The following is a 57,671-nucleotide window of genomic DNA, read 5'->3' on the forward strand; positions in this document are numbered from 1 at the left end:
GACAATGCGGGGATAAATGACGAAAGGTACCGCTCCAGTTAACGCGTTATCTTGCCATATATTGGGCGGAATTGTCGTAATTCCGCCGCCCGCGTGGAGGTGCAGCGTGTCGTGAACTCGCCAATCTACTTGGACCCGTGGACCAACGCCGCTCCAGTCGAAGCGATAGCCGGGTTGCGGGTTGTCGACGAACTCCTGCTGGCCGCCGTTCATCAGGAAGCCGGCAGTACGGTGGGCGCGTTCCGTGATCGGCGAGTACACCTCGTAGCGGATACCATAGTCGAGCACGAAGCGGTCGGAGATCTTCCAGTTGTCCTGAATGTAGAGCGCGCCCGCGTTGCGAGAGATTGCGGCGGGACCGATATGGCTGCCGCCGGAGGCATAAGGCGCGGCCACGGCAGTCGTGTAGACAAAGGCGCTCCCCGTCAAGAACGCGCTTAGCGTGTCCGGCAACGGATCACCCACATGGACGTCGTGAGTGCCGCTTTGAGAGGGGATATTCGCTGTGGCGTAAGCCGTGCCTCCGCCAAAATCGTATTCGCCATTAGGGCTGATGCCGAAGTAAGTTGTGTCTCGATTGAGCCTCACCTCGCCGCCCGCCTTGATGGTGTGCCGCGCCGTCGTCCACGTGAAGCTCTGGCGCGCCATGATGAGATTTCCGTAGGAGGACATCACCGACCCTCCTGCCGTATTGAATCCCTCGAAGAGACCGTCGTTAAACTTGACCGCCGGATCGACATGGTTGGTCGTCGGAAATTGTGGCGTGGTGCGAGTGACGCTGATCGAGCTTTCGAAGGCAAAGCGAGGCGAAACCGTACGGGTGTACGTGACGATGCCGTTGCGCTGATGGTCGACATAGATGATGCCGAAGGTGGGGTCGATCGCGGTCTGGTCGGGATTCGTAGTTGGCCCGAAGAGATTATTGAAGGTGAATCGACCCATCAGCTGCGACTTGTCGGAGAGTCGCTGATCCAGCCGGATCGAAAACTGATTGGCGTCAGTGACGACTTTAGACGAAGCCGCGTAGGTATTCGCGCCATAAGGCCCGGTGGGGTTATTGGGCAGCGGATACCGGCTCAGGATGGGCGCTATCAAAGGGTTTGGTGTCGCGAACAGCACATCTCCCGGATAGGCGGTTGTATCCAGGCCGGCGCGTTCCTGCGGGGTTGGAACGGGCAGCACCTGGGTCGTTCCAAGCACTTGGCGAAATCCCTGGTATTGACCGAAGTAGAACGTCTTCCCGCGGCCGTCGTAGATATGCGGAATGACAACCGGGCCGCCGTTGGTCAATCCAAATTCATTACGCCGGAACGGCGGGATTCTTCCCGGATCGGCGATGGTCGGATGGTCGAAGTAGTTGCGTGCGTCGAGCGAGGAATTTCTGATGAATTCAAAGATCGATCCATGGAAGCCGCTGGTCCCCGATCGGGTAATGACGTTCGTAAATCCGGCCGCCCCACGACCGATCTCTGCCGGCATCCAGCCGGAGCTCGACCGGATCTCTTCGACTGCATCGACGTTGAAGTTGCTGAAGGCCGCGCCCCCCATCTCCGGATCGCTGGTGTCTGCGCCGTCCATCGCGAAGGTGGCTTCGACGCCGCGTTGCCCATTGATGGCGAACTGCTGGGTGAAGTTGGTGGCGCCGTTCGCATCCGTCATGGTGCCAGCCGCGAGCAGCAGCAATTGGCTGAAGTCGCGCTTATTCAGCGGTATCGCGCTTACCGTCTCACTCGAAAGCTGTTCCCCGCCCGTGCCCGCTTTGGCGGCTTCAAAGGTAACCGCCACCGTGCCTTGATTCGATAGGCTGACGATTGCCGGGGGCAATTCCGTGGCCAAGGCCAGGGAGCTGGGGTAGCTATGGCTCACCTGGTCGATGACCACGGCAAGTTGATAGTCGCCGGGCGGCAGCGCAGGGAATTCAAAGGCCCCGTCTGCGTTCGTGTTGGCCACCAACTCGCCATGACCACCGGTTAGATGGATGGCTGCAGCCTTGATTGGGGTTCCACCCGTGGTGCGGAGCACGCCCTTCCAGGAGCGGGTTGAGAGTTGTTGGCCGTATAGGACAGAAGAGACAACGAGGAGGTAGACAAGAAGTTGGGCCGGCTTTCGCATCAGGCGCAATTATATTGATCTGGAACGTTCGGTGAAGCGTGAAATCCAATCCGGCAACAGAGGGAATCCGCCTCTTATACCTTTCGGGGAAAGCGCCATGCTGAGTCTCGCTCACCCGACCCGGAGACGCGCAGGCACGATCCAGCTCTCTCCGATATGGGTGATGGACTTAGGGATTTCGAGATGAAGCTTGAGTTTCGTGCTGTCTTCGCAGCCAACCTTGGCGAGGCCGGGTGCAACCTACCAGAGCAGTTTCTTGGAGGGTCCCATGAATGGCGACAAGGTGAAGGGTGTGCTGCAGAAGATCGGCGGGCATATTGAAGAGTCCGCCGGGGCGCTGGTCGGCGATGAGAACTTGAAGCTTGCCGGACAGGAAGATCAGATCAAAGGGGAAGCGCGCGAAGCGTGGGGGAATGTGAAGGAGGCTGGCGAAGCGTTAGTGGATCGAGCCCGGATCGCGAAGGCGGATGCTGAGCTGAAGTCGGCGCGCGCGGAGGCCTTCGATCGCGAACATGATACTCAAATACGTCACGAATAGAGATTGTTGGAGTGGCGTCCGGCAAGCTTTGAGTACCTGGGGTCCTCAATCCCGCTCAAGCTGAAGGCGACTTGGTCCCGGTACAGGGCTTCTCAATTAGCGGTGCCGACAATCCCGCTGACCAAGGAAGATTTACGTCTCGCTCTTCAAGTCCCTGGCGGTCACGACTTCGCGGCTGATGGTGTCAGAGACGACCCAGCTAGCGCCGGCGATGGCGATACTGATGGCGTTCCCGGCCCAGTTGAAGTGATTGCCCGGCTCAGCGAGGAGCCTTGGAATCCAGAACAATACTTCGAAGATCAATATCTGGGCGGTGAGCAGGCGCGACGCGAGCAGGGCCTTGATGCGGGTGAGGATGGCTATGGCGGCCGCGAAAAATCCCAGCGTCGTGATGTAGGCCCAGAACATCCGGTTTGGAGGTAGCCAATTTGGGATTCCACCCAGCAATCCCGGCATGTCAATGATATGGACGATGCCGAAGGAGATTGGGCAGATCCCGAAGAGGAGCACAAAGAAGGAGCGGCGGCGGCCGATCGGTGAACCAGGAGGCGAGAAGGTCGCGCAGAGGATGAGGCCGGCGGCGACTAGAGAGAATTCCTCAAAGACATTGCCGATCGGGTCATAGTTGCCGAGATTGACCAAGGCCCTAGGCACCCAGATGAGCGTGAAAATCGAGTAGAGGACCGTCAGGGTCAGAGCGGCGGCGCGGGCGGTGTGGGGCAAGAGGAGCGCAATACCCGCGGCGAGCTCGATGACTGCAGTGATATACGCGAGCGGCGCACGAAGGGGGACGTTGGGGCCGACATTCTGCCATGTTGTGGCGAAATCACCAGAAACCAGACCCAGCAGGCCGAGAAAGATAGCTGCTGCGGCGTAGACATAAAGTCCGAGATTCGATGTGATTCCGCGTCTTTCCATCGCCTGTCTGGAGTACAGCATCTTCGGAGATTCAAGTGCGTTCGCTTGGCCGCAGTGAACTTAGCCTGTGCGCACACCATTATTGTCGCCAACCTTGAATCTGGCAAACCGGCGGACGCAGATGTTTTCGCAGAGCTTGTCAGCCTTGGTGGTGATCCTGTCATTGATGGCGGTGGTTTAGCCCTCGTTATTTGGCAAAGGAGAGATTCGAACTTGGCTGACGGATTGGGAGTCGAGTAGCATGCAGCAGCGCCTCGATGAGGTTAGGAGATTGCGCCGTCCCGCGTCTGGCGCACGGAGCGCTCAAATGTAGGTAACCCTCCAGGTCTGGTACCGCGGGTGGATCGATCCGAGAGGCATAGTCCTCAGGCTGTTTGGTGGGTGGTAGGATATTCCTACTGGAGTTGCACTTATGAAGAGTTCTCCACCGCTCCTGGAATATCTGAATACCACAAAGATTGGAGAAAAGGGCCAGCTCACGGTGCCGAAGCAGTTCCGCGAGGAGCTGGGCTTGGAAGCGGGTGCTCCCTTTGCCGTGCTGCGGTTGGGCGACGGGCTGATTCTGCTTCCTGAGCAGAGGCGCTTCGATGCCCTTTGCGAGCGAATCAGTTCGGCGCTGGCCGCGGCTGGCGCCACCCCGCAAGTGTTGATGGCGACGCTGCCGGAGACACGACAACGACTTTTTGAGCGTCGCTATGGGAGCGCCACGATGCCGCTCGGCCCGACGACGCCGTTTGACGCGGGCGAGTCCAAGTCGCGTCGGAAGAAGTGACTCGCAGGCTTAGGCTTTTTCTCGACTCCAATGTGCTGACTGGAGGCATAGTCGCTCCGTGGGGGCTGGACAAGGCGGTGTTGTCTCTCTGCGCGGCGAGAGTTTGCAAACTGGTGCTGGCTGAGGCGGTGCGCGAGGAGGTCGAAGAGAACCTGCTTGTTCACGCACGCAAACTCCCTCCGAAGCAGGCGGATGAATTGATCGAAGACTATCGGCGATTGATAGAACTCACAAAACCGGAGTTGGTTGCCTTTCCGGAGTTGAACGCGATACTTGCCGGTCGGAAGCTGATCCGCCATGAGTCCGATATCCCGGTACTGCTCTCCGCAATGGATGCCAAGCCAGACTGGCTGCTGACCCATAATACGAAGCACTTCACTCTGAGCGTGGCGCAACGGACTGGGCTGCGGATTGCGACTCCGGTGGAGTTCTTTGAGACTTTGGCGGGGTTGCTTCAGTAGCGCGTCGTCGGAAATCGCACCTAATCTACACAGACTAGACGGAAATCTGAGGGCGAGCCGCCGCACCGTTCGTGCGGAGCGAGGGTGGCGCTTAAAAGGAACCTTCATCGACGAGTTGGAGAATAAGTTCTCTGGTCTGGCCGAAAAGTCTCAAGAGGTTATGGATGAAGGTGCCATTCTGCCGCCTGCCCTGTACGAGGGGACCCGTGGCTTTATCGAAAGCGTAGCAAAGCAAATCAACGCCTCATATGAACACAACATCTTTGACGAGGCGCCTTGAGGAGGTGTTGCTTATACTAGCGTACGAAAAGCTTGGAGTATCAGGGACCATAAAAGATTCAATGAGCAACAGTTACTTCATGCTCGAAGGGATCGTCAATGATGCCAAGACAAATGCAATTTTAAACCTGTCTAGAAATGCCAAGACCACGATCGAGGATACTCGTAAACTCGGCAATTACTCGGCGCACAAGATTACTTACACCTGCAAACGCGAATATGTTCGTGAACAGATCGGGGAATTCAGGGCGCTTTTTGATGAGCTTTTGCACAAGGCCGGCATTCGCGTTTAGCTGCAGCAAAAACTCAAGCCCGGGAGAAATTCTCCCGGGCCTTTGGCATTGCTGAAACGCAGATCCTTCGGCTACGCCTCAGGATGACACTTTTGTTGTTGGTGACTATTACTCTTCAGCACTTAACTTAGCCTGAGCCACAGTCCAGTTATTATCCCCAACCTTGAATCTGGCGAACCTCCGAACGAAGATGTTTTCGCCGAGCTTGCCGACTTTGGTGGCGATCATGTCCTTGATGGCGACGGTCTGGTCCTTGATGAAGGGTTGGTCGAGTAAGCAGACCTCTTCGTAGAACTTGCTCATCTTGCCTTCGACGATCTTTTCGACGACGGCGGGGGGCTTACCGGTGGCGGCCGCCTGGGCGCGGAAGACGTCCTTCTCGCGCTCGAGGTCTTCGGCGGTCACATCTTCGCGGCGGACGTAGCGCGGGTCGGTCGCGGCGATATGCATGGCGATGTCCTTGAGCAGCTCCTGAAAGTCTTCGGTGCGGGCGACGAAGTCGGATTCACAGTTGACTTCGACGAGCACGCCGATCTTGCCGCCGGCGTGGATGTAGGTGCCGACCGCGCCTTCGCTGGTGGTGCGCGAGGCCTTCTTGGCGGCCGAGGCCATACCCTTCTTGCGGAGAACGATGACGGCCTCTTCGATGTCGCCCTTGGCTTCGGTGAGGGCGCTGCGGCAATCCATCATCGGCGCGCCAGTCTTTTCGCGGAGTTCTTTTACCTGTGCAGCAGAAATATTTTCAGTCACGGTCGACATGTCCTTCTCCCAATTCTATTCAACTTCATTGGCGACAGCCGGTGCGGAGGCGGCTGTCATCCGATCTTAATGTTGTCCCTGAACACGCTTGAAGCGTGGCCGAGAGCCACGCTTCAGGAGCTTCCTTATTGCGAAGTTGCCGTTAGAGCGCGTGTTCGACGGCTTCAGGCTCATCGAGGGTGGTCACCGCGACCGGAGCCTTGCGGATGCCGCCGCCGAGGACGGCTTCGAGATCGACTTCGCCATCGGTGTCGTCGCCTTCGGGCTCATCGGCGCCGGATTCAAGGCCGACGGAGAGTACTGGCTTTTCTTCAACGGCACTGGCGGAGACACCGGCGATGTCCATGTACTGCTTGTCACCGGCGATCTGTACCCCTTCGATGACCGAATCGGAGATCTTCGAGGTGAACAGACGGATAGCGCGCAGCGCATCGTCGTTACCGGGGATCACGTAGTCGACGACCGTCGGATCGCAGTTGGTGTCGACCACGGCGACGACCGGGATGCCGAGCTTTCGGGCTTCGGCGACGGCAATCGCTTCGTTGTTCGAGTCGACGATGAACAGGGCATCGGGCAGACGCTTCATGTTCTTGATGCCGGCCAGGTTTGCCTGTAGATGCTTACGCTCGCGCTCGAGCTTGATGACTTCCTTCTTGGTAAGCAGTTCGTAGCGGCCGTCGGTGGCCATCTCATCGAGTTCCTGAAGGCGCTTCACAGACTTCTGCACGGTGATCCAGTTAGTCAGAAGGCCACCCAGCCAGCGGTTGTTGATATAGAACATGCCGCAGCGGTTGGCTTCCTCGGCGATGGCGTCCTGCGCCTGCCGCTTGGTTCCGACAAAGAGAATGACCTTGCCAGTCGCGGTCAGATCGGTGACCCACTTGCTGGCTTCCTTGAACATCTTCAAGGTCTTCTGCAGATCGATGATGTAAATGCCGTTGCGCTCGCCGAAGATGTATTCCTTCATGCGCGGGTTCCAGCGCTTCGTCTGGTGCCCGAAGTGGACTCCCGCTTCGAGCAGCTCCTTCATGGTGATGTTAGCCAAACAGCCTCCTTGTTAGATTGCATCCTGACCCTTGGGTCGAGGATTTATCCCCTCGCGGGGAGATTGAACTACTGAAATGTCGTAAACCCATGTCTCTACATCGAGACATGGGGCACTCATCCTAGAATTCCAAATTCTTGCTTACTTCTCTTTACCGCTTGCTGAACTGGAAGCGTGCGCGTGCACCCTTCTGTCCGTACTTCTTCCGTTCCTTGATGCGAGCATCGCGGGAGAGCAGGCCGTCAGCCTTGAGCGTCTTGCGCAACTCCACGTTGAACTCTAGCAGTGCTCGGGCGATGCCCATCTTGACCGCATCGGCCTGACCGGAGACGCCGCCGCCGCGTACGGTGGTGATTACGTCAAAGGTCGCGGTGTGCTCGGTGAGGACCAAGGGCTGCTTTGCCGAGGCGCGCTGTTGTTCGGTGACGAAATACTCTTCGTATCCCTTGCCGTTGACCTTGAACTGGCCACTTCCGGGGCGAAGGAATACGCGGGCGATCGCCGACTTGCGCCGTCCCGTGCCGTAATACTGAACCAGATCTGCCATAACCGTCCTAGTCTTGAATCTTTACGTCTGAAACTTACGCTGTGAACTCCAGCGGTTGCGGCTGCTGCGCCTGGTGAGGGTGCTTGTCGCCGCGGTATACCTGAAGCTTAGAGGCCATCTTGCGGCCCATCTTGGTCTTGGGAAGCATGCCCTTGATCGCATCTTCAACGATCTTTTCGGGCCGCCGCGCGAGCAGGCGGACATACGACTCTTCGCGCAGACCGCCGGGGAAGCCGGTGTAACGGCGGTACATTTTGGTCTGGCTCTTGAGTCCGGTCAGCCGGATCTTCTCGGCATTGATAACCACGATATGATCCCCAACATCGATATACGGGGTGTATTGCGGGCTCCGTTTGCCGGCCAGGTAGCTGGCGGCGACCGTCGCCAGGCGGCCGAGGGTCTTGCCACTAGCGTCTACCACATACCACTTGCGGTCGATCGCATTCGCGCTTGGAACAAAAGTCGACATCTCTTCCTCTTTACCTAAACTAGAATCTAGTCGAACGAAAATCCTGAAATAGCTACTACGCGCGGATTCCCCGGGGATTACCTTCCCACGGACAAAACCATAGGTTCGCCTGAGCAGCGCAGAATGAAACCGAATGGCTTTCCGGGTGAGCCTCTCTGTGGATCACGATCAAACACACAGGGATGCAAGCGCGGAACTGCGCAAGAACTAAAGAATACCGTACGCGGAGAACAGAGTCAACGCGCGGCGCCCTGCTTTGTTAAATTTGCCTCGCTGTCAGCTTCCGGCCGTAAGATTGTAGATGAGGCCGAACGGGTCTCGCACGTTACAACGGGGGAACTCCGGCTCAACTTTCAGAATCTCGCCTCCGCTCTTCACCAGCCGGACTTTGGCTTGCCCGACATCATCTACCTTCACCTCCAGAACCGGTCCAAGAGGAGGGCCTTGTTCAATGAACAAGTTGATGTTCTGCCCGTGGAGACTCAACATGTTTGGAGCCTCACCGCTTACCTTGAAACCCAGTTGATTGACGTAGAAAGATGCCGCTACCTTTGGATCTAGTGCTTGGATGAGAATGTCGGCGCCGAAGCTGTTTGCCATCCGGGGTTCCTCCCAGCTACCTCACTGCGCGAGCCTTCCCGCGGCTCCACGATAGCGGATCCACGATGGCGGATCCACGATGGCTGATCCAAGATAGCGGATCAATCATAGATGGTCTCTCTGAACCAGACACGCAGCAAGCTGATCCATTTTTATGAGCGGCTCTGTTTCTTCGTCAGGCTAATCTCCAGTTCAGTTTGGGTATTGAAGAGACGTGCCGGACCGGTTCAAAATGCGGAGGAGAGACCCCCAAAGAGATCACATAAAAAAGGCAGCCAAATCAGGCTGCCTCTTTCTATCTTCCAGACGACGAGCTCGTCGATCCTTAGTGAGCGCCGACGGTTTCCTTGCTGGCTCCAAGTTCCGCGAGTCGCGCAGCGAGCAGCTTCTCCAGGTTTTCCAGTGCGGAACTGAAACCCTCGATGCCCTCTTTCAACTTGTCATGCGCCATACGATCAGCGGCATGCATCTTTTCGAAGGTGGCTTCGTCGATGCTGAGCTTTTCGACGTCTTGTTGCTTGGCCTTCGCCGGATCGAGCTTGCGCGGCAATTCGCCCTGCTTCGCTTCGAGTTCCTCGAGCAGCTTCGGAGAGATGGTCAGAAGGTCGCACCCGGCGAGCTCTTCAATCTCGCCGACGTTGCGGAAGCTGGCGCCCATGACGACGGTCTTATAGTCGAACTTCTTGAAGTAAGTGTAGATCTTGGTGACTGACTGAACGCCAGGATCATCGGCGCCCACATAATCCTTGCCTGTGTCTTTCTTGTACCAGTCGAGGATGCGACCGACGAAGGGCGAGATTAAGGTGACTCCGGCTTCGGCGCAGGCGATGGCCTGGTGGAGACCGAAAAGCAGAGTCAGATTGCAGTGAATGCCTTCCTTCTCAAGGATCTCGGCGGCCTTTATACCTGGCCAGGTTGAGGCGATCTTGATCAGAATGCGCTTCTTATCAACACCTTGCTCCTTATACTGCTGAATGATCTCCCGAGCTTGGGTCAAGGTCTTCTCGGTGTCATAAGATAGCCGGGCATCAACTTCAGTCGAAACGCGTCCGGGAATGATCTCCAGAATGCGCTTGCCGAAAGCGACGGCAAGATGCTTGAACGCGAGATTGGCGACGTCTTTGTCGCTTGCATTATCGCCCAGCTGCTTCTTGGCGTCGAGCAGCACGCCGTCCACAATCGGCTCATACTGCGGCATTTGAGCGGCAGTGGTGATGAGCGAGGGGTTGGTGGTCGCGTCTTGCGGCTTCACCTTCTTAATCGCCTCGATGTCACCAGTATCGGCGACGACAATCGTCATTTCGCGGAGTTGCTCGAGCAGGCTCTTCGACATAAAACTACCTCCAGCTTATTCACTTGAACTTTATCAGGTATTCCACCCCACATCCAGACGGGTAGCAAATGCCCATCCTCGGCAAGGAGCGACAATAGTCTGATGTTGAAACGGGAGTAACCGCTTCAACACGGAGACCATATTCTGGCTTCGTCAAGCTGGGCGGCGCATGTCTTGGGCGTATTTGCCCATGCTAAACGGAACCGAGGCTGCGATGCATCGAGCTTTTGCTGGGAGAGCATGCGAGCTGCGCAGCCTTCAAGGTAGAAAGGCGGCCACAGGATTTGATAGTGTGCCCACCCCTTCCACTGAGACCTCAACGAGATCGCCTGGCTGCATAGGAGCAACGCCCGCCGGCGTTCCGGTAGGAATAAGATCTCCGGGCAGCAGCGTCATGGCCGCCGTGATGTAGCGAAGCAGGTGGGCGATGGGGAAGATGAGGTCGATCGTGCTTCCATGCTGCTTCACATTACCGTTGAGCCGGGTCTCGACCTCCAGGCCGAGGTCGGGATCGATTTCATTGGTGACGATCGGGCCCACTGGGCAAAAGGTGTCGAATCCCTTGGCGCGGGACCATTGCCCGTCAGATTTCTGAAGGTCGCGGGCGGTTACGTCGTTGACGATGGTGTATCCACGGATATATTGCCTGACGTCCTCGTCGGGCTGAATGCGGCTGGCACGTTTGCCAATGACGACGGCGAGCTCCCCCTCGAAATCGACACGGCTCGATTGCGGTGGAATGCAGATAGTTTCGCCGCTGGCGAGGATCGCGGAGGGAGCTTTCAGAAACAGCAGCGGCTCTTTGGGGACCTCGTTGCCCAGTTCGGCTGCGTGATCACGATAGTTGCGGCCGATGCAGACGATCTTCGACGGGACGACTGGGGCGAACAATGTAGCCCGGCCGAAGGGTACCGGTTCAAAGGCGGCAGCCTCCGCTTCGCTCGGAAACCTGGTCCAGGCGTCCTCCTCAGGAGGCGGCAACAGAATCTCGATCCAGTCATGGCCGCCCCGTTGACGCACTTCTCCGTACTGTGGACCAAAGTCGGTTTGAAAGCGGCAATATCGCATTGGCAGGTTTCTCCGGTAGTACGAACTATGGTTTGGTGCGCAGAGTTTCGGTGACTTCCACCGAGCGGGCGCTTTCATTGCCATCCCGGTCGATAGCACTGACCGAATAGGTGTATTCTTGCCCTGGTTTTGCGGTCAGGTCGCGGTACGAGGGGGTCTCTAGGGGAGCGTCCGCGGGTGAGACGCGGGTTGGTTCGCTGCTTCCTTGACGGCGGTAGACTGCGTATCCAGCCAGATCGCTTTCAGTATTCGGAGCCCAAGATAAGTCGATAGCGCCCTCATCTGGTGCGGCAACGGCGGCAAGGCCGATTGGGGGCCGAGGGGGAAAAGTGTCCTTGGTTGTCACGCTAATCTCTGAGCTCGTAGCCCCTTCCACCTGAACCGACTTACCGTTGACCGTGACTACCTCGGCACGGGAGAGTCGATAGCTGTAGCGCTGATTCGGCGCTGCATCAGGATCGAGGACCTTGCCGGTCTCCAGGCCATCCGGCTGCTGCACAGTGAGCATTTGGTCTTTGACAAGCTGCGGCGACGATTCTGCAAAAGGAGAGTGTCCCGGTTTGGCGGAGGTTGAAGGCTTGGAGATCGAAAGTAGAGTGCGTTGAATCTCGATCTTGTGCTCGTCTCCGTTTAAGGAGGATGGCTGCCACTGCAGCAGCACGCCGGACGCTGTCATCTCTCCGCGCACGCCGGAAAGCGGCGGCGGGGCTGCTCCGGCGAGAGTGTAGACCGGGTTCGAAGCTCCTGCAGAGCGGCCGTGCCTATTACGAACCTCAATCGTATAGCTAAGCAATTGCTTGGAACCACCCGCCAAAGAGGCTGGCAGAGTATCTACATAGCTGGCGGGCTTTTCAGGGGGAAAGCTGACATCGGCCACAGTCTCGCAGGAACCATTGCCCACCTGGCGGCAAATGTGCACCGGTTGCGGGCCCTTGAGCGCCAGCTTATCTGTAGTCCGGTGAGGCATGGTCCACCGCAACGTGACCTGGTCCGCGACCCGATTGGCCGTGAGATCGTCCACCGGGACCGGGAGCCGCAAGGTAGGCGGCAGGGGGACCCCGGTTTGCCCGCAACCAGTTATCCAGAAAATCATCGCCAACAGAGAGAGCTGGCTGAAACAGAAGCGGACGGCGCACAATTTCGAAGCAGGGGAGGGAAAGCGCCGTAGCATCGAATTAAGCGTAGCAGACCAAGAGCCCCTCAAGCAGGCGACGAAATGATGCTCTCTAATGCTGGGCCCAGTAGCGGGTCGGCGAATTCAAAGCCGTTCTGTAGCAACTTAGCTGGAACCACCCGGTCGCTGGCGAGTAGCGCCTGATCCGCCATCTCTCCAAAGGCCAGACGCAAAGCAAACGACGGCGCCGGAAGTATCGCGGGACGATGAAGAGCACTTCCCAAGGCACGAGTGAACTCGGCATTGGTCACTGGGTTCGGAGCGACGACGTTGACCGCGCCGCGGATCGCCGGTTCATCGATACAGTAGCGCAAGATCGACACCGCATCCCGCAGCGTGATCCAAGGCATAAACTGACGACCATTGCCCAGCGGCCCGCCGAGCCCGAGGCGAAAGAGAGGAAGCATCTTCGCCAAGGCCCCTCCCTGGGGCGAAAGTACTACCCCGAAGCGAGCATGGACCACCCGAATACCGGCTGCTTCCGCGGCTAGAGTAGCTGCCTCCCAGGCGACGCAGGTGTTTGCGAGAAAGCCCTCTCCAGGCGGAGAATTCTCATCTAAAATTTCCTCCGCGCGATTGCCGTAAATCCCGATTGCCGAGGCGCAAACAAGAACTTCCGGCAGCGGCGCTAGTTTTAGAAGGGTGTTTACTAACGCCGTTGTGCTTTGCACGCGGCTGTTGAAGATTTCGCGCTTGTATGCGGGCGTCCACCGAGGACCTGCGACCGTGGCCCCGCTGAGATGAACCGCAGCGGTGACGCCACGAAGGAGTTGCAGGTCTGCAAGGGGCGGCTCAGCCGATGGATTCCAAAGAACGGCTTGGCCCGCCTTTGCTTCCCTGACATGTTCCTTCTGTCGCACCAGGCGTACAAGATGAATCGGTTCCGGCATCCAACCACGTACTAGAGCTGAGCCGATTAGGCCCGAGGCGCCGCTCACCAGAATTGTTTTGTTCAACGACGCAAAGTTCATGGGCTTTATGCACCAGTCAGCGGATTTTGGTCGAACGAAATGATAGAAGATGCTACATTTGGTTTGACCTGAACAGAATAGATTTTAGCTGGAGCAACAAAATAGAGATGGCAGCCATCTCACTAACTCAGAGGTGAGGAGCGACATGGAAACGATCAATGAGTCGGAAATAGAGGCGAGCGAGCAGACGGTTAGCCCTGTGGCCAAGGTATTAGGCCCAAAAACACAGATCGATCCAGAGAGCGCTGAGGCTTTTATCGCTGAAAAGCACATTGGAGAACGGATCAAGAGGCTGCGGTTGAAAAAATCAATGGGGTTGGTTGAGTTGGGACGGCATACTGGCCTTTCGGCCAGCTTTCTCTCGCAACTAGAGACCGGGAGGGTGGTGCCCACCCTACGGAATCTTGCCCGAATTGCCATGGTGTTCAGCAAAGACCTCTCCTACTTTTTCGAGACCGAGCCGAATACTCTCTTTCGGGTGCACAAGAAGAAGGAGCGCGTTCGCTTGCCGCAGACCGGGGTCGACGACCCTACTTATTACTTCGAGAGTCTGGGATACATGGTACCCGACCGCCAACTCGACCCCTACTATGCAGAGTTCATTCCACTGAAGAAAAATATGGAGGTCCGTCCTCATGTGCATCCGGGATATGAATTCCTGTACATGCTTGAGGGTGAATTAGAGATCCGCCACGCCGATAAAGTCCACATTGTCGAAGCCGGGGATGGCGTCTACTTCGATGCGAGTACTCCGCATGCCTATCGATGCGCCGGCAAAATCCCAGCCGTGGCGATCATCGTTACGATGCATCAGCAGGCAAGTTCCCAGCCAGCTATGAATCTGCGGCCAATGGGCGCAATGTTAGGGGCCCGTACTCCGCAAAGCGGGACTTCAGCCAGGCCGACCATCAACGCACAGCGGGCGGTAACTCAATCCAATGGTCTTAGCGTTCCACCGCAGGCCACCAGCTAGGAATCTGCGTAGGAAGTGGCTGACAGAGCTGCCGCACGCTATTCAGAGGCGGAGATCGGCGACTCTGAGGCCACTTCGACCGGCTCGACGGGCGCCTTTGTTTTTGGCGTCCGTTTTTTCTTGACCGGGGTGACCGGGGGCGGTGGCGGTGGTTCCAGAGAGATGTCGAAATACAGCAACCGGCCGCAGCTCTCGCAGGTGAGAAGCTGTCCGCTCCGTACTTGATTCCAGATTTGCGGGCGCAGGTACATCTGACAAGCAAGGCAGCGCTGGCCCTGAACTCTGGCTAATCCGGTCTTCCGCGAAGAGGACGACACGCGATCATAGGTGACCAGGATGGAAGAGTCGATCTTCTTTCTGTGCTGCTCGCGTTCGACTCGGAGGACATTCAGCTTGGCCTGCTGTTCGGCAGTGGCCGCGTTCGCGAGGTTCTTTTCCTGCTCGATGAGGCTATTCTGTTCCGCTAATGCAGTGGTCGCATCGCGCTTGGTCGCCTGAAGCGACTCGATTCGCTCCATAATTTGAATCTGCTGGTCTTCGATCTTTTTGATCTCGGCCTCAGCGAAATCGATTTCATGCTGGAGGGCACGAAATTCATCATTGGTCTTGACGCTGCTGCTCTGTCCTCGGTATTTGAGCACCTTCTGCTGAACGTCTTTGAGATCACTATCCAGCCGGCGGCGACGGGCTTCTTCTGCCGCGATCGCTTTCTCAGCTTGCTCGAGTGAGACTCGATGGCTCTTGAGTCGTTCTTCTAGGGAAGCGAGATGCTTCGGCAGTTCTGCGATGGAATGAAGCAGTTGAGCAATCTGCTCATCGACTGTTTGCAGGCGGATTAAGTGTTCGAGTCCAGCATCCATGCGGTGTACTTAGTTTAACATGCGGGTGTCGCCTTCGATCGAAGAGTTGCTCCGCCAAGCAGCATTATCTCAAGCAGCATAAGCTTAGGAGCCAACCCCCAAAAGCGGCTCTGCACAGTTTGGTCGATGAGCAACCTTCTATGAGCACGGTGGTCGAAGCACCTTCGCAAGCGGCACTCCAGGCGATCGACGCTGCATGGAAGCCAAGAAACAATCCCTGGCTGATTGCCATCACTGTGACCTTGGCGACCTTCATGGAGGTGCTCGACACCTCTATCGCCAACGTCGCACTGCCTCATATTGCCGGGGGTCTAGGGGCTTCACAGGATGAAGCTACGTGGGTGTTGACCTCCTACCTGGTTTCGAACGCGATCATCCTGCCGGCAAGCGCTTATCTCACCTCGTTCGTGGGCCGCAAGCGCTTTTACATGTGGTGTGTGGTGCTCTTCGGGATCAGTTCGGCTTTGTGCGGCCTGGCTCCGTCGCTGCCACTCTTGATATTGTTTCGTGTCCTCCAAGGGGTGGGGGGTGGAGGACTTGCGCCGAGCGAACAGGCGATTCTGGCCGATACCTTTCCCCCGAAGCAGCGCGGACAGGCTTTTGCCGTATATGGCTTGGCGGTCGTCTTCGCCCCGGCAATCGGGCCCACCTTGGGCGGGTACATCACCGACAACTTCGACTGGAGATGGATTTTCTTCATCAATGTGCCGGTGGCGCTGTTGTCCCTGTTCTTGACCCAGAGGATGGTCGAGGACCCTCCGCATATCCAACGCGAAGTGGCGGCGATGCGGAAGCGAGGGCTCAATCTCGACTATCTTGGCTTCGGCCTGCTGGCTATCGGCTTCGGCTCGCTTGAATTCGTGTTGGACAAAGGACAGGAAGACGATTGGTTCGGCTCCCGCCTCATCACGGTGTTCATCTCGATCTGCGTGGTCTCGTTGATCGCATTGATCGCTTGGGAGATTCGACAGATCCGGAGGAGTCATCGTCCAATCCTCGATCTCACCCTGTTTCGAAACCGGACCTTTGCCATCTCATTCCTGCTGATGTTTGTGCTGGGATTCGCACTCTTCGGGACCACCGTCTTGATCCCGCAGTTCGTACAGACGTTGCTGGGATATACGGCGGAGCAGGCAGGGCTGGTGATCTCACCCGGCGGCTTCACGGTAATGCTGATGATGCCTCTGGTAGGCTTCCTTGTTGGCCGGGTCGACCCTCGCTACCTGATCGCGTACGGGTTCGCGAGCACAGCGGCGGCGCTGGCCTTCATGCACACGTTGAATCTTGGCGTGAGCTACCAGTACATCGCCATGCTGCGGGTGCTGCAGGCCTCGGGGTTGGCTTTCCTCTTTGTACCCATCAACACCATCTCGTACACCGACATTCCCAGACAGAAGAACAACGATGTCTCCGGGCTGACCAACCTGGCGCGCAACATTGGCGGCAGCGTAGGAACGTCGTTCCTGGTGACCTGGCTGGCGCGGAGGGGACAATTTCATCAGCAGCGCCTCGGCTCGCATATGGACGTCAACTCGCTTACCATGCAGCAACGGACTGCGGCCATGGCGAACTACTTGCTTCATGCGCCCGGTGGACCAGCTACTTTCGCGCAGGCAAAGGGATTGGCGCAAGGCAATATGTACCGGCAGCTGCTGCGGCAGAGTTCAATGTTGTCTTACCTCGACGTCATCACCGTCCTGGCCTTAGGCAGCGTTTGTATGGTGCCGCTGGTTTTTCTGATGAAGAAGCGCAAGCCCAGCAAGGGCCAGATAGCGGTGCATTGATCTGCGTTCATGACGAAGTAGTAAATTTCGTGGAGCAGCGTCGCCCGACGCGGCACGTGATTTCAAATGCTGCTAGCCTTTGAGAGAAATCCCCAGAAACAGGAGAGTCGCATGGCGAACGAACCAGAAGATGATTTTGAAGATGAACCTGAAGAGGACGAAGAAGACCTCGACGATAACGAGCTTTCGAGTGAAGAAGCGGAAGAGCGATATTTGGCGATTCTGCAGTCGGCAACCGAAATAACCGCAGCCGCGGTTTCGAATGCCGGGCCGCAAGCGCTCGAGAATCCCGACCAGGTCGCGACTCTCTTCACAAAGGTCTTTGATGCGATCGTGAATTTGTAACGGTTTCGGATCCTTGCCCAGGAAGAGCGGCGGTGCCTGACCGAATCGCCTACCACGGCGGCCGGGCATCTCTCGGGCGTACCCGATCCCGATTCAATGAAGCAGTCTTCGGAGGAAGCCGTGGCATATGCCTCCGGCTTCTTCCATCTGCGGATAGCGGAAAAATTGTGATGAAGAGCATCATTCCAGGTGTGGAGTTGATGCTGTTCTTCGAAGATCCGTGGAAATGTCATCCAGGCGTTCAAGGCAAAGCGGAGTTAGGGAAGTGGAGTGCTGCGCTCCTCGGATTTAGCCTGCGCAGCCATTTTTGCCTTCGCTGCGGTCAAGACTCGGCGATAACGATCAGAGGGAGGCTCGACCAGCGAGTCCTCCAGAGCTTTGCGGTAGCCCCCCGAGTAGATGGCGTAGAGCACCACCAGCGAGCAGCCGACTCCCAGGGCGAAGCCGAAGAAGAATCCATAGAACGTGCTGGCAAAAAATTCCAAGTCCGACCTGCCTCGTCTTGTTTCGACCTGATCTTGTCAATGGTTGGCCCCGCCAGACCATACAGATGCGGGGTGGTAGTAAGGGAAGTATGCTTTCATTCTAGCCCTTGGTTCAGTCGGCCTTGTACCTCCCGAGGAACTGCGGAGTGTGCTCCTGCGTATGTTGATAGAGCAGGCTGGGCCACCGAGTGAATGCCTGGCGGAGAGACCTTAGTGATGGAACAACTTGCTACACCAGGATGGAGCGACCAACAGCGGGCAACTTTCTATTACCAGATGGCAGCCGTTCAGAAGGACGAGGTGCTTGGCGTTTTGCTGGCGGTCTTCCTTGGTAGCTTCGGATTGCACCACTTTTATCTGAAACAGAATGGCCTCGGCATCCTCTACCTGATCTTTTTCTGGACAGGTATTCCTGGGCTCATTGGATTACTCGAGGCATTCTTCATGCCTTCCCGTGTTCGTCGGTACAACGCCGACCAGGCGGCCCTGATTGTTGCCTCTCTGGGAGCCGCGAGCCCGACTTTCCATGCCGCGTCGCCCGCCGGCGCGGCTGCCGTCTGCGCTGCCTGCGGCACACCAGCCGTTCCCGGAGCAAAGTTCTGCGCCAAGTGCGGTTCGGCGGTCTTTCCCGCGTAGCCGGAGTTTCTGGCGATCCTCTTCACCTTCGCGATCGAGCCCGCGTACTCCGGGATAGTTCCCAAGCATGCATAGGGCTCAGCCGCTCGAATGAGAGGCTCAGTGGAAAGCTCTACGATTCCCTCACGAAAAGCCAGGCCATCCGAAAGGTAGGACCCATCCTCAGGTGTGATCGCAGCCTGCGCTTACATATTGGTGTGGCCGTGGCGCATTTCCTCATTGAACGCGGGCCGGGTGGCGAGCAAGGCGGCGTCAAGTTTGGCCTTAAACTCCTCGGCATGATCGAGCAGCCTGGCTGTCGGCGCCGCGTAGTCTGCGGTGAGCTTCACGTAGCCTTCGCGCTCGAGAGCGGTCACCATGCTTTTCAGCTCATCGGCGGTGGTGTTGAGGTATTGCGCGTCGCGGGGGTCGGCGACCCAAACTGGATCGCTGCCGCCAAGGACACCGGAAAGCCAGTAAATCTTCGACTTCAGGAACTCGGTTCGGATAGCGCTGTCTGTATCGGTGAAGAAAAACTTCTTCTGCCAGCGGCTGTAGTAACGCGTGGTGACCGGAACCGGCTGCCGATTACCGCTTTTGACGAGTTCCAACTGACCGTAGTCAAGGGTTTTGCGCACCGCGTTGTAGATGAAAGTCTCGGCATAGGGTTGTTCTGGAGCGGGTACGATCTCGGCGAAGGTGACCGTCATGCTGGCCGAAATCTTGGCGTGCAAGGGGGCAACAACGCCGGGCCCCGATTGTCCATCTTCGAGACGCACGACTCCATGGACGACGTAATTGTCCGAGCCAGAGGTCGAACGGTGGAAGGGCCATGCGAACTCGCCCAGGCTGATCGGCAGCCCGGCCACGGTGACATAGGCGTCAGGCCGCGGATTGCGGAGGCGGCTCGCAGACTCCTGAAGATGCAGCGTCATGGCCGGCAATAATTCCTCGCCATTCGAGCCCTTTTGATGGAAGTCGAAGCGATCGGAAAGCTCGAGCAGAAGCGAGTGCCGAGGGCTGGCGTCGGCGGTTAACGCGAGCTGAAAGCGCGCTGTGGGCTGGCCGTGGAAATCGCTGCCCGCTTCTACGGAAAGAACTTGCAGACCTGCCTGGCGGGCAGCCGCGCCTAGATCTTCGCTGAGGGATGTTTCGATGTTTGTGGTCATATTTGGAGAGTCCGCTTCTTCTTTGGAGAAATCGTAAGTGGCTTCTTCATTTTAAGCGCAGACCTTTGCTTGATCGACCTTTGCTTGATCGACCTTGGCTTGATCAGGAGAACGCTGGAACAAAGACCTCTCCGGGGTTTGGGCGGGCTTCGAATCTTGCCCGGCTTGAATCCTGGACCGGATTGCATCTTGCATGCACGGAAGCTTGGTCCATGGGGCATCGAGGAAGTGATGACCCGGCCGGTCTTAAAGAAGGGGCCTAGAACCACCTAATATCCAGGCCCTTTCCTGTTGCCGGGATGGAGGAGTCGTCAAAGGAGTTAGGCTTCCACCCAAACCCCTGCAGGGAGACGGCTTCTCACAATCCTCGCCGAGTTTTCAGGCGGGTTCTCTGATCGCAACTAATCAACGATTGAGGTGCGGCTCCATTAGCTCAATAAAATCCAGAAAGGAACCGTCGCTGCATAACCAGTGCAGCACGTTAGAAATTGAAATCATTTTTGGCAGAAAAGATGATCAATTTGGATCATGAAGTCAATTTACTCGTTGGTTCGAGTCTAGGCCCTGAAGGGCGCGGTGGACATTCCGATGCTCAAAATGACGCCGATTCTGATGTCGATTCGGGAAAGATGGAACGATGCACTCATTTGGCGTGTCAAGCGCGCACGCCGCCCGGAGGATTATGGAAACCGTGAAGAGCAGGCTGGAGCCTTCTCGAAGGAACGCAGCCCACTTTCGGGTGGGCTTTCCTTAGAGGTGATGCTGGAGAGGCGGAAATGACGTTGGAGGACCTCGAGGTTTTTTATGATGCGGCGAATGGAAGCAAGTGGAAGGCGGGACCGTGTGTGTGCTATGAAACCTCTAATGTAGGGTCAGCTTAAAGAGGGACATGCAGGTAAACCTGAGCAATTTCGCTCACCTTTGAGATATAGGTTGAACGGGATTGTTCCGAAATGAAACTGCTCACTGCAGAGTGCAAAGGCCGCGACGGCAAAAAGGCGGATAACCTGACTTGACGCCGCGGCCATAGCGTTGAGCCAACCGCAACGGCGCACGTCGCGCCTATTACGATTGACTGGCAAAAACAGGCAACTTCCGGCCCAAGAGATAGCCGCCTGCCGATCCCGGTCCAACATTAGCAGGATGATTTCTGCCGGCCGGTGTGATTACCAGGGCAGTTCTTCACCCATATGAATGAACCGGCCATTTGGTCCGTCGGCTCCGAGGAGCGCCAGCTCTACACTGGTTTTCGCGCCATCCGGAATTTCCATCGGCGCCGCATCAGTCCCCATCTCGGTTTTCACCCAACCGGGGTGAGCTGAGTTCACCTTGATCGGCGTCCCCTTTAATTCATGCGCCAGGTGGATCGTAAAGGCATTGAGCGCCGACTTTGAGGCATCGTAGGCGAAGTTCTTGAATTCGGCTATCGGGCTATTAGGGTCGGCGTGAAGGGTGAGCGATCCGAGGATGCTGGACAGGTTGACAATCCTTCCGGCCGGACTCTTCTTGAGCAGCGGCAGAAATTCCTTGGTAACCGAGAAGACGCCGAACACGTTGGTTTGAAAGACCGAAACGAGCTGCTCTTCGGGCGTCTCGATGGTTTGGGTAACTAGTCCCTCAGTTCCCGAGATTCCGGCGTTGTTGATCAGGATGTCGAGCTTGCCGAAGGTGTCGGTGACATATTTTGCTGCTGCGGCGCGGTCCTCAGCGCTGGTGACATCCAATTTCACGGGACGAGCGTCCACTCCTGCTTGTTTGAGGCTGGCTGCAGTCTGTTCCGCGTCGCTAAGTTTACGTGCGCCGACTACGACGATAATGCCATTGTCTCCGAGTTGCTTCGCGGTCTCGAAGCCGATGCCGCGATTTGCCCCGGTGATGAGGGCGACTTTCTTATCCTGTGCCATGAGTAGCTTTCTCCTGTACGCAGTAGATGACGAAGCGTAGAGGAAGGGAGCAAGGTTTCGGGGGATCTGCCCCTTTGCGGGGCACTCCGCTAAGGTCGGCCGGGTGTATTTGAAGGTTGGCCGGGGCTGTATTTCGGTTCTCCAATTGCCGCCCGGTAAGATCGACCTGACCCATCCTTGATCTCACGGCTTGATGCAGGACTCACGATTCCGGGCTGGACTGTCGGCAACCTTACGGTTCCCGTTTCGAGGGCAGATGGCGTGAACGGTGGCTTACCATGTTCCCTCCGGGGCATCAATCAGTCGCTGGCCTTACAATAGGGCTGAGTCTAAAGAAAAGTCCCTAATCCATGTCATTGAATGGTTATTCGCGTTCGTCGCGGTCGCACGGGGTGCGTTCGCTCTTCAGTCTCTTTTCGAGCGACCTGGCTATCGACCTGGGCACGGCGAACACATTGGTGTACGCCCGGGGTAAAGGCATTGTCGTCAATGAGCCCTCGATCGTCGCGATTAACAAGAATACCGGTGAGGTCGAGGCGGTCGGCAAAGAGGCCAAGGAGATGCTTGGCCGCACCCCGGGGAACATCGTCGCCATCAAGCCAATGAAAGATGGCGTCATCGCCGATTTCAAGATCACCGAAAAGATGCTGAACTACTTCATCCAGAAGGCGCACAACCGCAAGATGCTGGTGCATCCCCGCATCGTGATCGGGGTGCCTTCGGAGATCACCCAGGTGGAAAAGCGTGCCGTGGAGGACTCCGCCTACCGGGCGAAGGCGAGCGAGGTCTTTCTGGTCGAGCAGGCGATGGTGGCGGCGATTGGCGCGGGACTGCCGATTACTGAGCCAAGCGGCAACATGGTGGTCGACATTGGGGGTGGGACGACCGATATCGCGGTGATTTCCCTTTCCGGGATTGTCTACTCCAGATCGGTCAGGATGGCAGGGAACCAGATGGACGAATCCATCATGAATTACCTGAAACGGAAGTACAATTTGCTGATCGGCGAGCGTACCGCGGAACAGATCAAGATCGAGATCGGATCGGCCTATCCCCTGGACAAGCCGCTCACCATGGAGATCAAGGGCCGCAATCTGATCGAGGGTGTGCCGAAGACGATCACCATCGACGATAGCGAGATCCGGGAGTCGTTGACTGAGTGCATCTCGACCATCTTGAATGCAATCCGGGTGGCGCTCGAGCGCACCCCTCCGGAGTTGAGCGCCGACATTAGCGACCGGGGCATCGTGCTGACCGGTGGTGGCGCGCTCATTAAGAATCTGGACAAGCGCATTCGCGAAGAAACTGGATTGCCGGTCTCGATCGCCGATGATCCTCTGGCCAGCGTCGTGCTGGGTACGGGAAAGATGCTGAGCGACTTTAGTTTGCTGCGAAAAATCAAGATCGATTAGGAAATGGCAACGACTAGGAAATGGGAATAGGAGGTTAGGAACTAGGAAAGCGGATCGAAATGCCTCTTCACGCGGTGCAGCTCCGCGACTTTCTGTAAAGTGATCGAAGGTTTGAACGCGGAGAATCGATCTGTTCGGCACTGGTTCTCGATCCCTGGTTCCTGCATCATATGGAATCCATTTTCAGCCGCTATAAGAATGCCCTGGTGCTGATGCTGGCAGTCCTGGCGCAGGTAGTTCTGCTGGCCATGCAGGTCCGGCGTCCGGCGCCCGACATGCCCGACGGCCATAACGTCCGACTCTGGCGCTATTGGGTAGCGAGTGTGATCACCCCGCCCGAACGGCTGGTGCACGACATCGGTTTGGGGGTGCGCAACACCTGGTCCAATTACATTTACCTGCGCAACCTGCGACAGCAAAATGAAGCTCTTCAGGATGAGAACCAGCGGCTGCGACTGGAGCAGGCCAGCCTGGCTGAGGATGCTCGCGAAGGGCAACAACTCCGGGAGATGCTCGACTTCAAAGGCCGGTACATCGACAAGACCCTGCCTGCGCAGGTCATTGGAACTTCGGGAACCGATCAGGCGCACGTGATTTACATCGATAAAGGTTTCAACGATGGGGTGCGAACGCAGATGCCGGTGATCACTCCCGATGGCGTGGTTGGGAAGGTCAAGAACGTCTTCCCGGGCACCGCACAGGTGCTGCTGATCTCGGACCAGACGAGCGGCGCCGGCGTGATGTTGGAGGCGACGCGAATACGCGGAGTTCTCAAGGGAGATGCTTCCGGGCAGCCGCAGGTCATCAATATTTCCCCCGACGAACGGATCAAGCCTGGAGAAGCAGTACTGACCAGCGGCGGCGATCAGGTCTATCCGCCTGGATTGCCGGTGGGCGTAGTCGACCGGGTTGTGGCCGATCCCGAAACTTCGTATGTCAATGTCATTGTCAAGCCGGATGCCAACCTGGCCAAGCTGGAACAGGTGCTCGTTATCACTGAAGTCTCGTCTAAAATGCCCTTTCCTCAAGAGAAGGACCTGATGCAGAGCGAGATCGATGCGCTCGCCGAGAAGCAGCGCGCAGCGGACATTCTTTCCGAGAAGCTGCCCAGCCTGCGAGACACGACGCTGCCAATCTCGGTCGAAACCGCAGACGCCGATAACCCTGCGGCGACTGCGGGAGCCGGAGATCCTGCGCGCCCCATGCGGCCACCGCAAGCTTTACGTCCGGATCGCTACACACCCGGAGCGGCGCCTGCGGCGGAGAGCTTGACGCCAGGAGCCGCGCCCCCCGGACTGCATCGTGACATCTCGACCCAGGCGAGCACTTCCACCCCGGCAAGGACGCTCAGGACGACGGATGCTGGGGCTATTGGCGGCGCGACCAGGGCGGCTGTACCGCTGAATAGATTTCCAGCCAAAGTGGCTCCAGTGACGACCGCCAGCGCTGGAACCTCGACCGTCACCGGATCCGCGGCGATTAGCGGAGCGAACTCGGCGGCGAAAACGACGGCGAGCGCGGGCAGCAGCAGCGTCAGTGCAACTTCTCCCGCGAAATCACTGGCGCGAACGCCGGCAAGTGTCAGCTCTGGTCTTGTACTGCCCCTGCAGCCCGCCGATTCAAATGCGAGCCGAAGGCCAGCGGCGACCAGTCTCACTACAAATGCTGATGGTACCGCTGTCCGGCCAGCAAGGACCTCTGCCGCCGGCAGCGTGGCCGCCCCGCTTCCGGCGGGAACTGTCGGCAGCACTTCGAACCCAGCTTCAGGAACCGGCCGAACTACTCCAGCGGGGACTGCAAGTTCAGCTGCGGGAGCTCCGGCAGGCACGTCGTCCGGAATAAACCGTACCACTCCAAATTCGGCTTCGGGCACCCCGCCAGCTCGGAGGATTGTGATCCCTTCCGACAATGGTGCCGGCATTCTTACGCCTGCTGGAATGGGTTCGATCATCGCCCCGCGACCCAGGGTCGCAGCTTCTGCTACGAGTGTGCCGAGCGCGGGCGGCTCTCCGATCAACCCGGCCAACGCTACGCGTCCGGCTAACGCCACCAGGCCTTCGACTTCCACGAGCCCAGGAACCAGGCCGCAGACTTCGCCGCAACAAGCTCCTCCTGGAGGGCGTTAGAGTTGCCGAATTTGACGGCCACTTCCAGGCGAGAAGTTGAGGAGCAATCTTACCCGCTCTTCCTGTACCTGCTGGTGCCGCTGCTGGCGATTGGTTTGCAGTCGTTTATCACCCTTCATTTCGCTCGCTTTGCCATTCTTGATCTGCCGCTGCTGGTCACGATTTACTTTGCAATCACCACCCGGAATCCGATCGCTGCGACCCTAACCGGTACCTTGATTGGCGTCGCCCAGGATGCTTTGACTCACCGTCCCATCGGGGTAAACGGCATCGCGAAGGCCATCATCGGCTACTTGGCCGCGTCCCTCGGGGTGCGGGTTGACACGGAGAACCATGCCACCCGGCTGTTGCTGGGATTCATCTTTACCGTGATTCATAGCGCCATTTTCCTGCTGACCACCCATCGCCTCCTGGGTCTTGAGGTCGACTGGAGCTGGTTGCACGAGTTGATCCGGGGGGTGGTGAATGCGCTTGTCGCCGTGGTTCTGTTTGCCCTGCTGGATCGCGCGAAGCGGCGGGATTAACGTTGTATATAGATACAGGAATGTGGGACTGGGCGGATCCCAGGGGATTGTGCGATGCAGAACCCAGATGCTTTGAACAATAAAGACGAGAAACCGGCAATCAAGCTGACAGTCGTTCAGTACTTGATCGTGGGCATCCTTGCGGTGCTGCTTTCCGGGCTATGGCGCCTGCAGATCCTCGGCGCCAATAATTATCGTGCACTGGCAGAGCAGAACCGCATACGCAAGGTGCCGATCCTGGCGCCTCGGGGCAAACTCTTCGATCGGGAAGGACGATTGATCGTCGACAATTATCCCTCGGTGTCCTGCTTCCTCATTCGGGAGCAGGGTCATGACATCGCTCCCGACTTGCCGCTGATCGCCCGCGGTCTGCATATGACCGAGGAGCAGTTAGACGCAATCCTCAAGCATTACCGGCTGGCGCCGAAGTATCAGCCGCTTCCGCTAAAGCAAGACATTACTCCGGACGAAGTGGAATTCATCGAGGCTCACCGGGATGAATTTCCCGAGCTTGAAACCGTCGACGAGCAGCGCAGGCTTTATCCCCGGGACGGCTTTGCGGCCCATCTGATCGGCTACGTCGGGGAGGTGAGCGAAGACATGCTCAACGACCCGAAGTATGCCTACTATGAGCCGGGCGATGTCGTGGGCAAGTCAGGAATCGAACAGAGTTACGACCAGTTGTTGCGAGGCGCTGATGGCTCGCGAGATGTCGTCGTGGATAGTCACGGTCGCGAGGTAGGGAGGTTGGGGACGGAACCCGCCAAGCCCGGGACGAGCCTGAAGCTGACCATCGATCTCGACATTCAGAAAGCGGCGGAACTAGCGCTTGGCGACCGGAATGGAGCCATGATCGCCATGGATCCGCATACCGGCGAGATCCTGGCTCTGGTCAGCCGCCCAACCTTCGACCCCAACGAATTCTCCGTCCGTATTCGGCGAGACGAGTGGAACAAGCTGATCACCGACCCGAATCATCCGCTGCTCGATAAGGCAATTCAGGCCCAGCTTGCGCCGGGATCGACCTTCAAGATCATCATGGCGGCCGCCGGTTTGCAGGCTGGCGTAGCCGAGGACATGAAGGTCCATTGCCCGGGCGGCGCCAGTTTCTATGGCCACTATTTCAAATGCTGGCAAAAGGGTGGTCATGGCGAGGTGAACATCAGCAAGGCGATCTACCAGTCATGCGACGTGTTTTTCTACACGCTCGCTCAAAAGCTGGGGATCGACAAGATTGCCTACTTTGCGCAGCACTTTGGCATCGGCTCAAAGACTGGGATTGACCTGCCCGGCGAAGTTTCAGGGACGATGCCCTCGACCGAATGGAAGATGAAAAACTACCATCAGAAGTGGTATGCGGGTGAGGTGATTTCGGTAGGTATCGGGCAAGGAGCAGTGACCGCAACGCCCGTCCAGATGGCGCGCGCAATCGCCGGAATTACTTCAGGTGGAGTGCTTCGCCGGCCACACCTGGTTTTTCCCGATGAAGTTGCACCAGACTACCGGCAGGCGATGTTGGACTCCTATCCGGGCAGCGGCGATTCGGAACTGAAGATCGATCCGGAAAATTGGCAGATCATCACCGATGCCATGGCCCAGGTGATGTCTCCGGGGGGCACCGATCCGAGCGCGCATCTGGAAGGCATCGATTTCGCCGGAAAGACAGGAAGCGCCCAGGTAGCCAGCAATGCCTTTCTGGCTCGAACCGGGAAGACCCATGTCATGAAGGACAACGCCTGGTTCGTGGGAGTATCACCACGCCGGAATCCGGATATCGTCGTCTGTACGCTGATGGAGTCGGGAGAACATGGGCGTTTTGCAGGCCGACTGGCAGCCCAGGTGATCGCCGCCTTTGTTGATAAGCAGCGGCGGCTGGATAACAACCTGCAAGAGGCAAAGAAAGCGACACCGGTTGAAGTCGGAGCGATCTGGTCGAACCCGAAGCCTGGAGCTTCACCGGGAACGATTGAGGCCAGTGAACTGCATGGCGGTCACTTCTTCTTAAACTCCGATTCCGCCGGCCACCCCTCGGCCTCCAGCCTTGCAGCCTTCACGCCGTTGGCTGCAGGCAGAAGGTAGGCGGATGAGGCGTTTTCTTTCCTTCAACGACTTCGACTGGGTGCTGCTTGGTCTGGTGCTGGTGCTGTCGGTTATCAGTGTGCTCGAGATTTATAGCGCCACTCTACATACCAAGTTTGTCGGTTTCGACCGAAACCAGGTGCTTTGGCTGCTCGGCGGGATGGTGGCGATGTTCGCCATCTCGCTGATCAACTACCATCGTTTGCTCGACATTGCCGTCTGGGCCTATGGTTTTGGCTTGGTGTCGCTGGTGGCCGTGCTTACCGTGGGAACCAAAGTATTAGGTGGCCGGCGGTGGATCAAACTGCCGGGCGGCATCCACTTTCAACCCTCCGAGTGGGTCAAGCTGATTCTGATCGTGGTCATCGCCCGCTATTTTTCCAATCTGGCTGGCAAAGAGCTCAGCTGGAGAGACGTATTCAAGGCCATGGCGATGGTGGGCATTCCCATGCTCATGGTCTTGAAGCAGCCGGACTTAGGCACCGCCCTTACGTATTCGCCCATCCTGCTGATGGGAATGTTTCTGGGCGGAATCAGTTGGCGAAAGGGCCTGATCCTGGCGGTCGTCGCGTTGGTGACGATCGGAGGAATCTGGGCCAGCGGGAAGGTCCTGAAGCCCTATCAAAAAGCGCGGCTCACCAGCTTCATGAATCCGGACGATGACCCTCGCGGGACTGGGTACCAGATCCGGCAATCCCTGATCGCCGTGGGTGCGGGTGGGGTTCTGGGCAAGGGCGCGACCAAAGGGACGCAGACGCAGGGCGATTTTCTCCCCATTCCGTATACGGACTTCATCTTTGCCGCCTTCTGCGAGGAACATGGCTTCCTGGGCGCGGTCGTGGTTCTACTGCTATACTTTTTCATATTGATGCGTTTGATTCAAAACGCTCAAACCGCCGCTGACCTGCCGGGTACGTTCCTGGTAATGGGCGTGGTGGCCGTTCTGATCTTTCAGATCGCGGTCAACATAGGCATGGTGGTCGGGTTGATGCCGGTCACCGGAATCCCTCTGCCGTTGATGAGCTATGGGGGTTCCTCAGTACTATTCACGTTTCTGGCGCTAGGGATGGTGATGAACGTCCGTATGAGCCGGTTCGTGAACTAGGGAAGATAAGATCGTCCCGATGCGTCCCCTACACTGGCGCGGACGGAGTTGGGAAGTAAAAGTTTGAAAGTTGAGCCGGTCGGGTGGATCACCGGGCCGGACAGGATTGGGAATGAACGAGCAGAGATTGGGAACGACCCCGCCATCTATTCGGACGGCTGTAGTGGTCACAAGCTCTGTTTGCACGGAACATCTTGGTGGGATTGCTTTTCCAAGTCAGTTGCATAATTCAGTGAGCTTTTGCCCCGGCTTGGGGCCGAAGTCCTCGGAACCCCCCGCAAGAAAAATCCTGCCAGAAAAGAGCGTTGCCGCTGCAACGCTGCTTGCTGGCGTGGCGTCTCCGTCTGCCCCAAACCTTTCCGGGTGCCCGGGAACAGGAGTAATCCTGTTCTGATCTGCCTCATTGGTTGGCCGCTCCGGCAGATGCCGGCGGCAAGAGAGGCAGCATGGCAAAAGAAATATGTATTTCCAGCACACCGCATGAGACGCGGCTGGCAATCCTTGAAGACGATCAGCTCACCGAAATTTATTACGAGCGCGAGAACGAATACACCCTGGCCGGATCCATCTATAAGGGACGGGTCACCCGCGTCTTGCCGGGCATGCAATCGGCTTTTGTGGAATTAGGGCTCGAACGAGACGCGTTCCTGTATGTCACCGACTTCATGGAGGAGCAGGAAGACTCGGCGGACTTCGAGAAAGTACCGGCAAACGGCGACGTTGTCCGCGATCCCCAGCCGGCCCGCGAGTCGCAACAACCAGTCCGGGAGCCTCAGGCCCGGGAACCTCGCCCGGCACGGTCGCCGATCGCTCTCGAGACGGCCCCGCGCGTATCGGCCGATCTCCACGCCAAACCCCAGCACCTTCCCGGCGAAACCGGGGGTGGTGAAGACGAGTTACAAGGAACGCGGCGCTGGCGTGGCCGACGGGGACGCCGTCGCGGCGGCCGCTCGCAGGTCCCCCGCGAAGGTGCGTCGCCGCTTCCCGTTGAGCGCCAGCCACTCGCATCGGGAGCTGTCGAGCCGGTCGTCTCGGGTTATGAAGACGAAGTTGAAGCGGGCCCAGTAGTTTATGAACAGACGATCGCGCCGGGGACAGGTCAGGCTGCATTCAGCGAGAACTTCACTGCTCGCGAGCACAGTCCCCGTAGCGCCGCTGCTGCCGAGCCGATCGTGCTCCCAGGCGAGTCGCTGTCGAGATACGGCGGTAAGCCGGCTGAGATTACTCCTAAAGTGGAAGGTCGCTCTGCGCCCACTCCGGCAGTTGCAAATGCATCCTTTAAGCCTTCCACTCTGGTGGAAGTCGTTCCCGGGTGGGACGGCGGCGCCGAGCTGCCAGGGGAGTCCTTGTCGCGATATCGTGGCAAGGCCACACAGACCGCCGTGCCGCCGGCATCGGAAATTGTGGAACACGCGTGGGGAACCCACTCTCATGAACCAGCCCCTGCGGTTGAAGAGCAACTCCCAGACCAATTCGGAGCGCCAACCCAGGAGCCGACAACCATACAGGATCCGCCTGCCATACAGGAGCCGTCAGCCATCGGGGACTATCCTGCTGTGATCGACCCCGAACAGCAAGTAGAGCATTCACTGATATCTACCGGCGAGTCGCAGGAATTCCCGGCACCGGTTGAAGATGGTACCCCTGCGCAAGCTCCGGTAGTCGCAGACCACGAGGTGGTTGACGCTGCTCCGCTGTCGGCGCAGGAGGTGGGTCCCGGCGAAGAAGGAGATCTGGAACCGGAAAATGCTTCGGCTTCCTACCGGATCGACCCGGTTGCGCCGAGCGAGTATCGCGTTTCTCCATTCCTCGATGAAGAAATTACGGCAGAGACTCAATCCGAAGAGCCGTCGCATTTTGTTCCGGAAGAGCTCGCGTCTCCTGTTGCCGTGCCCGAGGATCTTCCTGCGGCAGTCGTTGAGAATGAAGCAGCAATCGCGGAGAATGAAGCAGCAATCGGGGAAACTTCGACTGGTTCGTCCGCCGAAGAGCACCATGCGCAGCCGATTGAGACCGGCAATGTGAGCATCAGCGAGGATCTCGCAGCAGGGTTGCCCGAAGAGATCACTGCGCTCACTTACGAAGATGCAGTTGCTCCCCATGCTTCTCAAGAAGAATTAACGTCAGAAGCCGACCACCGGTTAGAAGCCGCCCATCCGTCGTTGGAACCAGCCAACGTGAGTGCGGGGCAGGCAGTGTTAGACGAGTTGCATGAAGTCTCTGAGATCGATTTTTTTGAAGAAGACGAGTTCGGGGATGGTCCTCAGGGATTCGCTCCAGGCTCCGGACCACTCGAGGAAGAGATCATCGATGAAGATGAATACGACTCCGAGCCCATTCGCGCCTATGCCGAGGAGAGCGATCTGGACGACCTGGAAGAAGAGACGCTCGACAACCTGGCTGGCGCCGAACTCAGCGAGATGGTGCGAGATGCTCACCTGGAAAAGCGGATTGGCGCATCGCCGGACGGGTTGGTGGAAGACGAAGAAGCCGAGTACGGCGAGGCGGACAGGGAAGTCGAAGAAGAGGACGAAGATGAGGCTGGCGAACCATCGCAGGCTGTTGCGGCGCCCCTTCCTGCGCGCCGTGACGGACGCCCCGATGATGCTCGCCGTGGCGGTCGCGGTCCACGGAGGCGTGGCCGCCCGAACGGCGGAGGCGCTGGCGGCGGCAGCCGGCGGGCAAATTCGCAGCTCTCCGATCTCCCGATCATCAGCGAGCTGCTGAAGCAGGGGCAGGAAATTCTGGTTCAGATCGCCAAGGAGCCGATCGCCAAGAAGGGCGCCCGCATCACCAGTCACATTGCGCTTCCTGGCCGCTTCCTGGTCTTCATGCCCACGGTCAACCACGTTGGGGTCTCGCGCAAGATTTCTTCCGACGAGGAGCGCCAGCGCCTGAAGCGGATTTTGATCAGTGAAAAGGGCGCAAATTCCGGCGGGTTCATCGTGCGCACTGCGGCCGATGGCGCGAGTGAAGAGGATCTTCGCGCCGACATCCGCTTCCTCATCAGCCTCTGGAACGATATCAAGCAGCGCGCCGACGACGCCAAAGCGCCAGCTTTGATCTATCACGATCTGAACTTGATTGAACGGGTGCTGCGCGACCAGGTTTCGGCAAACTTCGCGACAATCTGGGTCGATAATGAGGCTGAATACGAACGCATTGTCCGCTTCCTGAACCGTTTTGAGCCGTCGCTGGTGCGCCGGGTCAAGCTCTACACCAAAGAGACCCCGCTCTTCGAGCAATTCGGCATACAGGACGAGATCAGCAAGGCGCTCAAGTCGAAGGTCTGGCTCAAGTCCGGCGGTTCCATCGTGATCAATCAGACCGAGGCGCTGGTGGCGATCGACATCAACACCGGCAAGTACGTCGGCAAGACCGCGCGGCTCGAGGACACCATCCTCAAGACCAACCTCGATGCGATTCCCGAGATCGTTCGGCAGATCCGGCTACGCGATCTTGGCGGCATTATCGTGATTGACTTCATCGACATGGACGAGCGTAAGAATCGCCATAAGGTGATGGCGGCTCTGGAAGAGGAGTTGAAGCTCGACCGCGCGCCCTCGAAGGTGCTCCAGTTCAATGATTTCGGTCTCGTCGCTATCACGCGGAAGCGGGTCAAGCAGTCGCTCGAGCGGACGCTGAGCGTGCAATGCGAAATCTGCGCCGGCACCGGCATGGTGAAGAGTCCAACAACGGTGTGCAACGAGATCTACACCGAACTGCGCAAAATGCAGAAGCATCTCGAGCGTGGAGATGTTCTGCTGCGCGTGCATCCTGAAGTGGTTAAAACCTTAAAAGCAAACAATGCCAAGTGGCTGAACGAGCTCGAAGAATTGACCGGCAAGACAATCATCGTGAAGAGCGATCCGGCGCTTCACCCCGAACAGTTCGACGTGCAGTAAGCTCCGTTCAGCAACACGCACTGCTACAAATCACGGGAGTGCTGGAGATTCCAGCCTCCCGTTTTCTTTGGCCGGCAAACATCTCAGCGACGAGTCGAAACCATCCCACTTGTGTTTGAACGAGATGGGAGCAATGCAACATCTCCCGCATCTCACTAGCAGAGGCTTGCAGCAATGGTTTCGGGCAGTAGTTGTGCAGTGTTGTCATTTCTGAAAAAGTCTGGCGTAGTAGTGTCGATCGCCGTACTTTCCGTGGTCTCTCTTCATGCACAGGCGCCGTCTCCGACGGAGTCTAGTTCGGCGGATTACCGCTTTTTGCTGTCGAGCGACGAGCTCGGCGGGTTGGAACCCGCACCCGCGGCAGGCGGCCAATACGGTGGGCAGTCTACCTATCCGGACTACCATGGCCGCTGGAGTCATCTTGCCATTGAAGGCGGCGGCGGCTTTACTGCGCCCTTAGGGAACTCAAGCGGTGATCTCACCTACGGCTGGAACTTCCGCGGCGGCTTAGGATGGAATTTTTCGAAGAGGTTCGCTTTGCTCGGGGAGTATGAATTCGATCGAAACAAGATACCTGCGGCAATCCTGCAGCAGGTCGGTGAGCCGGGTGGCAATGTCCATACGTGGTCATTGACCCTTGACCCTGTCTGGAATTACAAGACAAGCGGGCGGGTCGGCGGCTATGTAACTGGGGGCGGCGGTTTCTACCGCAAGCTCACCTCGTTCACCGAACCTGCTCTGGCCCAGGGAGTCTATTGCGACTTCTTTTACTGCTATCCCTATTACTACACGACCAACGTCACGGTCAGTCATTATTCCAGTAACCAAGGGGGCCTGAATATAGGTACTGGATTGACCTTCGGCAGATGGGAAAACGCAAAGTTTTTCGCCGAGGCGAGATATGAATGGCTGGCTACGCCTGGCCGCAACACGCAAATCATTCCGGTGACCTTCGGATTGCGGTGGTGAGAGTGCGCCGCCTTTATCTCCGCATCGAGCAGGTTACCAGCGGTAGCCTGCTTGATGCATTCTCAATAGTCCACCCGCTAGCACCGCCACGGGCGTAAGCACGATCAGAGCGAACTGGTAGCTGATGGACTGCTGGCCGCGGAGCTGTAGAGCTGAGAGCGCGCTCAAGACCAGAATCACGATGGCCAGCATAAGAATATGCCGAAGCGGGTCTGGCCTGGCGATGATGGCCGTGACATAGCCGCCGGTTGCCGCAAAGGCCGCACTGTAGACAAGGTTGAGCAGTAAATACCGGCGCCGCGGATGGTCCTGTTCGCCCACCCAGCGAGGAAAGGTCTTACTAATTGCGGCGGTGACCATGGTGATGAGCACAGCCATGGTCGCAAAGCCCGCCAGTAGCGCGAGGAAGGATCGTTCGACGTTTGCAAAGTGCAAATGGTTCATGACCTACTCGCTTGCCGGCGCGCCCGGTGATCCACTCTTCATCTCCGCCTCGATTTCATCCGCAGTGTGCGGCAATTTCTGAGTAAGTTGAATGAGCTTCCCCTGGTCGTCTGCGTAGTAAATATCCTCGATGCGGATGCCGATCTTCTCTTCGGGAATATATATCCCAGGCTCGATGGTGAATATCATTTTCTGCCCGAGCGGCTTTGTGTAATCGAAGGGATCATGAACGTCGATGCCGACCAGGTGACCGATCCCATGGATGAAATACTTCCCCAGCGGTTCGCCGTGCAGGTCTTTGCCATGTTCATTCATGTACTTCCAGGCGATCGTATCCAAAGAATCGGCGTACTTATGTAGAGGATCATTTTCCCGCGACTTACCAGCGACGAAGGCAGCCTCGGCGGCGCGTTGTGCACCGAGCACAATGTTATAGATCTCCCGCTGACGGTCAGTGAAGCGACCGCCAACCGGAACCGTTCTGGTGATGTCGGAGGCGTACATTGAGAACTCCCCGGCGGCGTCAACCACCACTACATCCCCCGACTTCAGGATGTTCTCGCTGGCCGAGTAATGGAGCACCGTCGAATTCGATCCCGAGGCGACAATCGGCGGATAGGACGGCCGTTCACATCCACCACCGAGCATCTTCTGAATCAAAAGACCGGTGATGGCCCGCTCCGACGCTCCGGGTTTCACCGCATGGATCATCGCGAGCTGCGCCTGAATAGACGCATCCGTGGCTTTGCGTACAAGCTCGAGCTCGCCGTTATCCTTCGACGCACGTAGTTCGGCCACCGGTCGGCGTACGTCTAGAAAAGCTGGTGCGTCGGCAGCGCCAAGTGTCACTGCCGCCCAGGCGAGCGCCGGCTTCGCCTGCGGCACATCCGTCTGGCTCCAGATTCCGGAGAGAGCGCGAGGATCCTTCCCAAGATCTTCGATAAGAATTCCGGGCAGGTCTGCCATCGATCTAACCTCATCGATCCCGATTCTATTGGCAGCTCCTGCGGAGGCTGCATCGAGTTTGACACCTGTATATCTTTCCATTCGAAGATTGCGGATGGGCAGGAGCATGACCTCGCGATAGCCTCGTGCGCTCGCCCGATCATGCGCCGCGACAGGGGACTCGATCAGCAACGCCGCGCCCGGTTCGTTCCATCCGGTGAGATAGTAGAAATCTTCGTCCTGACGATATTGCTGGTACTCAAGTGCCGGTTCGTTAGCGGCAAAGAGGATAGCGACGCCGCCCTCAAGCTTTTCGGCGAGAGCCTCACGGCGAGCGTGGTAGATGGCCGCTGGCTGGCGATCGAGGGCGCTGCCAGTCGCTGCATTCAAGCCTGTCGCCAGGAGAAATACCCAGAAGTAGATATGACGCATGGGATTCCCTCTCTGCAAGGTTTCGCGCCCTTGACTTACGATCAGATCGTTAAACACCGACCGGGAACGGCTTTGGCGAGGACTCATCCGTATTTGCTCCGCCACCCAGGCGGAACCGCTCGAATCTGCCCTGGAACAGGGACATTAAGCTGGTGTACCAGTAGCCGAGGACAAAGAGCAGCAGGAACGGAACGGTGAAGTAGTTCTCGTTTGCGAGCGTGTAGCGGATCGTCGCGGCGAAGTAGCAGCCGATGAGCAATTCGATCCACGGAACAATGCCCAGGCGCTTGCGATACTTCGATGCTTGCGACCGCTCCCCTTTCTTCTCCACCCGGTATTTTGGAGTGCGTTTGAACGAGCTCTTGATCCCAAAGAGCGCCTCGAGCACAGCCTTCGTATTCGTCACCGTGAGGCCAATTCCAAGCGACATGAGAAAAGGGAGAAAGAGGAACGTCTTGAGCCATGTCTTGGGATAAAGCTCTTTCTGCGAGACAAGATAGAAGGAGGAGATCGAAAGCGTGGAAGCCATGAAAAGCGGGACGTCGATGATCAACATTTGGAACCATCCCTGATAGAAGCGAATGATCATCGCCGGCATCAGCAGTACTGACAAGACCACCATCAGGGGATAGCTCAAGTTGGCTGTCAGGTGGTAGAAGGCCTCAAGCTTGGTACGCCACGGTTGGTCGCTGGCCCAGACTTTGGGAAGGATCTTCTTCGAAGTTTGGATGAGGCCCTTCGCCCAGCGTGCTTGCTGCGTTTTGAAGGCAGTCATCTCGATCGGTAATTCAGCGGGGCATTCCACGTCCTGCAGATACTTGAACTTCCAACCTGCGATCTGCGCGCGGTAGCTAAGGTCAGTGTCCTCGGTGAGGGTATCATGCTGCCATCCTCCCGCTTGATCGATGGCCTTGCGGCGCCACATGCCGGCGGTCCCATTGAAGTTGAAGAACACGCCGGCACGGGAGCGTCCGCCGTGTTCGAGCACGAAATGCCCATCCAGCAGAATGCCTTCGATTTGCGTCAAGATGCTGTAGTCGCGGTTAAGATGAGTCCAACGCGTCTGCACCATCCCTATCTTCGGCTCGGCGAAGTGGTGAATGACTCTCATGAGCCAGTCAGCCGGCGGCACAAAATCGGCGTCGAAGATAGCCACGAACTCACCCTTGGCGCTCTTCAGGCCCACATCGAGGGCGCCGGCCTTGTAGCCGTAGCGGTTACTGCGATGCAGATAGACGATAGGATGGCCAAGCGCGCGGTAGCGCTCCACGATCTCGCTAGCGACCTTCACGGTCTCATCCGTTGAATCGTCGAGCACCTGAATTTCAAGCCGGTCAGTCGGGTAGTCGATCTTGCAACAGGCATCGATAAGCCGGTCGATGACGAATTGCTCATTGAAAATAGGAAGCTGCACGGTAACGAACGGCAGCTCCGTAAAGCGAGAGGTAGGCTCTTTAGCGGCGTTCTTCTTGTGCTTGTAGTAGAGGTAGACGAGTTGATAGCGGTGAATCCCATAGAAGGCGAGGACGATCATCACCGTGAAATATGGTACCAACAGCAGGGTATCGAAGCTGTTCCAGCGGTAGAGGTGTTCAAAAGTCTTGTCGCCGTAGTGGGTATGAAGATAATGCTGAAGGCCGTGCTGACCCGCTAACCAGAGGGCGAGGCCGCTATTGGCGTGCGCGAACATGGACGGTATCATGCCAAAAACCGATGGCGCCAAATGAAACAGGTTCGTGCCTCCACTCCAGGGTCAAAGATGATTGTAAGGGACATCTGCATCGCATGAGATGCCCGAACCGCCCAGTTCACGATGAAGAGAAGGGCGTCAACCCGCTTCCCGGGCCTCCTGACCCGAGCGGCCTTCTCAACGGGCGAGCAGGATATCCATCTGATAGAACCGGAAGTAGTTTTCCTGGCCGGGTTCATCGGCAGCCACTTGTCGATAGCGGTCGAGGACGTCCTCAACGAAGGCCTGGCGATCATCTTCCGGCAGGTGTTGCGTCCACTCAACAAAGGTGACTGAGCCAAAAGCGAGAAAGGCGGCACGCGATTCAAAGTCCCATGCCTTGGCCACGGTTTGCAGGCGGCGAATTTCGAAGCCACTTTGTTCGGCTAGCTCCGCGTATTGTCCGGGCGTGAGATGCAAATACGGATCATGGAAGGTCTTGAAGTGTTCCATCCATCTTGGCGAAAGACGTGTCTCTTCGATCACATCTTCGAGGCTCTTCCGCTCTCCTTTAGGAACCAGGCGCAATTGGGCACGGCCCTTTGCTCGGAGGACCTTGTGAATCGATTTCAGTGCCTGGATCTGGTTTGGGATCCAGTGCAGCGCGTTGAAGGAGACGACGAGGTCGAACTCTTCACTGAATGGCAAGTGCCGGGCATCTGCAACCGAGAATGTGAGGTTGGGGAGGAGCCCTGCATCATGATGAGCATTCGCAAAAGCGATCATGTCGGCGGAGAAGTCCACGCCGACTACCCGGCGACGCGGAACCCTTGCCGCGATCTCGCTCGTGGTCTTGCCGTTCCCGCAACCGACATCCAGTACCTGCTCAGCGCCGTTAAGCTCGATCAGGGATAAAGCTTCTTCCGCCATAGCGTGCTGCAGCGCCGAGATCCGCGCATAGTCAGACGCCTTCCACTCGGTCATCGCTGCGCTCCTGTCGCTATCGTCGCGGCCCGCCTCTAAAAGTACAGGAACCGATGGAAGAAGCGCCAGCCAAAGCTAGATGGAAGCCGCACCAGCCAAAGCTGCATCCTCGGCAGCATAGTCGAACTGCTCTTCCTGGAGAGAATTCGGCGGGTTCTGCTGTTCCCAACTGATGGTGCGCCGAATAGCCTCTTCGAGGCGGACCGGTTCCTCGAAGCCCAACTCAGTTCGAATGCGCTCGGAGCTGACAACAACATGTTGGGCGGAGTTGCCGGGTTGCAAAAGATGCGTGGGTGTCTTCTCTCTGGGCAGCAACACGAACTTGCCGGACAATTTGTCTGGCTGGATATTTGCTTCAGCCAGGCCACTTCCGAGACGGTCGGCTCGTCGCAAACGTTATAAACTCTGCGCGTGCCCTGTTCGGATGTCGCGACGACGGCAATCGCATGGGCTACATTTTCGACGTACCCTCGAGGCCCCCTCCATGCCGCCAGATCGTCGGCAAGAAGGATTGCCGGACGCTTGTCGGCGATCCGCTTCAGCAGCGGGAAGAATCGATGGAGCGGATCGCCCGGTCCGTAGACCATGGGCAGCCGCACCACACTTCCCGGCATCGCCCGGTCATTCAGGATTGCTTCTTCGACAGCGATCTTGTCGTACTCGTCGTCGAGCCAACTGAAGATGCTTTGCATCCTCTTCAACGTTGCAGCTGGGTAGAACTCGCGCACGGTGCGCAGCGGAGACTCTTCTGTGATCGGCATCGGCTCCAGCGGCCCCGGTTCCGATCCGTGTACGAGGCCCCAGGGGCGGTAGACATCCATGCTGCTGATGGCCACAACCCGGCACGCGAGTTCGCGCCCAACCTTCATCAATTGTTGGGCCGGTCGTCCGGAGCTGAGAATGAGGTCGATGATTACCTCCGGGGAAAACTCACGCAGTCTTCTCTCGTAGTCCGGCAATCGATTTCTGTCTCCGCGAATCTGGAAAACAGCAGAATCAACCGCATCCGCACCGGAGCGGTGGAAGACAGCGACCTGGTGACCAGCGCTAAGCAGTTCCCGGACAAGGTGGGAGCCGATGAAGCCATTGCCGCCAATGATCAAGACTCGCGTAGACAGCACCTGCCACGACGAAATCAGGAAACTACCATTTTGGATGGCATTCCCGCACCTAAGAAGTCGCAATGGCCGCGACAGGCAAAGACGGCTTCGCTATGTGAACCCAGAACCCAAAACGTACAACTAAGGCGATTCCAAGCAGTGCGTCGCCGATGTACCTCTAAATGGCAGGTATTTTGTATCCCGCTTGTTTAAAGGTAAGCAACTCTATTTCCGCGTGCCAAGCAGGTGTATCCACATTTCTTCCGGTGAGCGGCCCCTTGAAGATCGCCTCACTATCAGGGGGAGTGCGAGCATCTCGTAGGGCACCCTCTATATACTTGGTGGGATCGATACCCGCATCAAGGAGAACTCTGAGGTCCGCAGGCCGGCTATGGCTCGCCGCCTGCCAAAGTAGCTCGCAGGCCTGAGTGCTTGGGTTGGGGCAATTCGGCATCGTGAGGCGATCATTGAGCGCTTCGAAGTCTAGCTCTCCTGTGTTTTGGAACAACTTGAAGATCTCAGGGAAATCTGCAGTACCCTCAAAGATAGGAAGCCCAAGCACGAAGATGTTGCCGTTGCAGCGCGTATTGGGGTTGAAGCGATCCTTGCGGTTTGTGCCGCCTGACAAGTACTCCCGGATCGCAGGCAGATTACCATTGCGAACGGCATCGCAGAAGTCTGCCTGGTTCCACTTTAGACCCATTCCAGAGGTGACAGGATGTGCTGGCGCTGGCCCAAGCGGGTTGATGACGACGCTATCGGCTCCTTGAATCTGGTTGAGTTGATTGCCGCTCCCGGAGATTTGTCCAACTGAGTTGCCGCTGTTGGCTGAGGTGCTCCCGCTAGCGACGCTTGCCTCGTTGGTGACAATCGCATTCTTCCGTTTCTTGAGCCGATCTCCGGAGCCCCGAGGTGCTTCCGGCTTCTGGCCCGGGGGCGTCGCCCCGTCGGGCGTGGGAGATGAAGAGCTTTCGCGGAAAAGATGATGCTTAAGGTATTCTTGACCGGCCCCTGAAAAGACCGTACCTAAGAGAGTGATGACTGCCACCAAGATAGATCCAAAAAAGGTCAGCCATCCAGCCCTACCGTTGTCGGAAGCCATAATACCCCACCGGGATTCAGGTCCTTCGGAATTTGCCGCGCCTATAAGGATCCTGAATGCCCGCTACGGAATGCGCTCGCGAATCCGAATGAATCGTAAAGGAGAGATGTCGAAATTTCAAATTTAGAAAAGGTCGTCGTTGCCGATAGTCAGCGTGACATACCGATGAAAGACCAGCCACCAGATAGCGGCTTGCAATTCGTATAAAGTTAGAGCGCCTGCACCTCGCAACCACTAGCGTCGACTCTCCGCGCACCATAGTGCTCGCAAACAACCGCGACCACTGTCAGTCAGGGACATGAATGAAGAACCGTCCGCTGAGAAAAACCGCTTAGTGAAGACACTCGACGGCTTCCGCGATGGAGATCGTTCCCATGGGAACGCGTCAATTCAAGAACATCGTTCGATACAGAGTGTCCCGCTGTACCGGTTTAAACCCAGCATCGCGAATCACCCGGCGCAGTTCCTCTTCCGTCGTGCAGTTCGAAGTCCCCGCAGCCTTGACGACGTTCTCTTCGAGCATCACAGAACCCACATCATTGCCTCCGAAGCGGAGGCCCATCTGCAGCACCTTCAGCCCCTGGGTGACCCAGCTGGACTGGACGTTCTCGATGTTGTCTAAATACAAACGGGAGATGGCGAGCACCTTGAGGTATTCGACCGAAGTCGCCTCTTCCCAGCCGCGGCCGCCGAGCGCGGTGTTGCCGGGCTGAAAGCTCCACGGAATGAAGGCGGTGAAGCCCCCGGTCTCTTCCTGCAGGCGGCGAACCTGTTCGAAGTGGTTGACGCGATGTTCGAAGCTCTCACCAACGCCGAACATCATGGTTGCCGTCGTCCTCATGCCCAGCTGGTGGGCGGTCCGGTGGACGAGCAGCCAGTCCTCCGTGCCGCACTTGAGACGAGCAATCCGGTGGCGGACTTCATCATCGAGGATCTCGGCGCCGCCGCCGGGGATGGAGTCGAGACCGGCATCGCGAAGCCGCATAATGGTGTCTCGAACCGACAGGTCGCTGTATTCGGCGATCGCAAGAATCTCTGAGGCCGAGAAGCAGTGCAGCCAGATCTGCGGGAAGCGCTGCTTGATGCCTTTCAGCAGGCGCTCGAACCATTCGATTTTCAGGTCGGGATGAAGGCCGCCCTGCATCAGAACGCCGGTGCCGCCTAGCTCAACAGTCTCGCGGACTTTTTCATAAATGGTCTCGAAGTCGAGGATGTAGCCCTCAGCCGACATCTTGCCCTTCAGCGGGCGATAGAAGGCGCAAAAAGTGCAATATTCGGTGCAGAAGTTGGTGTAGTTGATATTCCGATCGATGATGTACGAGACCACGCCCTCCGGGTGGAGCCGGCGACGAACGGCGTCAGCCTCCATGCCGAGGCCGATGAGATCGTCGGAGTGGAAGTAGTCGAGGGCTTGTTCGCGGGTAATCGGCATATCTTCATTCTAATGCCCGCCAGGTATGCAGGCCAGCAGGGTTTGGGCCGGGTGAAAGTAGGGCGGTGGAAGCGCTTAGGTCAAGCTTGCTATGCAGCCGTTGCTTCAGATGGTCCTTCAATCATTTGAGGATCCGGTCGTAATGCCAGAAGCGCTCGTCGCGGATGTAGCCCATACGCTTGTATAAGGACTGGGCGCGGTGGTTATCGTTGGCCGTGGCGAGGATGAGACGCTCGGCGCCGGTCTCGCGCGCAAAGGATTCCGCGTAGCTCATCAGTGCCGTGGCCACTCCGCTGCCCCGCGCCGCCGGATCGACGAACAGGTCCTCGAGCACCCACATTGGACGCATGGCGACCGTGCTCATCGAGGGCATGAGATGGACGAAGCCCAGCATCGCAGTCTCTTCTGCTCGGCGCGCAACGAAAAATCGGGTGTTGCCTTGGCTGATCAACCCGTCGACAAAGTCCTTCGAAATATCCGGTGAAGACTGCGCCTCATAAAAGACTCGATAGGCGTCGAAGAGCCGTCCAAGTTCAGGGACGTCAGCCGCCACGGCTAACGCGATCCAGAGTTTCTTGTTGTCAATCATCTAGCTCACCGTCATCTCGTTCATCAATCTTCGTGCCGGCACAAGCCCGCGGATCAGTAACAATCATGCGGCAAATTCAAAATCCTTATCGCCAGGCCACGTCTTCTACCCGGGGTCAGAGCACATGACTTACTGCCGCCGGACTTGCTCGATGCAACCTCTAACTTTACCTTGACATGAAATCCCACTTTCACTACTGTGAACTGAATCATAACCAGCACGCAGGTCTACCGGCACAAAATGCTCTTTACCGGTTCCGCCCTTTCCACTCTGGAAAGTGACAGCATGGTGTTTTTTCTCTAAGTGACTCTTCATCTTGATGGAGGCTGCAAGGCATGCAATTTTCCCCACATTCCTCAGGCGGTTGTCGCAGGCGTGTCTCTTTCCGCGACCCTGTACCCGGTCTTGTCCTCCTCTTCCTCGCCGTAGCCTCCCTACAATCCTTCTCGCAGACGACCGGGGGTCGCGTGCTCGGCCGTGTTCTTGATCCCACCGGAGCAGTGGTACCAGGAGCGACTCTTACCCTTACCAATGACGCTTCCGGAACGACGATCTCGGCGGTGTCCTCCAAGGTGGGCGACTACATCTTCCCGTCGGTCGCTGTCGGCGCCTATCATCTCCAGGCGCAGGGACAAGGTTTTGAGGACTTTGTTGCAAATGGCATTCAGGTCAACCTCAATGCAACCGTTAGTTATGACGTGAAGCTGCAAGTCGGAGCGAATACTCAAGCAGTTGAGGTGACAGCGGAAGCGCCGCTGGTCGACACCACCACCACCCAGCTCGGTGCCGTGATCAATGAGCGCGCCGTGCAGAACCTGCCACTGAACTCGCGCGATACTTACCAACTGCTGCAGCTGCAGCCCGGCGTCCAGGGTGTCGGCGGCTCCGACCTGTTCTACGGCAGCGATAAGGCTGGCGCGGTCTCGGTCAATGGCGGCCGCGGCCGGTCGAATAACTTCAGCGTGAATGGCGGTGACGGCAACGATTTATTCGTCAACTCGCCTGGCATCGAGCCTTCCCCGGATGCAGTCGAGGAATTCCGGGTCATCACCAACACCTTCGATGCAGAGTACGGACGCAACTCTGGCGCCGTCATCAACGTGGTCACTAAGTCGGGAACCAACAAGTTCCATGGCAGCATCTATGACTACGTTCGTAACAAGGCTTTCGACGCCAAAGGCTATTTCAACCTGACCACGCCCGACGATACGCAGAATCAGTATGGAGCCACCGTCGGCGGCCCGATCAAGAAGGACAAGACCTTCTTCTTTCTTTCCTACAGCGGAAAACAATTAGTGCAGGGAATCGCGGGAGACAAAACGCGTGTGCCGACAGCGGCTGAACGTACCGGGCAATTTGGCGCCCTCGCCGGCACTTTGTCCGACTTGACGGTGGCCAACATCCTGCAGAACCGGCCTGGCTGCGCTGCCGCGATCGCCGGCGCCGGAGGTCTTGCGCCGACGCCAGGAACTGCCTGGGCAAGCATCTTTCCCACCTCAATTCCGACTGCCTGTTTCGATCCCGTCGCGGCCAACCTGCTGGCTAACAACGTGCCGCTTCCTAATGTGGGCGGCTATTACTTTCAAGCGTCCCCAAACCAGCACAGCCGCGAAAACCAGGGCACCGTTCGTTTCGACCATACCTTCAACGAACACAACTCTTTCACCGGCTATTACTATGTCGATGACGCCTTCGACGAAAACCCCTTCACCCGCTTCCAGGCGGTGACCCCAAACTTGCTTCCCGGCTTCGGCAGCAACAACGCCAGCCGCAATCAGCAGATCAATCTCGCCGATACCTGGACACTCAGCGCGACCACCCAGAACGAAGCCCGTATCACTTATTATCGGGAGGGCCAACTTACCTTCCTTGCCTTCCAACGGAACGGGCTGGTGACCGATTCCTGTACCGGTGTAGCGGCCAACTTTTGCTTCAACGGCAATACCGATACTCCGCTGATCGACGACAACGGGAACCCGATCGCGAACAACACAAAATTGGGCATTACTCCCGGTCTCCCCGCAAGCCGGCAAGGGGTGCCGAACATCAACATCAGCGGCGGCTTCACCATCGGCAACGACTACGAAGGATCGCTGCCACAGGTGGGAAATACTTACTCGTTGACCGATAACTTTTCGAAGGTCATCGGTCAGCACAGCTTGAAGTTCGGAGGCGATTTCCGCATCCAGCACTTCGATCAGACGCTCTATTACAACGTCAACGGATACTACTCCTACAGCGGAGGCGGCCCGAATGATCTCGCAGCCACCGACGCGACCGGGGCCGGCACTCTCTTCCCCAACTACCTGCTCGGGCTCCCTGACCAGTATTCGCAAGGATCGCCGCAGACGGAGAATATCCGCGCCAACGCACTCTATCTCTTCGCCCAGGACAGCTATAAGGTCAGGCCGAATGTGACGCTCAACTACGGTCTGCGCTGGGAGCTGAACGAACCGCTGGCTGATGCCTCGCAAAGGGTGCAGACATTTCGTCCCGGCCAAGCCACCCAAATATTTCCTTGCCAGCTCAACGCCGCGAATACAGCGGCGATCGGGAACGGAAGTTCCGATTGCGGCCCGGGAAGCGCCAACGAAGCTTACTTTCCCCTTGGGCTAGTGATTCCTGGGGACAAGGGCGTTCCCAAGGGCCTGACGGCGACTTATTACAAGGCCTTCGCACCACGCATCGGTCTTGCATGGAGCCCACAGCGCTTCAATAACAAGCTTGTGATTCGGGGGGGATTTGGGCTGTTCTATAACCCGTTAGAGCAGTTGGTGCTGGAGCAGTTCCAAGGAGAGCCTCCTTTCGGTGGCAGCAGCTCCATCTCCGAAGGTCTCTTCCAAACGCCGTTCGTGAGCCAGGGTGGCGTCGTCTCGCCGAATGCTTTCAATGGATTTTTGAATCCGGCTCGAGGCTCGGCGGTCGATTGGTCGGTCTTTCGCCCGATCATCCTCTACGGCGAGCTTCAGCCTAACTTGAGGACGCAATATACCGAGCAATACAACTTGCAAGTCCAGCATCAATTTGCCAATAACATGGTCTTCACCCTGGGCTATGTTGGATCGCAAGGACACCGGCTGCTCGCAACTTACGATCTGAACCATGGGAATACACAGACTTGCCTCGATCTGATTGCGACCTCTGCTTACAACGGGGACCCGAGCTACAATTGTGGCCCGTATTCAGAAGATAGCGCCTATGTGATTCCAGCGGGCGAGACCATTGCACCCCAGGGACTGCACCTTCCTTATGGTTCAACGCCCTTCATTCAGGGTGGGACGGCTCTTACGGGACCCATCAATCTGGTTGGACTGCGGCAATATTCCTCCCCGTATTGCGATCCGGTGAGTGGCACGAACTGCCCAGCCGACGGCGTCCCGGTGTTTTCGAGCATCTTCGCGCAGGATGTCGTCGCCAACTCCAACTACAACTCTCTGCAGGCTTCGATAGAAAAGCGCTTCTCGAATGGCGTTCAATTCCTGGGCGCGTATACCTGGAGCAAGTCGATCGACAACGCGTCGAGCTTTGAGCAGAGCCTTGATCCCACTGATTTCAGCCGGAGCCGCGCCTTGTCGCTCTACGGCGCGACCAATCGCTTTGTCTTCAGCGGCGTCTGGGACTTGCCCTTCCGTAAATACAGCGGAGCCCTTGGAGTGGTCGCCGACGGATGGACCCTCTCGGCGATCATCGCCTTCCAGGACGGCTTCCCCATCCGGATGCAGTCGAATCTCGATCAAGAACTTCAGGGAAGCGGCGACTTTGAGAATCCTGGGAAGCCGGACATCGTGGCCCCCTTCACTCATCAGGACCCCAGGAAGAACAACGGATATTACTTCAACCCGAACATCTTCGCGGTGCCTGCGCTGGGCAGTCTCGGCTCCGCCTCCCGCAGCCAATGCTGTGGCCCGGGCATCGATAACACCGATCTTGCGCTCCAGAAAGTGACGCAGATTGGCGAGAACAAGAGCCTGGAGTTTACCTTTCAAACCTTCAACGTTTTCAATCACACCCAATTTTTAAATCCGGACGGGCAGATTGGCGATGGCGGACTCTTTGGGCAGGTCACGCGGGCACGGGATCCACGCAAAATGCAGTTGGCTCTTCGTTTCAGAATGTAGAGGTTATCGATTTTCGCAGGGAAGGCATCCCCGCAACACTGCCTATTGCAGTTGTTGGATCTTGACCCCTTCGGGGATCTCTAGCTCGAACTGGCTATCAGGTAAGGGCTGGTTGAGGATTAGCTTTTGCACGGTCAGCATGATCTGGTACTCCTCGAGCGGCCGCTTGATGGTGACCGTGCCTGGAAACTTCACGGCGCCAAAAGTCTGTAGCGGTCCGTAGAGGGTTTGGGTCTCAATGTTCCCGTTCTCGTCGTAGGTGTCCTGTTCGATCGGCTGCAGGTTCTCGCGATTGAAACGGATCACTCGTTTTGGGATCAACTCGTGGCTTGGTGCCGCGCCTTTGCCTGCTCCCTTTGGTTGCACAATCGATAGCAGGTAATCGCGCTCTTCGGTCCACCTCTTGGTCTTCGGATCTTGGCTGACATTGTTGTCGGTCGTCAGGATGAAGTCGTCCTCCGGCCCTATGCCGGGAATCAGCATGGAATTGAAAAATAAGGCCGGTCTCAAGTTGAGCAGCGGATTCGACTCCTTCGTAGTGACCGAGTTTTTGCCTTCTATGGCCTTGTTCTGGGGTGGGATCAGGAGTTTGAAGGTGTCTCCGTTGCTGGCCAAGTTGAAAGCCTGGGTACGCAATACAGGCAGAAGACCAAGCACTCGCAACATCTGCGGCTTGCGCATGAGCACATAAGCGCGCAACGAGGTGTAGTTGGTGATCGCACCCTTGTGGGTCCCGCCCACGGACGCCTGAAGATCGACGGTGGCGCTCAGGGATTGCACGGCGTCGTAGGCCTTACTGACGCCGGCGGCCAGTTGCGAGGCATCGGCGGTCAGCACCACGGACGGGGCCTTGACGGCTTGGAGCTTGCGCGTATGCGAAAGACAGCCATTCAGCCCGATCAGGCATGGCAGTACAAATAGTCCTGCCCATCGCTCCAGGCGTATTCGCAGCCTTCTCCGCGCTCGCTCGGAATCCGGGAGAAGTAGTCTCTCTTGCTCAGCCATTCCACCATTGCCTTCATCCCGACCCGGCATGGAAAGTATAGCCGCTCTCCGCCCCGGCTCTTCCAGAGGAACGCTCCTGCGACCCTTTTGGCACGAACGATTGAAGAAGTCCTTCACCGCGAACCAGCTTCGTGCTGCGCACGCCGATATGCCTCGACATTGCGCTGATGTTCTTCGAGAGTAGCCGCAAATCGAGAATGGCCCGAGGGATCCGCGCTTGCCGCGACGAAATAGAGGTAGTTCGTTTTGGCGGGGTTGATCGCGGCCATCAGAGAGGTGACGCCCGGATTGCAGATCGGCCCAGGAGGCAACCCTGCTCGCCGGTAGGTGTTATACGGAGAATCGGCATTCAGGTCCGACTGGTAGATCGTTCCTCGATAGCGGCCCTCGAGGAGCGCTGCATAAATGACAGAAGGGTCGGTCATCAGCGGCATGTTCTTATCAAGGCGGTTGATGAAAACACTTGCCACCAGCGGGCGCTCCTCAGCGATCGGCGTTTCGCGTTCGACCAGAGAAGCTAGAGTCACTACTCGATGCACATTCCCCTCCAGTCCCAGAGACGCTGCGGCGGAGCGGAACCGCTTGACCATCGCTGCCACCATCACGGCTGCGGTCGTCTGTCGGCCAAAGTGATACGTATCCGGAAATAAATACCCTTCGAGAGAAGTTGCGTGGGGATCGAGATCGGCGACGAGGGCGATATTTTTCCTGGCCGCTTGCTCGAAAGCTTCTTTGAATCCTAGTTGGGCTGCTTCGACCCGTGCGGCGATGTCGAAGAGGTTGGAGCCTTCAGGGATCGTGAGGGCAATGGTGTACACGTCCCCGCGGCGGATCCGGTCGTATACCTCGGAGATGCGCGCCGGGTGGTCGAAGCGATACTCTCCGGCCTTCAGCGTGCCGCCATGAGCCACTTCCATCCACAATCGCCAGACATCAAATCCATATCGGCTGCGGACGATCCCTTGCTGCTCGAGCGCTCTCGCGATCTGCCGGGAAGACGTGCCGGGCGCGATCTCCACAAAGGTCTCGCGATGCGGACCATACGGGGAGAAAAGCAGAAAAGCGGTGGCCAGCATCCCGAGAAGGACCAGCAACAGAAATATGCGTCGCACGAGAAGAGTGATTCCTATGGATTTGATTCGAAGATCTGATTTTCGAAGCGGTTACTCTCTGATTTTATGCTCATTGGCCGGCAGTTTGCCGAGACTCCCGGTTTTCAGCAGTGAAGGGCTGCTTGCTTCGAGCATTCGCAGACGCCCTAGAATAGGGAGGTGAATTCAATCGACGAGCAGCGCCCTGCGCTTGAAAGCCTCCTGGGCTTGGACGTGGGCGATCGCCGTGTGGGCGTAGCAATTTCCGTCGGTATGACGGCGCAGCCGCTCATGACCCTGGTGAGATCCAACCGCCGCCAGGACTTGCGTTCGCTTCTGCGGATCCTCCGTAAGCATGAATGTACGGAGATTGTGGTTGGGAATCCGCTTTATATGTCCGGGGATTTGAGCCCCCAGGCTACCAAAGCCCAGGCGTTTGCGGAAATGCTGAGGGAGGAGACCGGGTTGCCAGTCCACCTATGGGATGAACGCCTTACCACCACCGAGGCGCATCGCCATCTGCATGCCTCGGGGGTGGCCGGTTCGCAACACAAGAAGGTTGTGGATCAGGTCGCGGCGGTGCTTATTTTGCAGGCTTTTCTCGATGCTCGAGCGATTCGCGCCGAGCAGCACAACGAAGCGTCCTAATCTCTCCAATCCAATCAAGCTTCGCCGACGATGTCCGGGAACTTCAAGCCGGCCTCACTGAGGGCCAGCAGCAATTTTTCGTCGACCACCGTCTCATTAGCTCCGGTCGCCTGGGCAATCTCATTCACCAGCAGATAACGCGCACGCTCCAGCATCTTTTGTTCGCGGTAGCCAGGTGTCTTCCTTTGGTTGAGGACCAGCAGGCTCTTCATCACTTCGGCGACTTCCATCAACGAGCCGGCCTTCATTTTTTCGCAATGCTCCCGGTAGCGCTCTTTCCAGTCGGCATTGCTGGTGCAGTTGTCGTCCCCGAGAAATGAGAAAATGCGGTCGACTTCTTCCTGATGGACAACGCTCCGCAAGCCCACGCTATTGGCATTGGTGCAAGGAACCATGACCTTCAAACTGCTTGATTTGATGGTCAGCATGTAAAAACGCTGAACCTGAAATCCATCGGTTCTGGTTGCAATCTGATCCACTACACCTATCCCGTGATTAGGATAGACAACTTTGTCACCGACCTGGAAACTGCGAAGTAGGCTCATAATTTGATCTCTATTTGGATGCCTTGGAAAGCATTTGGCCGAGGACACTAGGAATCCTTCCAGCCGGGTCTGAAGATAAGCTTCCATTTGCGACTCAGTCAAGCCATCCTCATCGACTAGAAAGCTTGCGCTTCCCTGTATAATCGAGGTTTGGAGTGAAATCACTCCCCAGCCCTTAGAGAACGGTCCGCACGAATATGGACCGCAATGGACGTTCGATGCCCGAACACATCAAGAAAAAATTATTGGAAGAGATCAAGCAGCTCGAACACGAGCTCCAGCATGAGCTACCCGCGGAAATCAAGAAGGCTGCCGCACTCGGCGACCTCAGCGAAAATGCCGAGTATCACATGGCGAAACAACGCCAAGTCTTCGTCAACGCCCGTCTTGGACAGCTCAAAACCCGGATGGGTGAGCTTGCACTCGTCAATCTGACCAACATCCCACGCGATCGGATTGCTTTCGGCTCCACAGTGACCGTCTACGACACGACCAAGGACGAGAAGATCGAATACAAGCTGGTGACCAGCGAAGAGTCTGATGTCAACAAGGGTCTCATTTCGACTACGTCGCCTATTGGCCGCGGATTGGTTGGCAAACAGGTCGGAGACATCGCGGTCGTGGTCACGCCGAACGGCAAGCGTGAATTGGAAATTCTCAAGCTCATCACCATCCATGATGAGGTCGATAGCGTCTAATGCAGGTGGCGGACGGCATGCGCGGATCTGTACAGTCGGAGTCAAAATGACCTGGACCAGCGCTTTCGGGCGTGGTTGCGGAGTCATCCTGCAGGCTATCGTTGACGGCCTGGCGCTTACACGTATTTCGCCGAACATCCTCACCTTCATTGGATTGGTGATCAATACCGGCGCTGCTGTCCTCTTCGGGTTCGCTAACGAACACAATTACGTTCGCATGTTTTTGCTCGCTGCCCTGGTCATCATCGGCGCCGGCATCTTCGACATGGTGGATGGCCGGGTCGCCCGGCAGACGGACCAGGTCACCGTCTTTGGCGCCTTCTTTGATTCCGTCATCGATCGGTATAGCGACGTCGCGCTCTTCTTTGGCCTGTTGGTCTTCTATGCGCGCGGCAATCGCTTTTTCTATGTGGTCCTGGTGGCTTTCGTCATGGTCACCTCGCTGATGGTCAGCTACACGCGAGCTCGCGCTGAGGCGCTCATTAAATCCTGTAAGGTCGGCTTCATGGAGCGGCCGGAGCGGATTGTCCTGGTAATTCTCGGAGCACTTTTCGCGAAATGGGGCGTCATGGCCCCGGTCCTCTGGGTGCTCGCTGTGCTTTCCACCATCACCGTCATCCATCGCATTAAATTCACCTACCAAATGACGAAGCACCTCGCTCCGATTCGGGCGGCGGTGCCCGCGCCGGCACGGAATGCCCAGCCTGCCGGGGCGGCGGCCTTCAGCTCCTCGCCAAACGTTCCCCAAGCCTAGCTTCTTTTCGCGCCATTCTTATCTCGATAGGCGATCAGGTAATTGCCTGGGTACAGTCGGCGATGAGAATGCTTGGTCGCATTGGGATCTGGGCTTGCTCGTGATGCATCTCAGCGTTGATTTTTAGCGTTGCTTTTAGCGGACTCGTCAATGGAGAGGCCGCCGTCAATCCTTTTTTCTGGGTCACGCTCAAGTCGGCCTTTCCGGCATGGTGTGTCTATCTGCCCCTCGTCGTCCTCTGGAGTGACGGCCAAGGGCCGCGAAAGCTGGTCTTGCTTCTAGCAGGAGTAGCCGTTGGTCCTGTAACTATTCTCGCCATGGCTTTTATCGCGCTGGCGCGTGGAACAGATGCCCGGTCCGTGTGGCAAGGCGACCCGTTAGGCGGTATTGGTGCGATTTCAGCGACAGTCTTTGCCGCAGTTGTAGGAGTTCTCACGGCCGCGTTCTATGTAGCCGGTCTCAAGTATTTTTTTCCTCCCGGAGACCGGGCCTCCGCAGAAAAGCGAGATTCTTCAGGTCAGCCCTAAAATAGGACTCATGCCAAGAACCCCAACCCTGATCGTCCACGGCGGAGCCTGGGCCATTCCCGACGACATGCTCGACACACATCGCAATGGCGTCTCGAACGCGCTCGCCATCGGATATGCGCTGCTTCAGGACGGCGCCTCGGCTGTCGATGCGGTTGAAGCCGCGGTCACCATCCTCGAAGATGATGAGACCTTCGATGCGGGGCGAGGCAGCTTTCTTGCCAGCTCTGGCCGCGTCCAGCTTGATGCTCTGTTGATGGACGGCTCCAATCTTCGCGCCGGCGGGGTCGCTTGTGTTGAACGCCTCCGCAATCCCATACAGGCGGCAAGGCTGGTCCTCGACAAGAGCCCGCACGTCTACTTTGTAGGCTCCGGCGCAGAAGACTTCGCTCGGCAGCACGGCATGGCGCTGATCGACAACGCCGAACTCGTTCTCGAACGGGAGCGAAACCGCCTCGCCGAAGCCCAGGCGAACGCTCGTGCCGGTCTGCCCGACCTCACCTTCGCCGGCGACGACAAGTCTCCAGAAACGGCGGTGGATCCCTCTGGCTCCAATCGTCCAGGATTCGATTCTCACGACACCGTCGGCGCCGTGGCTCTGGATAGCCGAGGGAACCTGGCCGCTGGCACCTCGACCGGCGGCACTTTGAACAAAGCGCCGGGCCGGGTCGGCGATTCGTCCCTCATTGGCTGCGGATGTTACGCCGATAATCTCAGCGCGGCCGTCTCACTAACCGGATGGGGCGAGCCCATCATGAAGCTGGTCTTGGGAAAGTGGGCGGTTGACCGCGTGCAACGCGGAAATGCCCCGGAAGTCGCCGCAAATGAGGCGATTGCCTACCTGAACAAGCGGCTCCAGGGCCATGGGGGCATCATTCTGCTCGGTCCGGACGGGCGCTTCGGCCTTGCCCACAACACCCCCCGCATGGCGTGGGGCATCGGCAATGAGAGGGGTCTGCGGACCGGCATCTCCAGCGAAGAACTGACCTGAATCCCGTTGGCAATACGTCCTGCGAGCGAATTATGACCGCGGCTTGCAATAATTGACTTGATGCTTGTCCTTGCCTCTGCCTCTCCGCGCCGCAAAGAACTCTTAACTCAAGCTGGCTTCAAGTTTCAAGTCGTTCCTTCCTCTATCGCCGAAGTGCGACGCGCCGAGGAAGATGCGGCTTCTTTCGCCGTTCGGCTCGCTCGCGAAAAGGCCCAGTCGGTTTTTGACCAGATTGTTTCTTCGAGGGTTCCAGATCAACTGCTGGTTCTTGGCGCCGATACGATTGTCGTCACCCCTGAGGAAATCCTGGGCAAGCCTCACGGCGCAGCAGACGCTGCGCGGATGCTGCGCCTGCTCTCGGGACGCACACATCTGGTGATGACCGGCGTCTGCCTGGTCTCCGATCATGCCACTGAAGTTGCCGTGGAGACCACCGCAGTCGCTTTCCAGACGCTATCTGAAGACGATATCGCGCGGTACATAGCCACCGGAGAACCGATGGATAAGGCGGGAGGCTACGCCATTCAAGGTTACGCCGCGCGTTGGATTCCCCACATTCGGGGCTGCTATTTCAATGTCGTGGGATTGCCGATCGCCCTGGTGTCAAACATGATCGAAGGCGAGAACCGTCGGACCGCCGCGTTAGTCGCTACGGTTGCCGAAGCTGACTGAGCACTGGCCTTAAGCCTTCGTTGACTTGATCGCCCTTGGGTCGGAATCGATCTCCAAATCGCCACCCTCACCGCTCTGCGAGTAAGCGCCAGGACCAACCACGATCAAACCAAGGATAACAAGCAATGAGACTGCCAGAAGTCCAAACTCTACTGCCTTGAGCATCGCGCCCTCACACTGTTGCGATCATCGCCGCCAATAACGCAGTTCTCGGAACCAGATGTTCGATCAGCACCGATTCATGGTTGGCGTGCGCTCCCTCCCCCACGGCCCCCATGCCATCCAGCGTGGGGATACCGATCGCGGAGGTAAAATTCCCATCGGAGCCTCCGCCGGTGGCTGCTTCATGCAGCTCGAAACCCAACTCGCCTGCCAATGTTGCTGCTTTTGCAAAAAGTTCAATGCCTCGCCTGGTTCTCTCCATCGGCGGCCGGTTAACGCCGCCCGAAACAACGAGGCCGCATTTCTTATCGATTGGACGCATCTGGAGAAACTTCCGTTCTATCTTTTTTGCGTCGGACGCCTTAATAAATCGAAAGTCTACCTCCGCCCAAGCTTCAGCGGCGACGACATTCGATTGCGTCCCGCCTGCGCACACTCCGGGATTTACCGTTATCCCCCGGGCGGGATCCGTAATGGCGCTGATTCGGGCTATCTGGTGGGCCAACTCGACCACCGCACTATGACCGCTGGCGAAATCGATCCCCGCATGCGCCGCTACCCCGTTGACGCGAACCATGTAACTCCCTACGCCCTTGCGTGAGGTCTTGTACGCTCCGCCCAACCCCTGTGCAGGCTCCAACACAAATACGGCTTCGCATCGGGCAGCGATGCTCTCGGTGGTGGATCGGGAGACTGGACTGCCTACCTCTTCGTCACTGTTCAACAACAGGATCACGGGTCGAGCGAAAAAATTGTGCTCTCTCAGGATCGCCAGGGCCGATAAGGCCATGGCTACCCCGGCCTTCATGTCGAGAACTCCGGGGCCGTAAATCCTTCCACCTGCTTGGCGACATGGCATGCTTTGTAAGCAGCCCAGGGGCCAGACGGTATCTAAATGTCCGAGGAGAAGCACCGGTTTCAAGGTTCGCGTCTGGCTGCCGAAGCCAAAACGAGCTTCCAGCAGGTTCGCGAAGTGCCGCTGCCGGTGCCATTTGACGCTCCCGTCGAGCGCCTGGCAAGCGAGCGCTGCGATCTGCATGCATCGATCCACAGAGGCCTTGTCGTTGGAGGGTGACTCCTGCTCAACAAGCCGCCGCAACAGGTCGAGCATGCCGGATTCTCCGCGGCGTGCTGAGTTCGCGATAACCTGGAGGGACTGATTGTCGATCCGGCTTTTTATCTCCTGCTTCATGTGTTCCTTATGCCGAAGCACGATTCCCTCATATGCGATCATGATGTGTCGAAATAGACACACTGCAACTTTCAATCTTATTCAGTAGTCTATGACGGTATGCCCATTTTTAGGGCCAGGATATTTGTTTGAGCGACGCTGCCCACCTGGAACACACCCTCGCCGCGCCAATAGAATTTACAGGAATCGGTCTTCATAGCGGCGCCCCTGTACACATGCGGTTACTCCCGGCCACGGCCGGCTCGGGAATCATCTTCCGGCGCACCGATCTCGATAACTTTGAAATCGGGGCAACCGGCCGCAATGTCGCGAAGGTCAGTTACGCCACCAGTCTGATGCGCAAAGGGGTCCTTATATCCACCACTGAGCATCTTCTGTCGGCGCTGATTGGTATGGGCATCGATAACGTTATTATCGAACTCGATAACCTGGAACTTCCTATTTTGGATGGCAGCGCTCTGCCCTATGTCGAGGCGTTGCGCCAAGCTGGCATTAAGATCCAACGCCGCCGACGTGAATACCTGCGCATCCTGAAGCCGGTAGAAGTTCGCGAGAACGACAAGTTCATCGCTGTTTATCCCGGGGAAGGTTACAGCATCTCGTATGACATTGATTTTCCCCGGCCCATTGGTAGATCGGGATTTGAGCTAGATCTGACCCAGGGCGCCTATGGGAGTCAGATCGCCCCGGCGCGAACATTCGGCTTCCGCGAAGATGAACAGAGACTTCGCGATATGGGATTGATCCGCGGCGTCTGTGAACAGAATGCGATCGTACTGAGCAGCGATGGCATACAAAATGGCCCACTTCGCTTCGGCGATGAGTTCGTTCGCCATAAGGTCCTTGACCTGATAGGAGATTTGGCGCTGGCGGGCCATCACATTCTGGGCCGCGTGGTCGCCGAACGTGCCGGGCACGCGATGCACACTACTCTCGTCTCGCGTTTGTTACGCGACCGCAGCGCCTGGGAGTTGATCACCGTTGCTCCGCAACGGCGACCCGTATACCCTGCTGTTGCCGCCTCCCTGGCTACAGCGTAAGCCTCTTATTTATTGGGTACGTCCGATGCTGAGAGTGTGAGATTTTGCTCTATCCTTAGAAGCAAGCCGTTTCTCGCGCCAGAGACTCCCTGCATTGACAATCCTTATCCCAAAAATGCGGATCCACAACGAAACTTGAGTTAAACCGCTCGCAATGATGGATAATTCGCGATGTCAGTGGAATCGCTATTCTTTGGCGCTCAATATCATTCAAAAACAAACCAGGACGCAGACCTTGCCAGATCGGCATTTCCCTTCACCTTGGAAAGTCTATTGAGAGTAGGAACTAACCATGAATTTCTGGAATGACTATGAAGGCAAAACGATAGCAGGAAGCTATCCGCTAGAGAGGCTTCTCTATCCAGAAGGCCGAAGCGGCCTTTTCGCGACCTCGAATGGTACTGGAACCCCTTCCGTTCTTCGCCTCACTGAGACCTTGAACGATCAGGAGGAGATCCTCGAGCAATGGCAGACAGTCAGGGATTTGAAGCACCCGAACCTGATCGCAATCAGGAGCTTCGGGGCGACCGAGGTCGATGACATCCCGCTGATCTATGCAGTCATGGAGTCGCCGGATATCAACCTCGGCGAGGTGTTGCGCGATCGCGCCATGAATACCGAAGAGACCATGCAGATCGCCACCAGCCTGATTTCGGCGTTACAGGCGCTCCATCGAAGGGGCATCGTCCATGGACACTTGGAACCGGCGAATGTGTTTGCTGTAGGAGAAACAGTCAAACTTCGAAGCGATTGTGTCCGGAAGCCCTTTGACAATGCAGAGACCCTGCAACTCCAATCGCAGGATGTGAAAGACCTGGCAATGGTGTTGCTTCAGGCGCTGACCCGGGAGCGCAGAGTGGAGAGGCTGGCCTCGATTGGGTCGATACCATCCTCTCTGAATGACGCAATCCGGAAGGGACTTAGCGGCGATTGGGGGCTGGATGAAGTGGCTGCAGCATTGGGAACCTCTCCAATTCGAACTCCTAGAGCGGTCGTAGCGCCACCAGTCGATCTTCCGAAAGTTCTCCCCGAAACCGCGAAAGAGGCGCCGCCGGTCGCGAAGAAGCCTGTTGAAACCAAACCTGCTGAGACGAAGCCTTATGTCGCTAAGCCTTATGCCGAGGCCAGGCCTCGCGTAGAGACAAAGCCGCGGGTGGAAAAAGACCAGAACACATTGCCGTTCGGTGGTTCAACACAGAAGTGGCCGAAAGAGTTAGGCGCGTATGCAGCTATAGCGGTCGTATTAATTATGGCTACGATCGCGTGGTATTTCTTTCATCCGCTTACCCCGGAAGCACGAGCGATCGCGTACTCAAAGCCGCAGCCGAGCACTGCGCCAGCTGCAACGGGCAAACCGCTGATAACGGCCCCGGCTGCTGGCGTATCGGCGCCGCCTCCGGCGCCGGTAAGCGTGTCCGCGGCCTCGCCAAGCGCCGACCCACCGTCTTCCCCAATCACCGATACGGCGAGTCGAGACGCATGGAGGGTTGTGGCCTACACCTACAACCGGGAGAGTCAAGCCCGGAAGAAGGTGGAGCGGATCGATCGTCGGCATGCCTCGCTGAAGCCGGATGTGTTCTCACCGACCGGCCATGCTCCTTTTCTGGTCACCCTCGGAGGTCCGATGACCCGCGAGCAGGCGGAAGCCCTCAAGCAACACGCCCGTTCAGCAGGCTTTCCACGTGATACCTACGTGCAGAACTACGTTGCCAAATGAGCGGCTAATCCGGAGCGTCAAAATTGAATATTAGAGAGGGATTTTTTTGACGGATTGTCTATTCTGCAAAATCGTGAACGGCACAATTCCTGCTAGAAAAGTCTTTGAGGATGAGCAGGCGATCGCCTTTCACGACATCAATCCTCAAGCGCCGGTGCACGTCCTCATCGCGCCGCGAGAACACTTTTCTTCCCTCACGCATATGGGCGCGTTAGCAGCA

General features: G+C 57.4%; 53 protein-coding genes (2 of these 53 running past the window's edge). 25 read left to right on the forward strand and 28 right to left on the reverse strand.

The annotated features are described in order from the left end of the window. A protein-coding gene (locus ACPOL_RS17580) for a TonB-dependent receptor (RefSeq protein WP_114208212.1) crosses the window boundary here: on the reverse strand, window positions 1-2,112 show its 5' portion. 1,248 nt of this gene lie to the left of the window's left edge; the window shows 2,112 of its 3,360 coding nt (coding positions 1-2,112); its start codon is at window positions 2,110-2,112; its stop codon lies beyond the left edge, outside the window. Window positions 2,113-2,380: 268 nt separating this feature from the next. On the opposite strand from ACPOL_RS17580, the gene ACPOL_RS17585 reads away from it, so the two are divergent. Further along, on the forward strand, window positions 2,381-2,650 hold the full coding sequence (locus ACPOL_RS17585) for a CsbD family protein (RefSeq protein WP_114208213.1): 270 nt from the start codon (window positions 2,381-2,383) through the stop codon (window positions 2,648-2,650). Between the two features lie 132 nt (window positions 2,651-2,782). On the opposite strand, the gene ACPOL_RS17590 is transcribed toward ACPOL_RS17585, so the two are convergent. After that, the gene (locus tag ACPOL_RS17590) at window positions 2,783-3,568 is read right to left on the reverse strand and encodes a hypothetical protein (protein WP_150133050.1); all 786 of its coding nucleotides are present in this window, start codon (window positions 3,566-3,568) and stop codon (window positions 2,783-2,785) included. 412 nt (window positions 3,569-3,980) lie between these two features. Between ACPOL_RS17590 and ACPOL_RS17600 the strand changes: the two genes are divergently transcribed. The 3 genes from ACPOL_RS17600 (at window position 3,981) to ACPOL_RS17610 (ending at window position 5,373) form a co-directional block, all read left to right on the forward strand. Further along, the gene (locus tag ACPOL_RS17600; protein ID WP_114208216.1) at window positions 3,981-4,340 is read left to right on the forward strand and encodes an AbrB/MazE/SpoVT family DNA-binding domain-containing protein; all 360 of its coding nucleotides are present in this window, start codon (window positions 3,981-3,983) and stop codon (window positions 4,338-4,340) included. After that, complete coding sequence (locus ACPOL_RS17605) at window positions 4,337-4,801, forward strand: PIN domain-containing protein (RefSeq protein ID WP_114208217.1); 465 nt, start codon at window positions 4,337-4,339, stop codon at window positions 4,799-4,801. The genes ACPOL_RS17600 and ACPOL_RS17605 overlap by 4 nt, the downstream gene beginning before the upstream one ends. A gap of 341 nt (window positions 4,802-5,142) precedes the next feature. Further along, window positions 5,143-5,373, forward strand: a complete 231-nt coding sequence (locus ACPOL_RS17610) for a hypothetical protein (protein WP_114208218.1) — start codon at window positions 5,143-5,145, stop codon at window positions 5,371-5,373. Window positions 5,374-5,481: 108 nt separating this feature from the next. Here ACPOL_RS17610 and tsf read toward each other — a convergent pair whose 3' ends face one another. The 9 genes from tsf to ACPOL_RS17655 all read right to left on the reverse strand — a co-directional run bounded on the left by tsf (window position 5,482) and on the right by ACPOL_RS17655 (window position 13,339). After that, window positions 5,482-6,132 carry a translation elongation factor Ts gene (gene tsf, locus ACPOL_RS17615; protein WP_114208219.1) on the reverse strand — a complete coding sequence of 217 codons (651 nt, stop codon included), beginning with the start codon at window positions 6,130-6,132 and terminating at the stop codon, window positions 5,482-5,484. 142 nt (window positions 6,133-6,274) lie between these two features. Then, window positions 6,275-7,177, reverse strand: coding sequence for a 30S ribosomal protein S2 (gene rpsB / locus ACPOL_RS17620; protein WP_114208220.1), 903 nt, complete (start codon window positions 7,175-7,177; stop codon window positions 6,275-6,277). Window positions 7,178-7,328: 151 nt separating this feature from the next. Beyond that, on the reverse strand, window positions 7,329-7,724 hold the full coding sequence (gene rpsI / locus ACPOL_RS17625) for a 30S ribosomal protein S9 (protein ID WP_114208221.1): 396 nt from the start codon (window positions 7,722-7,724) through the stop codon (window positions 7,329-7,331). Between the two features lie 34 nt (window positions 7,725-7,758). Beyond that, window positions 7,759-8,193 carry a 50S ribosomal protein L13 gene (rplM, locus tag ACPOL_RS17630; RefSeq protein ID WP_114208222.1) on the reverse strand — a complete coding sequence of 145 codons (435 nt, stop codon included), beginning with the start codon at window positions 8,191-8,193 and terminating at the stop codon, window positions 7,759-7,761. 276 nt (window positions 8,194-8,469) lie between these two features. Continuing rightward, on the reverse strand, window positions 8,470-8,793 hold the full coding sequence (locus ACPOL_RS17635) for a VOC family protein (protein ID WP_114208223.1): 324 nt from the start codon (window positions 8,791-8,793) through the stop codon (window positions 8,470-8,472). A gap of 325 nt (window positions 8,794-9,118) precedes the next feature. Continuing rightward, window positions 9,119-10,126 carry a transaldolase gene (locus ACPOL_RS17640; protein WP_114208224.1) on the reverse strand — a complete coding sequence of 336 codons (1,008 nt, stop codon included), beginning with the start codon at window positions 10,124-10,126 and terminating at the stop codon, window positions 9,119-9,121. A gap of 258 nt (window positions 10,127-10,384) precedes the next feature. Further along, a complete protein-coding gene (locus tag ACPOL_RS17645) occupies window positions 10,385-11,194 on the reverse strand; it encodes a fumarylacetoacetate hydrolase family protein (protein WP_114208225.1) in 810 nt (269 codons plus the stop codon). Window positions 11,195-11,219: 25 nt separating this feature from the next. Further along, complete coding sequence (locus tag ACPOL_RS17650; protein ID WP_150133051.1) at window positions 11,220-12,287, reverse strand: fibronectin type III domain-containing protein; 1,068 nt, start codon at window positions 12,285-12,287, stop codon at window positions 11,220-11,222. Window positions 12,288-12,394: 107 nt separating this feature from the next. Next, window positions 12,395-13,339: a TIGR01777 family oxidoreductase gene (locus tag ACPOL_RS17655; protein WP_114208227.1), complete on the reverse strand. Its 945-nt coding sequence runs from the start codon at window positions 13,337-13,339 to the stop codon at window positions 12,395-12,397. 145 nt (window positions 13,340-13,484) lie between these two features. On the opposite strand from ACPOL_RS17655, the gene ACPOL_RS17660 reads away from it, so the two are divergent. Continuing rightward, window positions 13,485-14,312: a helix-turn-helix domain-containing protein gene (locus ACPOL_RS17660; RefSeq protein ID WP_114208228.1), complete on the forward strand. Its 828-nt coding sequence runs from the start codon at window positions 13,485-13,487 to the stop codon at window positions 14,310-14,312. Window positions 14,313-14,350: 38 nt separating this feature from the next. Here the strand turns inward: ACPOL_RS17660 and ACPOL_RS17665 are convergent, their stop codons facing one another. After that, window positions 14,351-15,172 carry a zinc ribbon domain-containing protein gene (locus ACPOL_RS17665; RefSeq protein WP_114208229.1) on the reverse strand — a complete coding sequence of 274 codons (822 nt, stop codon included), beginning with the start codon at window positions 15,170-15,172 and terminating at the stop codon, window positions 14,351-14,353. Between the two features lie 140 nt (window positions 15,173-15,312). Between ACPOL_RS17665 and ACPOL_RS17670 the strand changes: the two genes are divergently transcribed. Both ACPOL_RS17670 and ACPOL_RS17675 read left to right on the forward strand, forming a co-directional pair. Then, window positions 15,313-16,956 carry a DHA2 family efflux MFS transporter permease subunit gene (locus tag ACPOL_RS17670; RefSeq protein ID WP_114208230.1) on the forward strand — a complete coding sequence of 548 codons (1,644 nt, stop codon included), beginning with the start codon at window positions 15,313-15,315 and terminating at the stop codon, window positions 16,954-16,956. A gap of 111 nt (window positions 16,957-17,067) precedes the next feature. After that, window positions 17,068-17,301 carry a hypothetical protein gene (locus tag ACPOL_RS17675; RefSeq protein ID WP_114208231.1) on the forward strand — a complete coding sequence of 78 codons (234 nt, stop codon included), beginning with the start codon at window positions 17,068-17,070 and terminating at the stop codon, window positions 17,299-17,301. A 257-nt stretch (window positions 17,302-17,558) separates the two neighbouring features. Here the strand turns inward: ACPOL_RS17675 and ACPOL_RS17680 are convergent, their stop codons facing one another. After that, window positions 17,559-17,786, reverse strand: coding sequence for a hypothetical protein (locus ACPOL_RS17680; RefSeq protein ID WP_114208232.1), 228 nt, complete (start codon window positions 17,784-17,786; stop codon window positions 17,559-17,561). Between the two features lie 216 nt (window positions 17,787-18,002). On the opposite strand from ACPOL_RS17680, the gene ACPOL_RS17685 reads away from it, so the two are divergent. Then, window positions 18,003-18,422 carry a TM2 domain-containing protein gene (locus ACPOL_RS17685; RefSeq protein ID WP_236656851.1) on the forward strand — a complete coding sequence of 140 codons (420 nt, stop codon included), beginning with the start codon at window positions 18,003-18,005 and terminating at the stop codon, window positions 18,420-18,422. A 185-nt stretch (window positions 18,423-18,607) separates the two neighbouring features. Here the strand turns inward: ACPOL_RS17685 and ACPOL_RS17690 are convergent, their stop codons facing one another. Both ACPOL_RS17690 and ACPOL_RS17700 read right to left on the reverse strand, forming a co-directional pair. Next, entirely contained in the window at window positions 18,608-19,570 is a 963-nt protein-coding gene (locus ACPOL_RS17690) for a hypothetical protein (protein ID WP_114208233.1), read from the reverse strand. Window positions 19,571-20,736: 1,166 nt separating this feature from the next. Then, complete coding sequence (locus tag ACPOL_RS17700; RefSeq protein ID WP_114208235.1) at window positions 20,737-21,474, reverse strand: SDR family oxidoreductase; 738 nt, start codon at window positions 21,472-21,474, stop codon at window positions 20,737-20,739. Between the two features lie 350 nt (window positions 21,475-21,824). Between ACPOL_RS17700 and ACPOL_RS17705 the strand changes: the two genes are divergently transcribed. From ACPOL_RS17705 to ACPOL_RS17735, 7 genes are all read left to right on the forward strand, one after another. Beyond that, window positions 21,825-22,886: a rod shape-determining protein gene (locus ACPOL_RS17705; RefSeq protein ID WP_114208236.1), complete on the forward strand. Its 1,062-nt coding sequence runs from the start codon at window positions 21,825-21,827 to the stop codon at window positions 22,884-22,886. A 170-nt stretch (window positions 22,887-23,056) separates the two neighbouring features. Beyond that, window positions 23,057-25,012 carry a rod shape-determining protein MreC gene (gene mreC, locus ACPOL_RS17710; protein ID WP_114208237.1) on the forward strand — a complete coding sequence of 652 codons (1,956 nt, stop codon included), beginning with the start codon at window positions 23,057-23,059 and terminating at the stop codon, window positions 25,010-25,012. Window positions 25,013-25,014: 2 nt separating this feature from the next. Further along, a complete protein-coding gene (mreD, locus tag ACPOL_RS17715) occupies window positions 25,015-25,536 on the forward strand; it encodes a rod shape-determining protein MreD (protein ID WP_114208238.1) in 522 nt (173 codons plus the stop codon). Window positions 25,537-25,590: 54 nt separating this feature from the next. Then, window positions 25,591-27,615: a penicillin-binding protein 2 gene (mrdA, locus tag ACPOL_RS17720; protein ID WP_114208239.1), complete on the forward strand. Its 2,025-nt coding sequence runs from the start codon at window positions 25,591-25,593 to the stop codon at window positions 27,613-27,615. 4 nt (window positions 27,616-27,619) lie between these two features. After that, the gene (gene rodA / locus ACPOL_RS17725; RefSeq protein ID WP_114208240.1) at window positions 27,620-28,720 is read left to right on the forward strand and encodes a rod shape-determining protein RodA; all 1,101 of its coding nucleotides are present in this window, start codon (window positions 27,620-27,622) and stop codon (window positions 28,718-28,720) included. Between the two features lie 446 nt (window positions 28,721-29,166). Continuing rightward, complete coding sequence (locus ACPOL_RS17730) at window positions 29,167-32,625, forward strand: Rne/Rng family ribonuclease (RefSeq protein ID WP_114210885.1); 3,459 nt, start codon at window positions 29,167-29,169, stop codon at window positions 32,623-32,625. A gap of 201 nt (window positions 32,626-32,826) precedes the next feature. Continuing rightward, window positions 32,827-33,594: an outer membrane beta-barrel protein gene (locus ACPOL_RS17735; protein WP_161557422.1), complete on the forward strand. Its 768-nt coding sequence runs from the start codon at window positions 32,827-32,829 to the stop codon at window positions 33,592-33,594. A gap of 33 nt (window positions 33,595-33,627) precedes the next feature. On the opposite strand, the gene ACPOL_RS17740 is transcribed toward ACPOL_RS17735, so the two are convergent. The 8 genes from ACPOL_RS17740 to ACPOL_RS17775 all read right to left on the reverse strand — a co-directional run bounded on the left by ACPOL_RS17740 (window position 33,628) and on the right by ACPOL_RS17775 (window position 42,291). Then, the gene (locus ACPOL_RS17740) at window positions 33,628-34,038 is read right to left on the reverse strand and encodes a hypothetical protein (RefSeq protein ID WP_114208242.1); all 411 of its coding nucleotides are present in this window, start codon (window positions 34,036-34,038) and stop codon (window positions 33,628-33,630) included. 3 nt (window positions 34,039-34,041) lie between these two features. Then, entirely contained in the window at window positions 34,042-35,502 is a 1,461-nt protein-coding gene (locus tag ACPOL_RS17745; RefSeq protein ID WP_236656852.1) for an aminopeptidase P family protein, read from the reverse strand. After that, entirely contained in the window at window positions 35,465-37,105 is a 1,641-nt protein-coding gene (locus tag ACPOL_RS17750) for a cellulose synthase family protein (protein ID WP_114210887.1), read from the reverse strand. Before ACPOL_RS17750 ends, ACPOL_RS17745 begins: the two co-directional genes overlap by 38 nt. A 177-nt stretch (window positions 37,106-37,282) precedes the next feature. Further along, complete coding sequence (locus ACPOL_RS17755) at window positions 37,283-38,068, reverse strand: class I SAM-dependent methyltransferase (RefSeq protein ID WP_114208243.1); 786 nt, start codon at window positions 38,066-38,068, stop codon at window positions 37,283-37,285. A gap of 35 nt (window positions 38,069-38,103) precedes the next feature. Next, a complete protein-coding gene (locus ACPOL_RS17760; protein WP_161557423.1) occupies window positions 38,104-39,189 on the reverse strand; it encodes an NAD-dependent epimerase/dehydratase family protein in 1,086 nt (361 codons plus the stop codon). 157 nt (window positions 39,190-39,346) lie between these two features. After that, entirely contained in the window at window positions 39,347-40,270 is a 924-nt protein-coding gene (locus tag ACPOL_RS17765) for a hypothetical protein (RefSeq protein ID WP_114208245.1), read from the reverse strand. 385 nt (window positions 40,271-40,655) lie between these two features. After that, window positions 40,656-41,702, reverse strand: coding sequence for a cyclic dehypoxanthinyl futalosine synthase (mqnC, locus tag ACPOL_RS17770; RefSeq protein WP_114208246.1), 1,047 nt, complete (start codon window positions 41,700-41,702; stop codon window positions 40,656-40,658). A 121-nt stretch (window positions 41,703-41,823) separates the two neighbouring features. Then, a complete protein-coding gene (locus ACPOL_RS17775) occupies window positions 41,824-42,291 on the reverse strand; it encodes a GNAT family N-acetyltransferase (RefSeq protein WP_114208247.1) in 468 nt (155 codons plus the stop codon). A 335-nt stretch (window positions 42,292-42,626) separates the two neighbouring features. Here ACPOL_RS17775 and ACPOL_RS17780 point away from each other — a divergent pair, with 335 nt between their 5' ends. Further along, on the forward strand, window positions 42,627-46,409 hold the full coding sequence (locus ACPOL_RS17780) for a TonB-dependent receptor (RefSeq protein WP_114208248.1): 3,783 nt from the start codon (window positions 42,627-42,629) through the stop codon (window positions 46,407-46,409). A 42-nt stretch (window positions 46,410-46,451) separates the two neighbouring features. Here ACPOL_RS17780 and ACPOL_RS17785 read toward each other — a convergent pair whose 3' ends face one another. Continuing rightward, window positions 46,452-47,414, reverse strand: a complete 963-nt coding sequence (locus ACPOL_RS17785) for a LolA-like protein (RefSeq protein ID WP_150133053.1) — start codon at window positions 47,412-47,414, stop codon at window positions 46,452-46,454. Window positions 47,415-47,527: 113 nt separating this feature from the next. After that, a complete protein-coding gene (gene mltG / locus ACPOL_RS17790; RefSeq protein WP_114208250.1) occupies window positions 47,528-48,526 on the reverse strand; it encodes an endolytic transglycosylase MltG in 999 nt (332 codons plus the stop codon). Window positions 48,527-48,685: 159 nt separating this feature from the next. Between mltG and ruvX the strand changes: the two genes are divergently transcribed. Next, on the forward strand, window positions 48,686-49,153 hold the full coding sequence (gene ruvX, locus ACPOL_RS17795; RefSeq protein ID WP_236656853.1) for a Holliday junction resolvase RuvX: 468 nt from the start codon (window positions 48,686-48,688) through the stop codon (window positions 49,151-49,153). Window positions 49,154-49,167: 14 nt separating this feature from the next. On the opposite strand, the gene ACPOL_RS17800 is transcribed toward ruvX, so the two are convergent. Next, window positions 49,168-49,785, reverse strand: coding sequence for a CarD family transcriptional regulator (locus ACPOL_RS17800; RefSeq protein WP_236656854.1), 618 nt, complete (start codon window positions 49,783-49,785; stop codon window positions 49,168-49,170). A 131-nt stretch (window positions 49,786-49,916) separates the two neighbouring features. Here ACPOL_RS17800 and ACPOL_RS17805 point away from each other — a divergent pair, with 131 nt between their 5' ends. The 5 genes from ACPOL_RS17805 (at window position 49,917) to ACPOL_RS17825 (ending at window position 53,340) form a co-directional block, all read left to right on the forward strand. Next, window positions 49,917-50,396, forward strand: a complete 480-nt coding sequence (locus tag ACPOL_RS17805; RefSeq protein WP_114210889.1) for a GreA/GreB family elongation factor — start codon at window positions 49,917-49,919, stop codon at window positions 50,394-50,396. 46 nt (window positions 50,397-50,442) lie between these two features. Further along, window positions 50,443-51,150, forward strand: coding sequence for a CDP-alcohol phosphatidyltransferase family protein (locus tag ACPOL_RS17810; protein WP_114208252.1), 708 nt, complete (start codon window positions 50,443-50,445; stop codon window positions 51,148-51,150). A gap of 116 nt (window positions 51,151-51,266) precedes the next feature. Then, the gene (locus ACPOL_RS17815) at window positions 51,267-51,677 is read left to right on the forward strand and encodes a hypothetical protein (protein WP_114208253.1); all 411 of its coding nucleotides are present in this window, start codon (window positions 51,267-51,269) and stop codon (window positions 51,675-51,677) included. 10 nt (window positions 51,678-51,687) lie between these two features. Continuing rightward, window positions 51,688-52,668 (forward strand): isoaspartyl peptidase/L-asparaginase, encoded by a 981-nt coding sequence (locus tag ACPOL_RS17820; RefSeq protein WP_114208254.1) that lies wholly within the window; start codon window positions 51,688-51,690, stop codon window positions 52,666-52,668. Window positions 52,669-52,728: 60 nt separating this feature from the next. Then, entirely contained in the window at window positions 52,729-53,340 is a 612-nt protein-coding gene (locus ACPOL_RS17825) for a Maf family protein (RefSeq protein ID WP_114208255.1), read from the forward strand. A 9-nt stretch (window positions 53,341-53,349) separates the two neighbouring features. Here the strand turns inward: ACPOL_RS17825 and ACPOL_RS33630 are convergent, their stop codons facing one another. Together ACPOL_RS33630 and ACPOL_RS17830 are read right to left on the reverse strand one after the other, a co-directional pair. Next, window positions 53,350-53,505, reverse strand: a complete 156-nt coding sequence (locus ACPOL_RS33630) for a hypothetical protein (protein WP_161557424.1) — start codon at window positions 53,503-53,505, stop codon at window positions 53,350-53,352. A 7-nt stretch (window positions 53,506-53,512) separates the two neighbouring features. Further along, window positions 53,513-54,694: a M20 family metallopeptidase gene (locus ACPOL_RS17830; protein ID WP_236656855.1), complete on the reverse strand. Its 1,182-nt coding sequence runs from the start codon at window positions 54,692-54,694 to the stop codon at window positions 53,513-53,515. 128 nt (window positions 54,695-54,822) lie between these two features. On the opposite strand from ACPOL_RS17830, the gene lpxC reads away from it, so the two are divergent. From lpxC to ACPOL_RS17845, 3 genes are all read left to right on the forward strand, one after another. After that, on the forward strand, window positions 54,823-55,734 hold the full coding sequence (lpxC, locus tag ACPOL_RS17835) for a UDP-3-O-acyl-N-acetylglucosamine deacetylase (RefSeq protein ID WP_114208256.1): 912 nt from the start codon (window positions 54,823-54,825) through the stop codon (window positions 55,732-55,734). A gap of 292 nt (window positions 55,735-56,026) precedes the next feature. Next, a complete protein-coding gene (locus tag ACPOL_RS17840; RefSeq protein WP_114208257.1) occupies window positions 56,027-57,451 on the forward strand; it encodes a protein kinase domain-containing protein in 1,425 nt (474 codons plus the stop codon). Window positions 57,452-57,497: 46 nt separating this feature from the next. Then, window positions 57,498-57,671: the 5' end (the start) of a histidine triad nucleotide-binding protein gene (locus ACPOL_RS17845; protein ID WP_114208258.1), read on the forward strand. It continues 174 nt past the right edge of the window; the window shows 174 of its 348 coding nt (coding positions 1-174); its start codon is at window positions 57,498-57,500; its stop codon lies beyond the right edge, outside the window.

This window comes from Acidisarcina polymorpha, assembly GCF_003330725.1.
GTDB classification, from domain to species: Bacteria; Acidobacteriota; Terriglobia; order Terriglobales; family Acidobacteriaceae; genus Acidisarcina; species Acidisarcina polymorpha.

Coding starts and splice junctions, on each gene's coding strand:
- rplM (WP_114208222.1), bottom strand. CDS start 8,193: ATGTCGACTTTTGTTCCAAGCGCGAATGCGATCGACCGCAAGTGGTAT.
- ACPOL_RS17785 (WP_150133053.1), bottom strand. CDS start 47,414: ATGGCTGAGCAAGAGAGACTACTTCTCCCGGATTCCGAGCGAGCGCGG.
- ACPOL_RS17750 (WP_114210887.1), bottom strand. CDS start 37,105: ATGTTCGCGCACGCCAATAGCGGCCTCGCCCTCTGGTTAGCGGGTCAG.
- ACPOL_RS17730 (WP_114210885.1), top strand. CDS start 29,167: ATGGCAAAAGAAATATGTATTTCCAGCACACCGCATGAGACGCGGCTG.
- ACPOL_RS17660 (WP_114208228.1), top strand. CDS start 13,485: ATGGAAACGATCAATGAGTCGGAAATAGAGGCGAGCGAGCAGACGGTT.
- ACPOL_RS17600 (WP_114208216.1), top strand. CDS start 3,981: ATGAAGAGTTCTCCACCGCTCCTGGAATATCTGAATACCACAAAGATT.
- ACPOL_RS17585 (WP_114208213.1), top strand. CDS start 2,381: ATGAATGGCGACAAGGTGAAGGGTGTGCTGCAGAAGATCGGCGGGCAT.
- ACPOL_RS17640 (WP_114208224.1), bottom strand. CDS start 10,126: ATGTCGAAGAGCCTGCTCGAGCAACTCCGCGAAATGACGATTGTCGTC.
- rodA (WP_114208240.1), top strand. CDS start 27,620: ATGAGGCGTTTTCTTTCCTTCAACGACTTCGACTGGGTGCTGCTTGGT.
- ACPOL_RS17645 (WP_114208225.1), bottom strand. CDS start 11,194: ATGCGATATTGCCGCTTTCAAACCGACTTTGGTCCACAGTACGGAGAA.
- ACPOL_RS17775 (WP_114208247.1), bottom strand. CDS start 42,291: ATGATTGACAACAAGAAACTCTGGATCGCGTTAGCCGTGGCGGCTGAC.
- ACPOL_RS17685 (WP_236656851.1), top strand. CDS start 18,003: ATGGAACAACTTGCTACACCAGGATGGAGCGACCAACAGCGGGCAACT.
- ACPOL_RS17765 (WP_114208245.1), bottom strand. CDS start 40,270: ATGGCTTCCGACAACGGTAGGGCTGGATGGCTGACCTTTTTTGGATCT.
- ACPOL_RS17650 (WP_150133051.1), bottom strand. CDS start 12,287: ATGATTTTCTGGATAACTGGTTGCGGGCAAACCGGGGTCCCCCTGCCG.
- rpsI (WP_114208221.1), bottom strand. CDS start 7,724: ATGGCAGATCTGGTTCAGTATTACGGCACGGGACGGCGCAAGTCGGCG.
- ACPOL_RS17665 (WP_114208229.1), bottom strand. CDS start 15,172: ATGGATGCTGGACTCGAACACTTAATCCGCCTGCAAACAGTCGATGAG.
- ACPOL_RS17755 (WP_114208243.1), bottom strand. CDS start 38,068: ATGACCGAGTGGAAGGCGTCTGACTATGCGCGGATCTCGGCGCTGCAG.
- ACPOL_RS17610 (WP_114208218.1), top strand. CDS start 5,143: ATGAGCAACAGTTACTTCATGCTCGAAGGGATCGTCAATGATGCCAAG.
- ACPOL_RS17675 (WP_114208231.1), top strand. CDS start 17,068: ATGGCGAACGAACCAGAAGATGATTTTGAAGATGAACCTGAAGAGGAC.
- ACPOL_RS17705 (WP_114208236.1), top strand. CDS start 21,825: ATGTCATTGAATGGTTATTCGCGTTCGTCGCGGTCGCACGGGGTGCGT.
- mqnC (WP_114208246.1), bottom strand. CDS start 41,702: ATGCCGATTACCCGCGAACAAGCCCTCGACTACTTCCACTCCGACGAT.
- ACPOL_RS17825 (WP_114208255.1), top strand. CDS start 52,729: ATGCTTGTCCTTGCCTCTGCCTCTCCGCGCCGCAAAGAACTCTTAACT.
- ACPOL_RS17700 (WP_114208235.1), bottom strand. CDS start 21,474: ATGGCACAGGATAAGAAAGTCGCCCTCATCACCGGGGCAAATCGCGGC.
- ACPOL_RS17690 (WP_114208233.1), bottom strand. CDS start 19,570: ATGACCACAAACATCGAAACATCCCTCAGCGAAGATCTAGGCGCGGCT.
- ACPOL_RS17805 (WP_114210889.1), top strand. CDS start 49,917: ATGCCCGAACACATCAAGAAAAAATTATTGGAAGAGATCAAGCAGCTC.
- ACPOL_RS17745 (WP_236656852.1), bottom strand. CDS start 35,502: ATGAGTCCTCGCCAAAGCCGTTCCCGGTCGGTGTTTAACGATCTGATC.
- ACPOL_RS17810 (WP_114208252.1), top strand. CDS start 50,443: ATGACCTGGACCAGCGCTTTCGGGCGTGGTTGCGGAGTCATCCTGCAG.
- ACPOL_RS17800 (WP_236656854.1), bottom strand. CDS start 49,785: ATGGAAGCTTATCTTCAGACCCGGCTGGAAGGATTCCTAGTGTCCTCG.
- ACPOL_RS17820 (WP_114208254.1), top strand. CDS start 51,688: ATGCCAAGAACCCCAACCCTGATCGTCCACGGCGGAGCCTGGGCCATT.
- mreC (WP_114208237.1), top strand. CDS start 23,057: ATGGAATCCATTTTCAGCCGCTATAAGAATGCCCTGGTGCTGATGCTG.
- ACPOL_RS17740 (WP_114208242.1), bottom strand. CDS start 34,038: ATGAACCATTTGCACTTTGCAAACGTCGAACGATCCTTCCTCGCGCTA.
- ACPOL_RS17590 (WP_150133050.1), bottom strand. CDS start 3,568: ATGGAAAGACGCGGAATCACATCGAATCTCGGACTTTATGTCTACGCC.
- ACPOL_RS17670 (WP_114208230.1), top strand. CDS start 15,313: ATGAGCACGGTGGTCGAAGCACCTTCGCAAGCGGCACTCCAGGCGATC.
- ACPOL_RS17840 (WP_114208257.1), top strand. CDS start 56,027: ATGAATTTCTGGAATGACTATGAAGGCAAAACGATAGCAGGAAGCTAT.
- ACPOL_RS17655 (WP_114208227.1), bottom strand. CDS start 13,339: ATGAACTTTGCGTCGTTGAACAAAACAATTCTGGTGAGCGGCGCCTCG.
- mrdA (WP_114208239.1), top strand. CDS start 25,591: ATGCAGAACCCAGATGCTTTGAACAATAAAGACGAGAAACCGGCAATC.
- ACPOL_RS17780 (WP_114208248.1), top strand. CDS start 42,627: ATGCAATTTTCCCCACATTCCTCAGGCGGTTGTCGCAGGCGTGTCTCT.
- ACPOL_RS33630 (WP_161557424.1), bottom strand. CDS start 53,505: ATGCTCAAGGCAGTAGAGTTTGGACTTCTGGCAGTCTCATTGCTTGTT.
- ACPOL_RS17635 (WP_114208223.1), bottom strand. CDS start 8,793: ATGGCAAACAGCTTCGGCGCCGACATTCTCATCCAAGCACTAGATCCA.
- tsf (WP_114208219.1), bottom strand. CDS start 6,132: ATGTCGACCGTGACTGAAAATATTTCTGCTGCACAGGTAAAAGAACTC.
- ACPOL_RS17830 (WP_236656855.1), bottom strand. CDS start 54,694: ATGAAGCAGGAGATAAAAAGCCGGATCGACAATCAGTCCCTCCAGGTT.